The organism is Amaricoccus tamworthensis, from assembly GCF_049800875.1.
Classification (GTDB): domain Bacteria; phylum Pseudomonadota; class Alphaproteobacteria; order Rhodobacterales; family Rhodobacteraceae; genus Amaricoccus; species Amaricoccus tamworthensis.
Window position 1 is genome coordinate 1 of record NZ_JBNAFV010000021.1, and the last position, 55,674, is coordinate 55,674.

The following is a 55,674-nucleotide window of genomic DNA, read 5'->3' on the forward strand; positions in this document are numbered from 1 at the left end:
GTAAGCGGTGTTTTGATCCCACCTTCCTGAAGGCTTCCTGATCTGCGAGTCCGTTTCCGAGTATAGATTGGAATTGGAGGCTGGGTTGGTAGGAGATATATCGCTCCATATGGAGGATACTGGCCGTATGGATGTCATGGTCGGTCCTTCCGGGAAACGGCGCTGGTCTGATGCCTATAAGGGCCGTGTGGTCGCCGAAACACTGGTGCCGGGTGTTACCGTCAATGAAGTGGCGCGGCGGCACGAACTGCTGCCAAATCATTTGTCGGCGTGGCGTCGGCTGGCGAAGGAAGGCAGGCTGGCGGTTCCGGATCTGGCCGGAGCGGAGTTTGAGTTTGCGTCGTTGGTGGTTGAGCCTGTGACCGCGCCGGCTCCCGCCGCGTCCAGTGATGCGGTTGAGATCCTCTGTGGCGATGTCACGGTTCGTCTGGGGGCTGATACATCTCCCGAGCGGATAGCGGGGATTGTTCGTGCCCTGTCCGGGTCCGGATGATCTTCCCATCACAACGGGTTCGGATTGTTGTGGCGACGAAGCCGGTGGATTTCCGCAAGGGCCACAATGGACTGGCGGCTCTGGTAAAAAATGAACTGCATAAGGAGCCGTTCACCGGAACCGTTTTTGTGTTCCGCTCGAAACGTGCGGACCGTCTGAAGCTGCTCTACTGGGATGGGACGGGACTGGTTATGACGTACAAGCGGCTGGAGGAGACGACTTTCACGTGGCCTGCGGTTCGAAACGGTCTGATGTCACTTAGCCACGCGCAGTTTGAGGCCCTGTTCTGCGGTCTGGACTGGCGGAAAGTGAAGGCCCTGTCGGCCCGTCCACCGACTGCGGCAGAGTAAAAAACCATCCTTTACCCTGGTCCCCGGGCACTGGTTTTGGTAGTCCGGGATCATGATTTCGACGGCTGATCTTCCGGATGACGTGGATGCGCTCAAGGCCATGATCGTGGCGCAGAGTGAACGGAATGACCGTCTGGAAACTCTGGTTGCATCCCTCAGACAGGCCCTGTTCGGACGAAGATCCGAAAAATCCGATCCTGACCAGTTTGAACTGGCCCTCGAAGATCTTGAGACCGGTATTGCTGAGGTGGAAGCCGAACGTGAGGCTGATCCAGCGGGTGCGCAAACCCGGACCTCAAAGCCGCGCGCAACCAACCGGGGGGCGCTGCCCAAACACCTGCCGCGCATTGAGGAGGTGGTCGAGCCGGACAGCACGATCTGTCGTTGCGGTACCGAACGCCATGTTATTGGCGAAGACGTGAGTGAACGTCTGGACATTGTGCCGGCACGGTTCCGGCTGATTGTGACCCGACGCCCGAAATATGCCTGCCGTTCCTGTGAGGACGGTATCGTCCAGGCCGCCGCACCGGCACACCTGATCCCGGGCGGCATGCCAACCGAAGCCACCATTGCCCATGTGATCGTCAGCAAATACGCGGATCATCTGCCCCTGTACCGGCAGGCGCAGATCTACGGACGTCAGGGGATTGAACTTGACCGCTCCACACTGGCTGACTGGGTTGGTCGCGCGGCATTCGAGCTGCGACCCGTTTTTGATGCCCTGATCTCCGACCTGAAAAAATCGCCGAAGCTGTTCATGGATGAGACCAGAGCCCCTGTTCTTGATCCTGGCCGGGGAAAGACGAAAACCGGATACTTCTGGGCGCTGGCCCGCGACGACCGGGCGTGGGGTGGAGATGATCCGCCCGGTGTCACGTTCACTTACGCGCCCGGACGATCCGGCCAGTATGCGGATCAGATACTGCAGGACTTCCGCGGCATTCTGCAGGTTGACGGGTATGCCGGCTACAACCGGCTGATCAGGCGGCCGTCACAGGGTATTCAGCTGGCCTACTGCTGGGCGCATGCGAGGCGGAAGCTCCACGAGGTTGCCCGGACTGGAACCACACCGATCGCCGATGAGGGTTTGCGACAGATTACCGCCCTCTACAGGATCGAGAAAGAGGTCCGCGGCGAAAGCCCCGCCAGGCGGTTGGCTGCAAGACAGGAGCGCTCCAAACCCGCCCTTGAGGCATTCGGGACATGGCTCACGGCAAACCGTGCGCGGGTGTCAGCCAAATCGCCCCTTGGAGAAGCCCTGAAATACATCGCCAAATACTGGGACGGCCTCTGCCTGTTTCTGACCGACGGGCGCATCGAGATGGACTCGAACCCCGTGGAGCGAACAATCCGCCCCATCGCTCTAAACAGGAAAAACGCACTCTTCGCGGGTCATGATGCCGGAGCACAAAACTGGGCAATCATGGCGTCCCTTATCGAGACCTGCAAACTCAACGCCGTCGATCCCCACGCCTGGCTGACCGAAACCCTCACCGCAATTGTGAACGGCCACCGACAGGCCAACATCAAAGCACTGCTGCCGTGGAACCATCAACCGAAGGTGTGATCAGGACTTCGCTTACGCTTCATCACGGTGAAAGCTGCCAGTACAATCGCATCGAGCGACAGGGCACTCAAAAGCACGATACCGGAGGCGCCCACATCTGTTCGACGATAGCGGAACACGCCCCAGTGTATGATCATATCCATTACAAGGTAGAAGAAGGCACCGAGGGATGCGATCCGGCCCAGGTCGAAAAGCACGGCCAGCGCTGAAGCGATGACAACGGTATAGACCAGCGTGTGGCGCTGGATAGGGCCGGACATTCCGAAGTGGCTGTGCGGGATCATTTCCATGTCCGTCAACATCGCCAGCATGCGCGACACCGCGAAGACGCTGGCCAGAACGCCGGACGCGGTTGCGACAGCGGCCAGGATCACCGTCAGTATGAAGCCGGTTTGTCCAAGGGCGGGCTGCGCCGCTTGTGCCAGTGAATAGTCACGCGCCGAGATGATCTCCTCGATCGTCAGACTCGAACCAACCCCGAAGGCTACCAACAGGTAAACGACGACGCAGATCCCGATCGAGAACATGATTGCTCGGCCAACGTTGCGGTTGGGTTCGGTGATCTCGGCCCCGCTGTTGGTGATCGTCGTGAACCCTTTGAAGGCAAGGATAGCCAGCGCCGTGGATGCTATTAAACCGGTTATACTGTAGGATTGAGGCGTCTCGGAGGCCGCGGCGAACGCAAAACCACTGGACCACAGGGCCGCGATGCCGAACAGAGCTATGCCTCCGATCTTGATCGCTGCCATGATCAGCGAAAATAGCCCGACCGAGCGGTTTCCGGCGATGTTCACCAGAAAGGCGAAAACGATCACGGCCACGGCCAGAGCGGGGACCAGTGGGCCACCTTCGATGTCGAAAAGGCGCAAGACATAGGTGGCGAAGGTCCGGGCGACGAGGCTTTCCGCGATCACCATGCTGAGCGCCATCAGCAGTGCGGCCCCGCCTGCGATGGCTCCAGGACCATAGCACTTCTGCAGGATCATGGCGATGCCGCCCGAGGACGGCCATTTGTTCGACATCCTGATGTAGCTGTAGGCGCTGAAGCTTGTGACGACCGCGCCGGCGATGAATGCAAGCGGAAACAGCGGGCCGGCGAGCTGCGCGATTTGCCCCGTCAACGCAAAGATCCCGGCGCCGATCATCACGCCTGTTCCCATCGCGATGGCTCCGCCCAGACTGATGGACCCTTCGCGGTACGTGTCTTGTTCGCTCTGCATAAATGGTCCCTTCTCAATCTTGGTTCGTCCGAACGCTGTTGCGCGCTTCTAGATACGAACGCCGCGAAGACGCAGCGAATTGAGCACCACCGAGATTGACGACGCGCTCATGGCGAAGGCGGCAAACATCGGACTGATGAGGATGCCAAAGAAGGGAAACAGAATTCCTGCCGCGACCGGCACACCGGAGGCATTGTAGATCAGCGCGAAGAACAGATTCTGGCGGATGTTGCGCATCGTGGCCCGAGCCAACCGCCGCGCACGCACAATAGCGTCGAGGTTGCCCTTGACCAGCGTGATGCCGGCACTTTCGATGGCCACATCTGCACCAGTGCCCATGGCGATGCCGACATCGGCCTGTGCAAGAGCCGGCGCGTCGTTGACGCCGTCCCCGGCCATTGCCACCTTGTGACCTTCGGCCTGCAATTCCTTGATGATGCGCGCCTTGTCCTCGGGCAGTACGTCGGCCCGGATCTCGTCGATGCCGAGCCGGGCACCGATCGCCTTGGCTGTGCGCTCGTTGTCGCCGGTCGCCATGATGACCCGGAACCCAAGTTCATGCAGGTCCTGGATGGCGGCATGGGTGGTTTCCTTCACCGGATCGGCGACAGCGACAAGACCGGCAATGTCGCCGTCCAGCACTACGAACATCACGGTCTCACCCTCGTCGCGGCGGGCATTGGCCTTGGCGGTCAACTCGCCCGCCTCGAGCCCCAATTCGCGGATCATCGCCAAATTGCCGAGCGCGACCGCTTTGCCGTCAACGACCCCCTTGACGCCCTTGCCAGTGACCGCCTCGAAGTCCCGCGCCTCGTCCATTTTGACATTTCGCTCCTCCGCACCCCTGACGATCGCTTCAGCCAAGGGGTGCTCCGATCCGCGCTCAAGCGATGCGGCGAGACGCAAGACCTCGGCTTCGTCGTGGCCGGGTTGCGGGAGTACGTCGACAAGCTGTGGTTTGCCCATCGTCAACGTGCCGGTCTTGTCGACGATCAGGGTATCGACTTTCTCGAACCGCTCCAGCGCCTCGGCGTTCTTGATAAGCACCCCGGCCTGGGCTCCCCGCCCTGTCGCCGTCATGATCGACATCGGTGTCGCCAGGCCAAGCGCACAGGGACAGGCGATGATCAGAACCGCGACGGCGGAGACCAGTGCATAAGACAGCGCAGGCGCGGGCCCCCAGATTGCCCAGGCGATGAAGGACAGGACCGCGATACCGATGACGGCCGGAACGAAATATCCCGCCACCTTGTCGGCATATTTCTGGATCGGGGCGCGCGAGCGCTGCGCGTTCGACACCATCTCGACAATTTGAGCCAGCATCGTGTCGGACCCGACACGCGTCGCCTCCACCACAAGACTGCCCGTGCCGTTGATCGTCGCACCAGTTACTGGGTCGCCTTCGGTCTTCTCGACCGGCACAGGTTCACCGGAGATCATGCTTTCGTCGATCGAGGACCGGCCGTCCAGAACGACGCCATCGACAGGCACCTTGTCACCGGGCCGTACGCGCAGCCGGTCGCCGACCTGTACGTCCTCCAGCGGGATCTCCTCTTCGGAGCCATCGTCCCGCATGACCCGCGCGGTCTTGGCGGCCATATCGAGTAGCGCACGGATCGCCTTTCCGGTTCCTTCACGTGCGCGCAATTCCATCACCTGACCGAGCAGCACGAGCGTCACGATCACCGCCGCCGCCTCGAAGTAGACGCCGACATGGCCTTCGGAGTCTCGGAACCCATCAGGGAATATGTCCGGTGCGAGAACGGCAACGACGCTGAAGAGCCAGGCGGCCAGAACGCCCATGCCGATCAGGGAGAACATGTTGAGGTTCAATGTGCGGAACGAAATCCATCCGCGTTCCAGAAACGGCCAGCCGCACCACAAGACCACTGGCGTTGCCAGGATCAATTCGATCCATTGTGTAGTGCTTTCGCCAAAAAACGTCCGGACTGCGGGGAAACCGACGAATGGCCCCATCGTGAGGACAAGGAGCGGGATAGTCAGAACTGTGCCGACCCAGAACCGCCGTGTGAAATCCACCAGTTCGGGATTTGGACCTTCATCGGCCGGCACACCGGATTCCAGTTCCAATCCCATACCACAGATCGGACACGCGCCCGGATCAAGCTGCCGCACCTGAGGGTGCATCGGGCAGGTGTAAATGGGACCATCATGCCCTGTAGGAACCAGATCATATCGGCCATCGGCCGGCGTGGCACCCGCGTGATGGTCTTGATGATCATGTGCTGAATGGACCTCGAGCTCCGATTCCGGCACGAGATGCATCCCGCATTTCGGACAATTGCCGGGCTCAGCCTGCCGCACCTCAGGGTGCATGGGGCAAACGAATACCGAAGAAGCTGCTGTGGTTTCGGAACTGTCGGGGGTACTCATTTTGCGGTCCTTTCCGAGAATGCTTCTCTTGCCTAGGGCTTCCATCCGCAGGAGGGTCAAGAGAGATCAGTACGGCGATTACATTGCGGCTCTGCGGGGTGGCGCTGTCCGGCCCCGTTCCCGCAGGGCGAACACAATCAACGCCAGCCCGACCAGCACCATTGGCATGGAGAGCAACTGGCCCATGGTCAAACCCCACTCACCAAAGTGGAGCGCATGGCCAATTGGGTTATCTTCCGTCACAAACTGCTGGTCCGGTTGCCGGAACATCTCGACGAAATTTCGGGCAAGACCATAGCCGGTCAGAAACACGCCAGCCAAGGCACCGGGCATTTTCAGCCAGCCCCGGCCCCAAGCGAGATAAATGAGCAGCATTCCAAGAATGAGCCCCTCCAATAGCGCCTCGTACAGCTGGGACGGGTGTCGGGCGCAGAGGCCGCTAATCCCTGGGCAGGCCTGCGCGACTTCGCCGGGAAAGATCACCGCCCAGGGAACGTCCGTCGGCCGCCCCCACAACTCATTATTGGTGAAGTTCGCCAGCCGCCCAAGAAACAAGCCCGGCGGTGCTGCCAAAGCCAGCAAGTCGCCAGTGCTGAGCAATGACGCGTTCTGTCTAAGGCAGAACAGCAAGGCCGCGAAGACAACGCCCGCGAACCCCCCGTGGAAAGACATGCCGCCTTGCCAGACCATCAGAATTTCCAAGGGATTAGCGAGATAATATGCGGGCTGGTAAAACAGTACAAAGCCCAAGCGACCACCAACAATCACGCCGATGATAATCCACGTCAGAAGATCTTCTATCTGCGTTCGGTCAAGCGGCGGTCCAGCTGACGTCCAGAGCGCTGGACGGCTTATGGCACTCAAACAAATGCGCCAGCCAATCAGGATACCGAAGATATAGGCTAGCGCGTACCAGCGGAGTGCGAATGTGACCCCCCCGATGTCGAAGGAGAAGAGGTCGGTTCCAATATCCGGAAATGGCAATCCCGCTGACAGCACTGGGTGAGTTCCTCATCAGGAATTTACGTGGGGATTAGATGGCATTGATCGAGCACCGCTAAAGGCGCTCGATCTGCGACATGGCATCCAACGCCTATCCCGCAATCACGCGGCGTCGAGGGCGTCCCGCAGAAGATCGCGGACTTCGCCGGCGACCGCGTCCAGGTCTTGGTTCTGCACCGCCTGCATCGAAGCGACAGGATCGACCGCGCTGACCTCGGTGTCGCCCTCCACTTGCCGCAGGATAACATTGCAGGGAAGCATCGCGCCGATGCGAGGCTCGATCTCGATGGCTTTGTGCGCCATGCCCGGATTGCAGGCCCCCAGGATGCGGTAAGGCGGCATGTCCGCATCAAGTTTCTTTTTCATCGTCGCTTTAACGTCAATCTCAGTCAAAACGCCGAAGCCCTTGTCTGCCAAAGCATCCCGAACACGCATCTCTGCGTCATCGATTTTGGTGTCTTTCAGGACGCGATCATAGGTATAGGCCATGGGAATTTTCCTTTCCTTGTCTCTATTTGTTGGCATACCGAGGCTTAACGGTTCAGGTCGCGGTTCGGTTCAATGTCCCGACCGCGAATGGTTTTGGCGGTGTGAGGACGGGTGCCGGAAAAACCGGCACCCATTGGCTCAGTTGTCCTGCATCATGGAGCCGCTGCCCATGCCCTGACCGTTGCCGGGCCGCGCAGGCGCATCTGCCATATTCGACCGCATCATCTGCATCCGCTCCATCCTATCGGCCGGTGCGGCCATCTCTTCCGGGGTCACCGCACCGTCGCCATCGGCATCGAGGTGTTGAAAACGGTCCACCATCATTTCGCGGATCATCGCACTGTGGAGAGCTTCAAACTCGGTAATCGAGAGGTTTCCATCCCCATCGCTGTCAAACTCTGAAAGCTTGGCCTGAAGCTGCGTGCGCATTTCTGCCGGCGTGGTTGTGCCGTTTCCATCAGTGTCGAACATTTGCGTCATGCCGCCAGCCATGCCTGCGCCCATCATGCCACTGCCCATGCCGCGGCCCATCATGGTTCCGTGCATGCGCTGCATCATGTCCATCATTCCGCCCATGTTTCCCATCATGTCCGGACCACTATCCTGCATCATGCCTGCCCCACCTTGGGCACCTGGTTGCCCACCGTGCCGATGGTGGGCATCCGCCAAGGCGGCGCCACCATAGGCGGTTGCAGCCAAGGTCAGTGCAGCGAGTAAAGCGTTGCGTTTCATTTCGATCACCTCGTGTCAGTGTTGCGATACCTACCATATGGGCGACGCCTGCAGGTGCGGAATGCCACGCGAGCCGGTGTTTTGTATCGCGAGGTCACAAAAGCGGGGTCTGTTACAAATTGCGACAAATCAATTCGGGGCGACCGCTCCTCTTCATCTGAGACATGCGATATCCAGAAAAAAAAGGTATCGAGGATCCGTATACCAACCGAAACCGAACCCATGTTTCGGTAGAGGTGAAATCCGGAAGAGTTGGTGTCGAGAGTGCTGGAGGCCCTGAATATCCCGAAAATTCAGTCATTCAACTCATGGCAGGAGGCTGCTAGGTGCGCTTCTCCAATCGCATTTTCTCAGTTCTAACCTTGGTGATTTTGGCGGGGTGTGGTGCAGGAAACGACATGCGCCCTCATGCTTCAGCCGAAGTCATCAGCAGTGCATCCTACCGTCATGACGGACCGGCCGCGCTAACGCTGTACACCATGATCAACAACAGATCCGGGGCGGGTGCGCATAGCAGCGTCATGATCAATGGGTCGCAGCGCGTTATCTTCGATCCGGCAGGAACGGTCCGGCTGAGCGCGGTACCGGAGCGGGGAGATGTGCTTTATGGCATTACTCCACAAGTGGCCGAATTTTACGCGCGGGCTCATGCACGGGAGACCTACCACGTCGTCATACAAGAGATCGATGTGTCCCCCGAAGTCGCGGAGCAGGCCTTGCGGCTTGCAATTGCCAGCGGCCCAGCCGCTTCCGGTTTTTGTAGTGCCAGTACCTCCGCGGTACTCAGGCAATTACCAGGATTTGAGTCCATCGGACGCACATTTTTCCCAAAGCGCCTGATGGCGGATTTTGGCAAGCTGCCGGGCGTGCGAACCACAAAGCTGTTCGAGAACGATGAGGACGACAAATCCGTAGCGATCGCACAATTCGAAAGTTCACTTGCGACACAGCCGTGAGTGTTCGTCCAAAAATTCTTTGGAAGATGTCCCTGGACGACGCTATCCTCGGCGTGCGAGCCAAAGATGCTCTGTCCAACGAATAGGTCAGCTTCGAGCGGTAACGCTGTCTTCGGCCGAGTAGAGGAACGCCGTCGATCCGATAGCGACATTCGGATAGAGATCATTGATGTGGGCCATCACCATGCGCACGCATCCCGAACTGGCCCGGCCGCCAATGCTGCGAGGGCTCGGCGTTCCGTGAATTCGAAGGTACGTATCCCGATCTCCGACGAATAGATACAAAGCCCTGCTGCCCAAGGCATTGTTGGGGCCGGGCTCCATACCGTCGGCAAACCGCTCGTAAGCCTCCGGATCGCGTTCGATCATCGACTGTGTTGGCGTCCAGTGCGGCCATTCGACCTTTCGGCGGATCGTATAGGTGCCGGGTTCATAGAGATCGCCCTTGGCAATCGCGACCCCGTAGCGCATCGCGGTGCCACCTTCCTCAATATGGTACAGATAGCGCGCGATCGCATCGACGTGAATGTCACCCGGGCGCAAACCTTCATTCGCCAAAACGCGTTGCGGCAGCAGCCTGGGATGCAGCCCCCATGGGTTGGTTGTTGCCGGGTCATAGTTGGCGGGCGTGACCTGCGCATCCCAAGCTGTTTTTTCGGCTTTTGTCGGCCAGGTCTTAGCGAATGCTGGTGAACTCAGAGATGCTGACAACAGCGAGCCGGAAAGTGCAAGGAAGTGCCGTCTTGTAACCATGAAGCGAAGCCCTTTGTTTGTTTTCGATGAATCCGAGACGTTTCAAGAAACGTCCGCGATCCCATGTCACCGAACCTTTTGATGTCTTGCGATCGTGACCAACCAGAGGCAAGCAAGGACACCGCTTAGGATCGCGTTCCAACTCGCCATGGACAACGTCAGAAATTCCCAGACAACCTCATCGCACAGAACAAGAGTCGAAGCACTTGAACTTGCAGAGGACAACAATTCCGATACCGACATTTGGGAGACATCGAGGCCGGATCCCGTGCAAGAAGTCGGTCCCTCCCACCAGCCGCGCTCGACACCGGTGTGAAACACTCCCAACGCGGATGTGCTGAGTGCCGATAGGGTCCCGATTATCAGGATTGGCAGGATCGGCAGAGCAAAGAGCAACATAGCGCCCATTCCAATGGCGATTGCGTGTGGGTAGCGTTGCCAGATGCACATTGCGCACGGCGCGTAGCGAAGAGCCTGGAAAACGAAGGCCCCTATCAGCAAGGCGGCTGATCCTGCCGCCGCAATCATGCCGAGAGATTTTGGTGTCAGGGTCAATGAACGCTCCCGTTAGCAATCGATGGACCTGTTTCTCGCTTGTCAGGCTACGTAAACGGCAGAAGGCCTGTTATCATTCAGAGATTTGTAACGGTATGTATCCGTCGCGACCCTCAGCCGACCCTGATCCACGTTGCCATACCGTCGGCTTGGTGGCTCAACATGTGGCAATGCAGCATCCAGGATCCCGGATTGTCCAGGACGACGAGAACGTCCCGCGTCTCGCCGATATCCAGATAGGTCGAGTCCCGGTATGGACCGGCTTCACCCGCCGCATCGAGTTCCCAGAAATGGTGGCCATGCAGATGCATGACATGTGGAAACCCGGTTTCGTTGCGGATCGAAATGCGCGCGGTCGTTCCCTGCGCGGCGGATAGGAAAGGCCTTCGAGGCAGGCCGGACACGTCATTGAGCGCCCATGTTCCGGTGCCGCTGTGGGACGCGCTTCCCGCACCTCCCTGGAGCACCAGCTCCGCGGTTTGGCCGGGCTCTTGCGGGGCGGGCATTCGGTTGGCGGGCAACGCGGTGATGGGCACTTTCGCAGGCTCACGAGAACCGGAAACAGCGATTTCGCCAAGGCTCAACGTCCGCTCTCCAAAGCTGTCGTCAAATCTAATAGGCCCGGTCGCATCACCAATCACATCGCATCTTTGCCCCGGAGCTAGGAGGATGGGTTCGAGTGTCTGTGGCTGCGCCAGGGGCATACCATCCAGTGCAACGATCTTTCCTGCCAGACCGTCCAGCCCGACACGGTAAACCCTGTCGATAGAGGGATTTATCAGGCGCAAGCGCAGGCGGTCGCCTTGTCTCACATTCTTGCTGGTTCCATTGGAAACAAGCGCCGTGACCGTATTGCCGATACGGCCCTCGGTCGCGAAATGAGCCGGGTTGAACCCTTCGTCGTACTGTCCGGACTGATCCAACAAGACATCGAAGAACTGAACAACGATGTCATGGTCGACAGCCGGCGCATTTTGCTCCTCGACGATGAAGGCGCCGAAAAGACCGCGGCTGACCTGATCGTAAGACAGGTAATGCGAGTGATACCAATACGTGCCGGCATCCGGGACGCCGAATTGATAACGATACGAGTCGCCCGGAATGACCACATCCTGAGTGAGGACGTTGACACCATCCATCCGATTTGGAACCCGCAACCCATGCCAGTGAACGAGAGCGCCCTCCTCCAATCGGTTATCGAGGGTAATGCGGGCGGTTTGTCCTTGTCGCATTCTGACTTCTGGGCCCGGCAGACCACCGTTGAAGCCCAACATCGACACGTCGTACCCAGCAAGGTGCGCCTTGATCGATTGGGGCGCGAGGATCAACTCGTGTGTCGCTGCTGGCAAGCGGGTACCAGCCAGCGCAACGGTCATCCCGCCAAGGAAAGACCTCCGGCTCAAAGACAATTCCGTCACCTCATGAATGATAGACTGGCTTTCGCCAACTGCCGCACCTGTGCCATTTCCGGAAGAGGAACTTCAATGCGACAGAACACTCCTCACGCCGTTGTCACTTTGGGATACAGGAAGACGCGGGCGCCGATTTCAACGCGTTCGTACAGATCCTTCACATGTTCATTCGTCAACCGCGCGCATCCATTCGACACGGCAGACCCAATTGTCTCCGGGGCGTTCGTTCCATGAATGCGAAGATAGGTATCGCGTCCCTCGGCATCGTAGAGATAGAGCGCGCGGGCCCCGAGCGGGTTGTTTGGCCCGCCTTTCAGTCCATCCTTGTACTTTGCGTATTTGCGTGGCTCGCGCCGGATCATGGCGTTCGTTGGCCGCCACCATGGCCATTTGGCCTTGCGCGCTACCGTGAACTCTCCGGGTTCGTACAAACCTTTGCGCCCTACCCCGACCCCGTGGCGGATCGCCATCCCGTCCTCGAGCATGAAATAAAGGAAAAAATCATCGGGAATGACGTGGACATCGCCTTTAACCCAGTCACCACGACGGGTGTTTACCAATTGCGGTTCGAACCGTTCGGGCAATTTGACTTTGTGGGCCCAGGCAGTTGTGGGCAGAAAGCAACCCATCGCTCCGGCACAAATCAATTCTCGTCTCGTGAAATTCTGCATGGCGCGATCTCCTCGGACCCATGAAAATTCAGTGCGCGTCAGGGGCAAAGAAAAGAAGCCGTGAACCGGGGCAGACGACGCGCCTTTGTTGCCTTGAAACTACGAAAATTCGCGCTTTTGGAACTCTCCAGCGCTGGAATGTTGTTGTTTTACAGAGAACTGCAAGGAGGTGACTGGAAATGCACTACTCACGATTTTTTATGATGATCGGAACATCGACCGTGGTCATGTTCGTTCTGATGTACCTGAACACCTATCTTTGGGGCCATATCTTCTTTTCGGAGACACGCCTTTACATGGCCATCCTGATGGGGGCGACCATGGCCGTGATCATGTTGGCGTACATGTTGTCCATGTATCAGAACACCAAAGCCAACATCGCGATTTTCGTTGGCGCAATAGTCCTTTTCGCGGCGAGCCTCTGGCTGGTTCGAGGGCAATTCACGGTGCAGGACAGGTCCTACATGCGCGCCATGATCCCGCACCACTCGATCGCCATCATGACGTCGACTCGTGCCGAGATCACCGACCCGCGCGTCCGGGGGCTCGCAGACGACATAATCTATGCGCAGGACAAGGAAATCGCCGAAATGCGCTACCTTATTGCTGACATTGGAGCAAACGGCGAAGCATCGGCCACGCGAAGCGAAACGCCGGCGCAGGTTGTGGATGCGCAACAGGCGCTTCAAACGGAGGTCGTGTCGAAGGTCGATCCTGAGTTTCTGACGGAAGACGAAATCGCTGCGGTGTTCCCGAATGGCGGAAATTGCCGCTTTGCTTACACCTCGGACAGTCCGGCTGTACTGGTGACTGGTGAAACCGGCGAAGGGTCTGCCGCCGCAATGAAGATCAGCGGTGATCTGGTGCGCCTGAATGCGCAGGGCGAAAATGCATTTTCTGAAGGCCCGCTGTCGGCCGAGATCGCAGAGACGAACGGTGACCTGACCGATCTGATCGTCAGCGCGGGAACCGACTACGAAGCCGGGTTCCGTGGTCAACTTACGTGCAGCGGATAAGGAGGAAAGGACATGCCCCGCGACACAGACAGTAAATCCGCGCAGCTTTATCGCATGGTCATGCCGGGCCATGTCTGCCCCTACGGTCTGAAATCGAAAGACCTGCTGGAGCGGCAAGGCTTCGAGGTGGAAGACCATCCGCTTAACACCCGTGAAGACACCGATGCTTTCATGGAGAAGCACGGGGTCGAGACGACGCCGCAGACTTTCATCGGGGACGAACGGATCGGCGGTTACGATGATCTCAGGGTGTTTTTCGACATTGACCCACCCGAGGAAGAGCAAAGCGACACGACCTACCAGCCGGTCATCGCGATCTTTTCCGTTGCCGCGCTGTTGGCATTGGGCCTGTCTTGGCACCAGTACGGGTCGGTCCTTACCTTGCGGGGGTTCGAATGGTTCATTTCGCTGTCCATGACCATTCTCGCGATCCAGAAATTGCAGGATGTCGAAGGGTTTTCGACGATGTTCCTCAACTACGATCTGCTGGCGCGCAAATGGGTGCGATACGGCAAGGTCTACCCGTTCGGCGAAGCGTTGGCAGGTGTCCTGATGACTGCCGGCGCGCTGCTGTGGCTCTCGGCTCCGGTTGCCTTGTTTATCGGCACGGTCGGTGCTGTCAGCGTGTTCAAGGCTGTTTATATCGACAAGAGAGAGCTGAAATGCGCCTGCGTCGGCGGTGACAGTTCTGTCCCACTGGGGTTCATTTCGCTGACGGAAAACCTGATGATGATCTTCATGGGTATCTGGATGCCGGTCCGCGCGATCTGGTTCTGAGGTACAGCCCCTTCTTGCCTGTCACTTGGCCAACCGCTCCGGCGACAGATCCTCGATGATGGGGCAGTCGGGCCGGTGATCCCCGGCACATTTTTCCACCAGTTCGGCGAGCGTCGCGCGCATGGATTGCAGTTTCGCGATCTTTTCCTCGATCTGGCGCAGATGGTCTTCCGCAACCGCCTTCACTTGCATGCTTTCGCGGTTTTCATCCTCGTAAAGCGACAGGAGCGTCCTGCAATCTTCGATGGTGAACCCCAAGGCCCGTGCGCGACCCAGAAACGCCAGCTTGTGAACGTGGTTCTCGGTGAACGCGCGATAGCCGTTCTCGCTACGGTTCGGGCAGATCAGACCGATGGCCTCGTAGTAGCGGATCGTCTTGGCGGGCACACCCGATTGTCGGGCAACGTCTCCGATGTTCATGTCGGACCTCCGTTATTCTGCTGGAGCAGGAGTGGCGGCTGCCATCTCTGCCGGGATTGCGCGCTGCTCGTCCATCGCAGGCGCGATGCGCCGCAGCCGCAGGGCATTGGTCAGGACAAACACCGAGGACAACGCCATTGCGCCTGCCGCGAGAATTGGTGACAGGAGCAGCCCAAAGGCGGGATAAAGCACCCCGGCGGCGACCGGAATCAGCGCGACATTGTAGGCAAAGGCCCAGAACAGGTTCTGGCGGATGTTGCGCATGGTCCGGCGGGACACTTCGAAGGCATTCACCACGCCGCGCAAATCGCCGGACATCAGGACGACATCCGCGGACTCGATGGCCACATCGGTGCCGGTGCCAATGGCGATACCCACATCGGCATGCGCCAGCGCCGGGGCGTCATTGATCCCGTCGCCGACAAAGGCGATGCGCTTGCCGCCCTCACGCAACGTATCGAGCGCCGCGACCTTGCCGTCTGGCAGAACGCCCGCGACGACGTGATCAATGCCGGTTTCGCGGGCGATGGCTTCGGCGGTTTCGTGTTTGTCCCCGGTGATCATCGCAACCGCAAGACCCTTTTCGTGCAGCGCTGCGATGGCTGCGCGGCTTGCCGGTTTGACCGGGTCGGAAACGCCGATCACGGCGGCGACACGTCCGTCTATGGCAGCGTAAAGCGCCGTGCGACCCTTGCTTGCGATCTTCGTTTCCTCTGGAGCCAATGCCGAGACGTCAATGCCTTCGCGCGCCATGTAGCGGTCGGCCCCAACCAACACCTCCACGTCTTCGACCACGGCGCGCACGCCGTAACCGGTGACCGACTGGAATACTTCGGCCTCCACAAGCGGTGCGCCCTCGGCCCGGGCGGCGCGCACGATTGCGTCCGCGACAGGATGCTCGGAGAGCGACTCCACGGCGGCGATCTTCGAGAGCGTTGTTGGACGATCGAACCCTTCCACCAGCACAAGGTCAGTCAGTGCGGGTCGCCCCTCGGTCACCGTGCCTGTTTTGTCGAGAGCGACCACATCAACGGAATCAAGTTGCTGCAAGGCGTCGCCCTTGCGGAACAGGACGCCCATTTCCGCAGCACGTCCCGTCCCGACCATGATCGAAGTCGGCGTCGCAAGTCCCATCGCGCAGGGGCACGCGATGATGAGCACCGACACACCGGCGATCAGCGCCATTGTCAGGGCCGGATCAGGCCCGAAAACCAGCCAGACCAGCACGGTCGCCACCGCGATCGTCATGACGGCAGGCACGAACCACAAGGTGATCCGGTCGACCAATCCCTGGATCGGCAGCTTGGCGCCCTGGGCTTCTTCGACCATGCGAATAATCTGCGCCAGGGTCGTGTCGGCGCCGACCCGGGTGGCGCGGAATTGCAGACTTCCTGCGCCGTTGACCGTTCCGCCGGTCACAGGATCTCCGGCACCCTTTTCAGCGGGGATTGGCTCGCCAGTCAACATGCTTTCGTCGACGCGGCTGGTCCCTTCGATGACCTCGCCATCGACCGCGATGCGTTCGCCGGGGCGCACGACGACGATGTCACCCTGAACCAGCGCATCGATCTCGATCTCGACGCTTTCACCGTCCCGCATCACTCGTGCGGTCCGCGCCTGAAGCCCCAGCAGCTTCTGGATGGCCGCGCCCGTTCTCCCCTTAGCGCGCGCTTCAAGAAAACGCCCCAGCAAGATTAGGACGACGATGACCGCTGCCGCCTCGAAGTAGACAGAGCGCAGCGTGTCAGGCAAGGCCGATGGTACGAATGTCGCTACTACGGAATAGAAGTAAGCCGCCCCGGTGCCGACCGCGACGAGGCTGTTCATGTCGGGCGCGCCCCGGAATAGGGCCGGGAAACCCTTGGTGTAAAACGTCCGGCCCGGGCCGAAGAGAACGATTGTCGTGAGAACGAATTGAAGAAGCCAACTCGTCTGCTGGCCAATCGTGGTCTCGATCAGCATATGAACGGCCGGAATGACGTGGCCACCCATTTCGATCAGGAAGACCGGCAAGGCGAGGATGGCCGCAAAGGTGACCCGTTTGGCAAGCGCCTGAGCCTCTTCCTCCTTGCGCGCAACTCTGTCGTCACCGGCCTGGGCCGTTGCCACGGTTGCTGGATACCCTGCCGCGCCGCTTGATTCGATCAGATCGGATGTCGTGACAAGACCTTCGACGTAAACGACCGTCGCCGTCTCTGAGGCGAGGTTGACGTTCACCTCGACCACCCCGGGCACCGCGGCAAGCGCCTTATCGACCCGCCCGACGCAAGAGGCACAGGACATCGCTGCAATCGTGAGTTCGGCCCTGGCCTTCCGCGCGGGGTAGCCCAGCTCGCGAAGGGATTCGATGATGTCGGGAATGCGCTTGAGCGCGTCCACGCTCATGCGAGCAGTTTCCGAGGCAAGGTTCACCGACACATCCTCTACGCCGTCGATTGCATTCAATGCGCGATCGACCCTGCCAACGCAGGACGCGCATGACATGCCTTCGATCGGCAGGCTGATCTGTTTGGGTTCGGGCATATGTGTCACCTGTTTTTCCATTCGAAGTGGAATATGAGGCTTCCAGTTACTGGAGGGTCAATGGGAGGGCGCCAAATAAATTTCTTCACTTGACCTTCCAGCGGGGGGAAGCCCCATGTCACCGATAGAAATCAGATCAAGGAGTGGTTCCGATGAAGTTCAGCGTTCCGGACATGAGCTGTGGGCATTGCACCGCAGCAATCGAAAGCGCGGTGAAGAGCGCAGATCCGAATGCAGGCGTAGAATGTGACCTTTCTGCCCGACAGGTGCATGTCGACAGCGTGTTACCAGCCGATCAGGTCCAAGCGATCATTCGGGATGCGGGCTACAACGTGGAACCTGCGGCCGCTTGATGCAGTGCCTGGACCACCCAAGGGTGGTCCAGGCACAGAATTTCAGTCTTCGACTTTGCGGGCTTCCTCGACCAAGTCGGCAAGCTGCGCCTTTTCGACGAAGCCCGGGACCAGCGCATCCCCGATCACGAAAGACGGCGTGCCGTTAAAGCCCAGAGCTTGGGTCAGTTGCATGGAGGTCGCAATGTGCTCTTCGACCTCGGGGGCCTCCATGTCCTTGCGCAACTGCGCGATATCCAGGCCGATCTCCTCGGCCACGCGCAGCACGGAGGCCTCTTCCGCGCGGCCTTCCAGCCCCATCATTGCCCAGTGAAACTCTTCGTATTTGTCCTGCTTGCGCGCTGCCAAGGCCGCTTTCGCGGCAAACACCGATCCGTCTCCGAGAATGGGCCATTCACGATAGACGAGGCGAATGTTGGGATCGTCTTCGATCAAAGCCCGCACCTCGGGTTTGACCCGCCGACAATAGGGACAGTTGTAGTCGAAAAATTCCACAACAGTGACGTCCCCTTCCAGGTTGCCGAGAACCGGCGCATTCGGATCGTTCTCGATCAGATCGCGCTGGTCATTCAGAACTTGGGCCTGACTGAGCTCCTGCGCTTGCGCCTGCCTTTGTTCGAGGATCGCCACGGCCTCCATGACAATCTCCGGGTTCTCGCGGATTGCCTCGAGCACAAGTTCCTTGACCCGGGACTCTGACAGTTCGTCCGCGAGTGCCGGTATCGGAAGCAAGGCAGCTATCGCGACCGTCGTGAAGGCTTGTCTGAAACGCATTTTAGTTCTCTCCCCGTTGTTCGTCGGCTTCTGTCCGCGCGGCCTGGACTTCGCGGATGCGGTCTGGCCAGGTGGACCGGATGAAGGCCAGGATGTTGTGAATTTGCTGGTCGGTCAGCACGTCTGCGAAACCGGGCATGCCACTGTCGAATTCGACGCCCTGACGCGCCAGAAGCGCCGCACCCCCCAGTTTTGTGTAATCGAAGAGCAGGCTGTCAGGATGATGCCAGGTGTGACCCGTCTCATCATGTGGTGGTGCTGGCAGGCGCCCATCCGCGCCGGGCGTTCGCCATTCCGGCTGGCCTTCCAGACCCGCGCCATGACAAGACGCACAGTTTTCTGCGTAGAGCAACGCGCCTTCTTCGATGTCGTAGCTCTCCGCCCTGGACGCGCTGCCGACATCCGAGGATGCACTGGTCGAGAGCCAATACGTGAAGGCGGCTGCTGCGACAGTGATCGGAAGGGACCAAACGAGATATCTCATGTGACCCGTATCCAGGTTGTCATGCCAGATGCGGCGTGGCTGAGCATGTGGCAATGGAACAGCCACTTGCCGGGATTGTCTGCCGTAAAGGCGATCTCCCGGGACTCGTTGCCGGCCAACAGGATCGTGTCCCGCATCGGCCCGAACGCGCCGTCGGGGCGCAGCTCGCGGAAATGCATCCCGTGCAGGTGCATCGCATGTGGGAAAACGGTCTGGTTCTCGATCTTCAGGCGCACCGGCTCGTTCAGGGATAGATCGGCCAGTGGCGTGTAGGTCATTTCGGCGACATCATTCAGGGCCCAGAATTTGCCCGCTTGGGCAAGCTGACGGAATCCAAGACGTTCCCCGCCAAGCAATGCGGACTGCATTCGCCCCATTGCCCCGCCGGACATGACCAGTCGCAAATCACGCGCATCGGCAAGGTCCGGGGCGTGTGCCGCGGGGTTCGGCGGCAACGGCAGTGGCTTGCCTCTTGGTACTGAACTGGCTGTGCCGTTGACCAGAAAACTCACCAACGGGGTCAGTTGATCATCATCGCCGATGCGAAGCAATTGGGCGGTGCCGCCTTCGTCTTCGGTCACATCCACAATTAAGTCGACGCGCTGTGCCGGGCCGAGGATCAACTCGCCGTCAACCGACTGGGGTTGGCCGGTTGGCATTCCATCCACGGCCACCGTCCAGCCACTGAATCCAGAGAGCCTCAGCGGGAAAATTCGAGCGCTTGCTGCGTTGATGATCCGCAAGCGAATGCGTTCGTTGCGCTTCGCGGGCAAGGTCAGGTCATAGCGCCCATTGGTCGTGATAAAGTTGCCGATGCGTCCACCGTGGCTCATCATCATAGGCTGTTCGAAATTGTCGAACAGCTGCCCGCTCTCAGGGTCGAGCAACCAGTCCTCCAGAACGATGACTTCCTCGCGGTCTATGTCCGGTCCATCGACCTCTTCGACGATCAAGGCACCGCGCAAACCACGCGCGACTTGCTCGTATGAGCGATTATGCGCGTGATACCAATAGGTGCCCGCGTCCGGTACGACGAAGTCGTAGTCAAAGGTTTCACCTGGTGCCACGGCTTTCTGGGTCAGTCCTGAAACGCCATCCATCGCGTTATCGATCCGGATTCCGTGCCAGTGAACCGAACTGGGATCGGGTACCTCGTTGCGGAACCTGCGACGCACCCGATCGCCTTGTGCAACCCGGATTTCCGGGGCCGGAACAAGACCGTCATAGCCCCAGATCTCTGTTTCCGGGTAGGTGTCCGGAAGAAGTTGTCGACGCGCAACCTTGGTAACCACGTCCTCGAACGGGGTTGCGGCATAAGCCGACCGCGGGATGGCGGCCGCACAGGCCGCCAGAGTTGCATTGCGCAAGAAATCCCTACGTGTTTGTTTCATTTCGATCCTCGAGAAAGCGGGGGCGTGTCGCCCCCGCGTGATGTTAGTTCGAAGCGGAGTTCTCCGCCTCGACCGTGTCCTTGTTCAGCAGGAAAAGCGCCATCGCTTCGCGATCGGCAGGTGTCAGAAACCGAGTTCCGTCGCGAACGACTTCCGCCATGCTGCCGCCGAACGCATCGCCCGAAGGGGTGATGCCGGTCTGGAGCGCATAAGCGAGGTTTGAAACCGTCCAGTCATTTTTGACCAGCTCTTTTGGCCGTATCGCGGGGGCCTTGCTGCCACCGGGAAGCTGGGCGTTGCCTGCAAAGGAAGCACCGATATCGCGGCCTCCCGCAAGATTGCGCGGCGTATGGCAGGCTCCGCAATGTGCCGCACCGCGCACCAATTCCCGTCCTCGATTCCATGCGTCGCTTCGCCCTTCAACCGGTTCGGTATCCGGATCGTAGAAGAACGCCGCTCGCCAGAGCTTCAGCCCCCATCGTTGGTCGAATGGGAAGCTGACATCATTTTCTGGTGCAGGCTCGTCCACGGGCGACACGGTTTGAAACGCCGCCCAGAGGTCAGCGATATCCTGATCAGAAAAACCCGCATAGAAGGTGTACGGGAAAGACGGATAGTAGGGCGTTCCATCGGGGCCGATGCCTTGCCGCACGGCTTTTGCGAACTGTTCTGCCGTCCATTCGCCCATGCCATGTTCCGGGTCTGTCGTCAGGTTGGGCGGGTAGAACGTTCCGAACGGGGTTTCGAGCGGCGCCCCTCCGGCAAGTGGTGCGCCGCCCGCTTCAAAATTGGTATGACAGGCAATGCACCCACTGGCGCGCGCCAGATATGCGCCCCGGTCGACATTGCCCTCTATTGCAATCGGAGTCACTGCACTGCCGACAGGCCATGCAATCACGACGCCGAGGCTGGCCGCGCCCAGCACGGCGGCCCCGCTGACGAGTGTCAAGAACCGGCGCATGGTCAGTCTTCTTCCGCCCGGAAGCGTTCATGGCATGCGGAACAGACCTGGGTCGTCATCGCGAATGCTGCGTCGGCGGGCATTTCGGCAATGGCGGCCGCATCCATCATGTCGCCTCGGCCCATCATCGTGCTCCCGCCCATCATGGTTGTATCGCCTCCCATCATTGACCCGCCGCCCATCATCGAGGCGCCATCCATGGAGGTATTGCCGCTCATGCCGCCCAATCCATTGTCGGCTGCGCGTTCCAGGCCCTCAGAGTATTCTTCCAGCTGACTTGCCAATGCCGCGAAGCGCTCCCAGTCGGTCCACACCTCGTCCTTGGCTTCCGAGGGCATGCCCCCTGTGCCCTCTGGGAACAGCTTTGTCATGCTCTCACCGGCGTGCTGCTGGAACAGGCGCGCTGCATCGCGCACTGTTTCTGCGTCATAGGCCGTTTCGCCCCGCATCATCGGGGCCACGGTCTTGACCGCCTTCCCCATTGCAAGCATGGCATCCATGCGCTCTTTCACGATGCCGGTGGCACCGCTATGCGCGAATGCCGTGACCGCAGTACCTGCAATCAACACTGCCGCTACGATAGTCGTCTTTTTCATGTCTTCGATCCTTCTTTGGGTCTGCTTTTCGAGCGATGTGAAATCAGACCCACCGTCGGGGCGGTGGAGGATCGCTGATCGGGCGCAATTCGGTTCGTTGGATCGCGCCGTCTTGCATGACGGCTTTCAGAAAAGAAGGCTCGTACGCCATGTTCGGCTGAAGCAATAACGCTGCCGGGACAGAACAATCGAGGCCTGGATGGCAGTGGCCAGAGGCCTCGGTCGATGGCCCTGCGTCTTCGTGACCATGGTATTCCTGCCCCAACGACGTTTCACCATGATATACCGGCGCCTCTGGCACCCCGAGAACTACAAGGAAAAGGCCGAAAACGGCCGACAGAATCCATCGGTTCGTCTTCGACCAACGCATCAGTTGATCCCGTTGGCCCGCTGCAATTCGCGGACATAGGCGGCCACCATCTTGACGTCTCCTTGGGTCAATCCCTCGATCTTAGGCATATTACCGAAATTCCAGTGATGTGCACGGACGCCGTTTTGAGCTGCCAGAACAAAAGCCATGTCCGAATGGTGGCTCGGTTCGTAGATCTTGTGCACGAGAGGCGGCGCAACACCGTTGCGACCGGCGGCATTTTCGCCGTGACACTCGGAACATTTTGCCTCGAATATGTTCTTCCCAAGCGCCGCCTGCTGCGAGAGTGCGTCAGGCAGCTGGACCTGGACGATCGGATCGCCTTCGGCAATCTCGCTTGTGTCAGGTGGCGTCATGGAGTGGCCAACCGCTGTATCTTCCGCTCCAACGAACTGCCAAACGGCAAAACCCCCGCCGATAACAAAAACGGCACCAATCAGCGCAGTCAATTTGTCCATGCCTGTATCTTCCGCCTTGCCCGTTGGGTCAGATGAGTTTGACTTGAGTGCCGACAGGTGCCCGCTCGTAGACTTCCTCGATCTGTGCGTTGAACAGGCCGATGCAGCCGTTTGACGACCGGCGGCCGATCTTGCGCGTATCCTGTGTCCCGTGAATACGGTAGTACTGCCACGACAGGTACAGTGCACGAGTACCCAATGGGTTGTCCGGATCACCCCCCTCGACACGAGCCGGCCATTCCGGATTGCGTTCCCGCATGGAGGGCGTTGGCGCCCAGCTGGGGTTTTTGCGTTTTTCCACCACTTCGGTGTAACCGCGTTTGGTGAGTTCGTCGGTCAGCGGAACGGACGTTGGGTAGATCCGCATTTCGCCATCTGATGTCCAATGCTGGAGCGCCTTCGTCACGGTATCGGAGATGATGATCCCCTTTCCGAGTGCGTCGAAGTGATCTTGCCAGTCATGAACTCGGAAAGAAGAAATGTTGCGGCGAATGGTTTCGGCTCGAACCACGCTTGGTGCAACCAAAGCGACAGCCGCATACCCCAACAGGCTTCGTCGATTGATCTTGTTGTTTCGCGATGTCGTCATGACACACTCCTAGCCTACGGTTTGTACATGTCTTTTACGGGAGACCCGGCATCAGGCAACCTGACAAAGCCGCGAGAAGTGTATCCATTTGTATCCTTGACCTTACCCTGCTGGAGGGTCGCAAATAGCGCGAAGAACGAGACAAAGAGGGTGTCATGGACCACCAAAACCACAGAAAAAAGTCGATCACGGACAGGCTCATGCATTATGGTATGATGGCGTGTTGCGTCGTCATGCTGCTGCCCGTTGCGGGGTTTTTTCTTGCCGGCGGCACATTGGCGGGCATGTGGGGCAATGCAGCGGCTTTCGCCCCGCTCCTGCTGTGCGTTGGGGCGCATCTCGTGATGCACAAGTTCATGGGAAAATCGTGCCATTCCGACAAGGCAAAGAATACTATCGAGGAAACGACCGAGCCCATAACCTCCGCGATTCCAGTCGTGGTCCGCGACAGGCCGTGATGTGCGCGGGAAGGTACGCGTAGGCGCGTTGCTGTTGTCGGGTTTCATGCTTGGGGGATGTGCAGGAAGTCTTGAAGACTGCTCGGATCGCGGCGCTATCGTGTCCACGAAGCAAGCGTCAGACCTTCTGCCGGATGGGTGTCGAACCCTTTCATCTTCTGCGACTGGCGTTGCGCGAATTGTCTGTGCGGACGGTCGTCAGGGTTTTGCCACAGGTGGACTTTGACGCAATTTCCGCCGTCCTGGCGAAATCTGCGGAAAATATGGGAAGGAAGCAGGTATCTTGATCGATTGCCTTTTGATCCTGCGACGGGTTTTGCTTATTCCCCTCGTGCTCCTGGCCGTTGTCTCTGGAAGTGTCGCGGCAGCAACCTCTGCTGAATACCAGAGCGCGCCACTCACCGCGCATCTCATTAGTGTACAGGACGGCGTTCCCGAGAACACACAGACTCTGTCAGCCGGGCTTCACCTTCAACTGAACGAAAACTGGAAGACCTATTGGCGGTCGGCGGGCGAGGTGGGAATACCGCCTTCGGTCGAATGGAGCGGTTCCGAAAACGTCGCAGATGTCGAATTCATGTGGCCCGCCCCGACGCGCTTCACCGCCTTCGGCATCGAAAATTTTGGTTATGCGGGTGAAGTCGTCTTTCCGCTGCGCATAACGCTCAAAGATCCCGGCGCACCTGTGACTCTTTCCGCGCAGGTCAAACTGCTGGTGTGCTCCAATGTCTGTGTCCCGGAAGAGTTTGACCTGTCACTTCGCCTCGGACGGGGCAACGTCATCGACAGCACTTCGGCTGGGCTGATCGGTACGTTTTCCGAGCGCGTCCCCGAAGGGGCCAAGACGAGCGGCGTCAGCGAGGCAAATGCCTTCATCGACGAAGACCTCACGGAGTTGATCGTCAGCCTTCGCGTCGATGAACCACTCCAGTCGCCGGATGTGTTTCCCGAACTGGGTATGGGTGTTGCGCTTGGCAAACCCGATATCCGTTTGGGAGAAGAGGATCGTTTGCTTTGGGCGCGCTTGCCGATCCTCTCGTCGAATACGGATGTGACAGTGGCTCCGTCGATTACCGTCACCGACGGCGAGAACCGGGCCTTCACGATCATCGCGGATCGCGTGGCGCAAGGAATAGCACCACCCTTTGAACTGGCCGCCACGACACCGGACATGATGGAACTGATCTGGATTGCCGCGATCGCGCTGCTGGGCGGATTGATCCTGAATGTGATGCCCTGCGTGCTGCCGGTGCTGTCCATCAAGGTGTCGTCTGTGCTCAAACACACCGATCACGACACAACCCGTGTCCGGTTCGGTTTCGTCGCTGCCAGCGCCGGCATCATGACGTTCATGTGGGGTCTGGCGCTCGTCCTCTGGGCGCTCCAGACGGCAGGCCTCAGCGTCGGGTGGGGTTTGCAGTTTCAAAGCCCGCTGTTTCTTGCGGCGATGATCGCTGTCCTGCTCGTCTTTTCGGCAAATCTGTTCGGAGCGTTCGAGTTCGCCCTTCCACACGGCATGCAGACGCGGCTTGCAGGGGCCGGAGGACGCAACGGGTATTCCGCCGACTTTTTCACTGGCATGTTCGGTGCCGTCATGGCGACGCCTTGTTCGGCACCGTTCCTCGGCACCGCGGTGGCCTTTGCTTTGGCCGGGCGTGGCGTGGACATCCTCATCGTCTTTACGAGCCTCGGGCTCGGCCTCGCCCTGCCCTATCTCGTCATCGCCGCGTTCCCGCGTCTGGTCGCATTCATGCCCAAGCCTGGTCGATGGATGCTGATCATCAAAAGCGTCATGGGGGTTTTGTTGCTTGCAACCGCCGTGTGGCTGTTCTGGGTGCTCGACGGTGTCGCCGGGCTTGCGTCTGTCATCGCGGTCGCGGCGTTGTCCGGTCTCGCCGTTCTGATACTATCTCTCCCGAATGTGCAGTCCCAATTCAGGTGGTCTATTGCCATAGCCAGCCTTGTCCTGGCCATTGCCGCAGGTCCTCTCTTGCAGCAATCAGCACCTGCGCGTTCGACGCCGCAGTTGGCAATGGCTTGGATCGCATTTGATCGTTCGGAAATAGCGAAACGCGTGTCCGCAGGAGAGGTCGTTTTTGTCGATGTGACCGCTGACTGGTGTCTGACTTGCAAAGCGAACAAGACACTTATCATCGATCGGGAGCCAGTCCGGAGCGCGCTTGAAGCGCCTGGAGTCACGGCGATGCAGGCAGATTGGACACGCCCGGACACGCGCATTTCCCGCTACCTTGAGAGTTTCGGCAGATACGGCATCCCCTTCAATGCCGTCTACGGACCATCGGCACCGAACGGCATTGTGCTGTCCGAATTGCTAAAAACCGAGGACGTGATGAACGCCTTGGCGCAAGCCAGTGGTCGGGATGTTTCCGCAAAGGTTGCCGGACAGGAGTGACCTGCTCGACCGGGACACCGAGCAGTAGTCAGCCGCCGAGCCGCTCAAGCGCGGCACGGACCGCCGCACGCCGAGGATCACTGGCGGGCTGCTGCTCCAACAGCGCGTCAGCCTTGCGGTAGGCCTCAACGGCGCGATCGGGCTCCTGAAGGACGGTATAGGCATTTGCCAGCCGCATCCAACCATCCAGATCGTCCGGTTCATCCTCAAGACGCTCGGCCAGCCGCGAGACCATCGATCGGATGAACTCCGCGCGATCCGCGTCATTCATCTCCGACGCCGCCGCGACATCTGCGGCACTCGGGCCTGGTTGCGACGTCGGCCCGCTGGGTAGATTGACGACCGGAAGGTCAGCTGCCGCTGCAATCCGGTTGATCTGCGCTGCATAGGTCTCCATCCAGGGAACGTAAGCCTCTTCCTGATTCAGTCGTGAAACAAGCAGATCGTAGGCCTTACGCGTCTCTTCTTGCTGAAGGTAATACAGAGACTCGAAGTAGGTTGCCGCAGGATTGGATGGGTCAAGGTCCAAAGCGCGATCAATGGCCAATTTCGCCCGTGGAATAACAACGCCGTCATTGGCAACCGCGACAGCCTCTGCCAGCATGGAGAATGTCGCGGAGGTGGCATCCTCCCGTTCGGCAACGACTTCGAAGGCTTCGACGGCATCGGCTGCTCTGCCCATGCGCTGATAGGTCTGGCCCAACAGCATCCACCCTTCGCTAGGGCCGCCGGTCGGATCGGATACAAGCCTTTCGCGAAGTTGTATTGCCAGCGCCGTCACTTCATCAGTCTGTGCCCGCTCCTCTGCACGGGCAGCGAAGGCCATTGAAGGAACCTCCGGCGATCCCATCGTCAGATAGTAGCCCGCGGCAATAACCGGCGCGAGGACCGCCGCGACAACGAGAGTGACTCTGCCACCATTACGGGATGATCCGACTTTTTCTTCCGAATTGCGGGTCGTCGCGAGGATCCGTTTCTTGATCTCGAGTCTGGCTGCTTGAGCTTCCTGTTCAGAAATCAAACCGCGGTCCAAGTCTCGTTGGATTTCCCGCATCTGATCGGCGAGGATCGCCGGTACCGCATCCCCTCTGGTGAGAGTGTTCGATTTGGACAGCAGCAGCGGGTAGAGGACAATTCCGATTGCGACCAGCGTCAAAAGAACGAAAATACCCCAGATCATGACGCATCCCCCGCTTCGTTTTTCCTGAGAATTTCGGACACGGTGTTCTCATCCTCCGAGCCCAAGTCTTCAAATGCCTCTTGCTTTCGCCGACTCATCAGTAGCCCGCCACCAACGAAAACCCCGATCAGAACGAAAGCGATCGGAGCGAACCAAAGCGCGTAGGTCGCAGGCTCCAGAGGCGGTTTCAGCAGCACGTAATCCCCGTACCGCGCCCGTATGTATTCGATCACCTCCGCGTCGCTGTCTCCAACGACCAGGCGCTCGCGTACGAGCAGACGCAAGTCCCGCGCCACACCCGCGTTCGAACTGTCGATGTCCTGGTTCTGACAGACGACGCATCGTAGATCCTTGGAAATCTCCCGCGCACGCTGTTCCAATACCGGGTCGGTCAGCATTTCGTCCGGTTCCACCGCATTGGCGGCAAAGGGAAGGAGCCCGATGCAAAACGCGAAAATCAACTGTCTCATGAACCTGCTCCATTTGGCAGTGCGCCTGCCTGCTTCAGGGCTTGCGTGAACCGTTCGACGGCGTCCGGACCCACGACCGGCCCGACATAGCGAAACAAAACGGTGCCATCGCTATCGACGATGAAGGTTTCCGGCACGCCCGACAGGCCCCATTCGATCCCGGTCCGGCCCGACAGGTCGGACCCGATCCGCTCGTAGGGATTGCCGAGGTCATTGAGCCACTTCACGGCATCCTCAGGTTTGTCTTTGTAGTTTATTCCGAACAACCGCATGCCGTCTCGTTCGACAAATCTTGTCAACACGGCATGTTCCGCGCGGCAGGGCACGCACCAGGACGCAAAGACATTGACCACGACCGGTCGTTCGTTGCCGACAAGATCGCTTCGGGCCAGGCCGGGTGTCTCCAACCCCGGCACGGGATCGAGGTCGAACGCCGGGGCCGGTTGCGAGATCAGGACGGAAGGGATCTCGTTGGGATCCCGGTCGGGATTGAGCCCCCAGAGAAAAAACCCACCGAATATGACCGCCGCAATAAACGGCAGCCCGGCAATGAGACGTTTCATCTTCTCTCCTACTCGGCAGGAACGGCATCGGTGGCTGGCTGTTTGGCACGGCGCGGCGCCCCGACCCTCAAACGGCGATCCGACAAGGACAAACAGCCACCGATCACCAGCAGGATCGAGCCGATCCAGATCAGGTTGACGAGCGGTTCATAGAGGATCCGAAGGGTCCATGCTCCGGCGTTGTTCACTTGATCGGAGGCTGGCGTTGCAATCGACGTATAGAGATCACCCGCCAATGTGGAGCGGATGGCCGACTCCGTCGTCTGGCTTTCCGCGACCGGGTAATACCGCCGTTCCGGGAAAAGTGTCGTGACCAATTCGCCATCCCGACGCACCACAAGGGTGCCGCGATCCGCGATGTAGTTCGGCCCTTGAACCTTTGCGGCCCCTTCGAAGGTGATGTCGAACCCGGCGATCGTGACTTCGGTCCCGGGGGCGGCAAAGACGATCTCCTCACTCTTCCATCCGGTCGAGCCGATCATCCCCATCATCAACACAGCGACGCCGGCATGGGCAAGCGTCATACCGTGAGAGGCGCGTGGCAGGTTGCGCACGCGTCTCGCGCTCTCTGCAAGGGAAACCTCGAACAGACGGATGCGTAGCGCCCATTCCCGCAGGGTCGCAAAAAGCAGCCACGCTGCGCCGAGGATGGCAAGATAGGCCATGATCGGCCCACCGTTCAGAAGATACCATGCGGCCAAGGCTGCAATGACCGCCAGCACGGCCACGAATTGGATGCGATCGAGCAAACCGGCGATATCAGCCCGCTTCCACGACAGGAATGGACCAAGACCCATGAACACGACCAGTGCCAGCATCATCGGAATGAAGGCCGCGTTGAAGAAAGGTGGACCGACCGAGATCTTGTCCCCGGTGACAGCCTCCAGGATCAGTGGATAAAGCGTCCCGAGCAGAACGGTTCCCGTAGCGGCGGCCAGAATGAGGTTGTTCACGAGCAGCCCGGCTTCGCGGCTGATCGGGCGAAACAAACCACCCGGCTCCATTTCGGGCGCCCGCCAGGCGTAGAGCGCCAGCGACCCACCGATGGACACCGCGAGTAAACCCAGAATGTAAACTCCGCGCTCTGGATCGACGGCGAACGCGTGTACGGATGTAAGCAGGCCTGACCGGACGATGAACGTCCCGAGAAGTGAAAGCGAGAAAGTCAGGATGGCAAGCAGGATGGTCCAGCTTTTGAACGCATCGCGCTTTTCCGTGACGATGGCCGAATGCAACAGCGCTGTGCCCAGAAGCCAAGGCATGAAGCTTACATTCTCGACCGGATCCCAGAACCACCAGCCGCCCCAGCCCAGTTCATAATAGGCCCACCAAGACCCGAGGGCGATACCCGCCGTCAGGCTGATCCAGGCGGCCAATGTCCATGGCCGGACCCATCTGGCCCAGGCCGGATCGACGCGACCCTCTATAAGAGCCGCAACGGCGAAGGAAAACACGATGGAGAAGCCGACATACCCGAAATACAAGAGCGGCGGGTGCATGGCGAGACCCATGTCCTGAAGCAACGGGTTCAGGTCATTGCCGTCGAGCGGCGGCGGAAACACCCGCTCGAAGGGGTTCGACGTCAGCAGCAGGAAGGACAGGAAGCCGACACTGATCCACGCCTGCACCGACAAGGTGCGCGCCTTGGTCTCGGCGGGGATGTTCGATCCGAACCAGGCGACGCCCGCGCCGAACACCGCGAGGATCAGAATCCAGAGCAGCAGCGAACCCTCATGGCTGCCCCAGGTCCCGGCCACCTTGTAGAGCATCGGCTTGAGCGAATGGGAATTCTCGACGACGTTCCTGACGGTGAAGTCGCTGACGATGAAGGCCTGCATCAGCGCTGCGAAGGCTATGGCCACAAACAGCACTTGTCCTATTGCCGTCGCTTGGGCGGATTTCATCCAGACGGCGTTTCCACGCGACGCACCTGCAATCGGCAGAACGCTTTGAACAAGCGCAAGCGCAAGCGCTAGGGCCAGTGCGAAGTGACCAATTTCCGGGACCATGGCGTTCTTTCCTATCCAGTGTCGGTGGGCGTCGCGTCGGACGGCTTTGGCGTCCGCGGCGGGGTCTATTCGTCGAGCGTTGCTTTGCGGCGACGGAACTCTTCTTCGTCGATTTCCCCATTCGCAAAGCGGCGCCGGAGCGCTTCCTGCGCGTCCGAGTCCGGGGGACGGGTGCCATTGTCCCGCAGCCTGAGCACCAGAAACACGATCAATGCGATCACGACGCCCCAGAAGGCGAGCATCATGAAGCCGCCCATAAAGCCATAGCCTCCGCCCCACATGTGACCTGTCCAGGAGCCTGGACCATCAGCTCGCGCCATGCTGGCGGGCAAGCTGGCCAGCAACGTTGGAATGAGCGTTTTCAGTTTCATCTGTTTCTCCTTCGATCAGTTCGCTTTCATCCAGTGGGATGGTGACAACAGCGCGCAAACCCGCGCTGTTATGGTTGACCAGCTGGATATCGCCGCCATGGGATTGGACGATTGTCCTCGCGATCGAGAGCCCAAGCCCATAACCGCCCGTTTCCAGAGATCTCGATTGCTCGAGGCGATAGAAGGGATCGAAGACCTTTTCCAACTGGTCGGCGGGAATGCCGGGCCCATTGTCATCGATGTTGAGTACGAGGTTCGAACCGTGGGTCGCCCAGCTGACTTTTGCGGCACCACCGTAGCGAACGGCGTTCTCAAGCAGGTTCCTCAGCGCCCTTCGGAACGCGTTGGGTCGAAGCCGCACGGCAACATCATCACTCGGGGCAAAGGTGCAGTGTGCCGCCATATCGCTGCACAAGCTGTCCAGAAAATTGCGCAGATCGACCACTTCGGCACCTTCGGATCCGGTAAGGCCCCGTGCAAAGGTGAGCGTCGCTTCGACCATGCTCTGCATCTCTTCGACCGATGCGATGAGGCTGTCCCGCGTCTCTTCTTCGTCAACCAGCTCCGCGCGGACACGCATAGCAGTCAACGGCGAGCGCAAATCGTGACCAAGCGCTGCGAGCATCCGTGTCCGATCGCTGACAAACCGGGTCAGCCGTCGTTGCATGCGGTTGAAGGCGACGGTCAGATCCTTGACCTCGGTCGGCCCCGCGACGGTCAATTCACCCACATCCTCGCCCCGGCCAAGATGGTCCGCGGCCCTGGAGAGGTGCCGCAAAGGACGCGTCAGGCGCGTCATGACAAACCAGAAGATCGCCACCAGGAGCAGTCCGGCGGAAATTCCAAAGGTCAGCATCGAATAGAAAGGCCATTGGATTGGCGGACGCTCGAACCGCGTTCCGACATTCAGCCAACGCGCTCCCTTGATGGCGATCGACAGGTTCATCTCAACCGCCGTCAACTCTCCGCTCATCATCGCGAGATGCATTTCCGTCATCTCGTCCGAGAGATTGGGAAGGGGCCGCAACGCGCCCTCGACCTCGTGCAGTTCAACGCGAATATCCCGGCTGTAGCTATCGCCCAGAAGCGCGCGTATGCGTCCTTCCACGATGCCGCCATCCGAATGACCGGTGTGTTCCACGCTCGGAACGTCCGACAGATCAAACCGGATCAATGGCGAATTCGCCGCGCGCAGGATCGAGTCCTGCAACTCCGGCGGGGCCTCCTCGATCAACCGCGCGACATTTGCTGCGCGACCGGCGGCCTCGAACCCCAATGCGGCACGAATCGCAAGGGTGCGCTCGTCAGCGAACAGGAACAGGCTGATCGCCTGGGCCACGACAAGTGCCGCGACCACAAGCAGGATCAACTGGCCGCTCAGAGACCTCATCGCACGGCGCATCACGGCGCATCCTCGACATCGGCAGCCAGACAGTATCCGCCGTTCCGCACCGTTTTGATGACACTGGGCCTAAGTACATCCGGCTCGATTTTGCGGCGGAGACGGCTGATCTGATTGTCGATGGTTCGATCCATCGGGCCTGCCGTCCGCCCAGCGGTCAGGTCAAGCAACTGGTCACGGCTGAGCACCATCCTCGCGCGTTCCAGCAGGACCGCCAGCAATTTGAACTCGGAGGTCGTCAATGGGGTCTCGGTGGTGGACTCGTCAATCAGCACCTGCCGGTCGGTATCCAGTATCCAGTGCGCAAAAGAGACTTTCCTCCCAGCGAGGCTTCCGGCCACAGGTTCGTCGCGGTTGCTTCTCCGAAGAACCGACTTGATGCGGGCGAGCAGTTCTCGTGGATTGAACGGCTTGGCGAGATAATCGTCCGCACCGATTTCCAGACCCACGATCCGATCCGTTTCCTCACCAAGCGCCGTCAGCATGATGATCGGAAGATCACCCTCTGGCGCAAGTCTGCGGCAAACCGACAAACCGTCCTCGCCCGGCATCATGACATCGAGCACGAGGAGGTCGAAGTGACCGGTGGCCAGCTTGGCATCCATCTCCACGGCATCCCTGGCGACGGTCGTGCGCATTCCGTTCTTCTCCAGGAAGCGCGCGACGCTTTCGCGTATCTGAGCGTGGTCGTCCACGATAAGGATATGAGGTGGCGGTCCCATGGCGTCCTTCCTAGATCATCGTTGCATTCTGTTTCATGGGCAGAATTGTAGCCGTTTGTATCAGGTCAGTCCCTTGCTACAGATGGATACAAATCTGTGTCTGTACCGTGTCGTGCTCCCGGGTAGCGTCGCGCGTATGTTATGTGACCTTTGGGGTCGCAACCGATCAAAGGATGAGGTTTTCGAATATGGCTCTTGATTTGAACCGGCGCCGTTTCGTTCTGGGTGCTCATATGACGGTGCTGACCGTCGCGGCGTCACCGCTGTTGGCGCAGAGCCGATCTGTCTGGTCGGCAGAGAATGCCTTTGACGCGCTTCTATCGGATACGGCGCGGATCATCGATGTCAGAACGCACAAAGAGTGGCAAGAAACCGGCGTAGGTGCTGGTGTATGGCCGATAAGCATGCACGCGTCCGGTTTTCCGGACCGATTGTTCAGGGCCAAGGAACTGAGCGGTGATCGCACTGTTGGACTGATCTGCGCCACTGGCGGACGCTCCGCATCGCTGCTTCGAGCGTTGAGACAAGCTGGTTATTCGGGCTACGCCGATATCTCGGAAGGGATGTTGGGATCAGGCGAAGGGCCTGGCTGGATCGCATCGAACTTGCCGACCGTTCCGGTGGATGTCGCCCTGAACGGGTTGCCCCCCGCGTTGGCCTGACCAGTGAAGAATCAATTGGTCCCGTTGTGCTAAAAGCCTGATGTATGGTCAAATTGACCTGTTTGAACAGGAAGACGGGTTTGGGTGTATGACCGAGTTGATGGCTATGTTTGTCGGAATATGCGCGGCGATCGTGATGGGAATTGTCCATCATTATGCGTTGTCGGGCATTCTGAAGTTTTCCCCGCAGCGGTCGGATGGCTCCGGCTTTCGGATCATCCTGACGTTTTCCGCGTTGCTGTTGCTGCACGTATTGGAACTTGTGACGCTCGCCGTGTTCAACACGATGGTGGTGGCAAGCGTTCTGCCGCAATCGTTCAGCAACAGCCCGCCGATGTTTCAGGATGTTCTCTATGTTACGGGCATCTCGTTCTCGACCCTTGGCTATTCGTCCATAGAGGTGGTCGGGCCCTTTCGACTATTGTTGATGCTGCAATCGCTTTTGGGCTTCATGTTGCTGACCTGGTCAGCGACGTTTCTTTACTCAGCCTGCCAGCAAGTCTGGCAGAAGGCGAAAGATGACTGAAAATCGCCACGCGCGTCGGACATGAGCCGGGCGTCAGCGTCAAATACGTCCTGATATCGGTCCTTTGACCTCACCGTGGAACGGTTGAGTGAGCGCTGCGTTACGCGCGTGGATGAATAGCCCTTGACCTTCCAGTTGCTGGAATCGCTAGGTACCAAGCCATGGCACAGATTTTCGAAAAGACAGGCGATTATGCATTGCACCATCGACACGGGAATATCTTGAAATCTCCCGTATGGGCTGGCGTGTCGCTTGTCGTTCTCACATTGCCGGCTCACCTTTTTTTGGATGAGCAAAGCTCGATAGCTCTTGCTTCGATCACGCTTGCTTTGATTGGCGGTGCCTATATCGGCTTTGGCGCTGCGGACGGCAGAGCGCGCGTGTTCTGGGCAGAGCTCGCGGTCGCCCTTTTGTTCGGCTCAGCAGCGTTCCTGGGGCTGATATGGCATTGGGCCTTCCTCCCCTTGGGCTTGGCCCTTCACGCCCTTTGGGACATGTCACACCACAATTCTTATCGTCTCGCCCGGATTCCGAACTGGTATATTCCATTCTGCGTGGCCTTTGACCTTTTGGCAGCGACGTTCTTCGTTCTGCTCTATGCCGTGTTTTGATCCATGATGATGCGCATCCTTCTTATGGCGGTGTTCCTGATGGGAGTCGTCGCATTGGCCTTCCCGGACGTCCTTGGCGTTGACATTCGCCTGCCGGATCGCGCGGAAATTGACCGCTGGATCGAGGCGGCAGGTCTTGCCGGACCAATTGTCATCGTGGCGCTCATGACAATCGCTATTGTCGCAAGCCCCCTGCCCTCGGCGCCAATCGCACTCGCCGCCGGAGCGGCTTATGGACACACGTTCGGGACGCTCTTCGTCGTTCTTGGTGCGGAACTCGGTGCGCTTGCCGCCTTTGGTCTGGCCCGCGGTCTCGGTCGTCCCTTCGTTGAGCGTCATCTCGGTCAGAATATTAACGCGGGCCTGTTCGGATCGCAGAACACTCTGACCTTCTTGGTCTTCGGCAGTCGCCTGCTGCCGTTCCTGTCCTTCGATATGATCAGTTACGCCGCAGGTCTGAGCAAGCTGCATCTTTGGAGGTTCGCGCTGGCCACGATGGCCGGGATTATCCCAGCGAGTTTTTTGCTCGCTCACGTGGGCAGCCAGGCGATGAACGGAGATGCCCGCACCGCCACATGGACCGCGCTTGCGCTCGGTGGCTTTACCGGCCTGTCGGTTCTCTTCGCCGCGACGCGAAAGACCGGTACACAACGGGAGGAGAGCTGATATGGCCAGTCATTCTCACGCCGGGCACATGCCGAGTTCCGGCAAGGCCCTTGTGATTTCTGCCTGGCTCACCGGGGTCTATTTCGTGATTGAACTGGCCGTGGGGCTCTGGACCGGCTCGATTGCCGTCCTGTCGGATGCGTTTCACACCCTGTCAGCAGTTGGCGGCGTTCTTGTTGCCATCATCGCGCAGCGCATCGCCCGCCGTCCCGCTGATCCGGCGCGAAGTTTCGGCTGGTACCGCGCCGAGATCATCGGGGCGCTGGTGAATGGCGGCTTTCTTCTCGGAATGGCGCTTCTGGTGATCTGGATGGGCGCGATGCGGCTCGAGAATCCGATCCACCTCGCCACAGGTCCGATGCTCTGGGTCGCCTTCGGAGGCCTGGTCACCGAGGTGATCTCGCTAGGGCTGATGTGGCAATCGAGCAAAGACGATCTGAATGCCCGTGGCGCGCTCTGGCACATCATCCAGACCTTTGTCGGCAGCCTGCTGATCATCGTCACCGCCCTTGTGATCGAGTTCACCGGCTTTCTGGCAATTGACCCGATCCTCGGCATGGCGTTCGGGGTGGTTCTCCTCTGGGCCTCTGTGGGCGTAATTAGGGAAGCGGTCCACATTCTCATGGAAGGCACGCCCGAGGGAACGGATCTCGATGCTGTGACGGCGGACCTGAACGGCCAGGACGGGGTTCTGGACGTTCACCACGTGCATGCCTGGACGCTGACCAGCGGCAAACATGCCTTTTCCGCCCATATCCGCCATCAGTCACCCGCCGAGGCCGCGGACTTGCTGAACAGGGCCTATCGGCGGCTGACGGAACAGCATGGGTTTCACATGGTCACGCTGCAGCTCGAAACCGAGTGTCTCGACGAGCGCCACGCGCGGGATCTTGATATAGTCCAGATAGCGGGTGCCGCGACCGCGCAAGAAAAGACTGATGTGCGAGATGCGCATCCGCCCCTAAGCTCTCACAGAGGGGAGCCGTAGACTGTGATGGACATAATACTAGCCGCAGAGCCGGAGATTCGTCTGACGGCGTTTTTGAGTGTGCTGGCCGCCATGACGCTTTGGGAAGTCGCCGCCCCGCGTCGGCGGCGTGACATTCCGCGTGTCATCCGTTGGTCGAACAACTTGGCTCTTGTCGTGATCGATACGGCGATCCTCCGGTTGTCTTTCCCAATCCTGGCCGTTGGTCTGGCGGTCATGGCCGAGGAGCGGGGCTGGGGCCTGTTCAACACTATCGAGGTTCCTTTTTGGCTGGTTGTGATCCTCTCCATGCTGCTTCTCGATTTCGCCATTTACCTGCAGCATGTCATGTTCCATGCCGTTCCAGTTTTATGGCGGCTGCACCGTATGCATCATTCGGACCTCGAATTCGACGCAACGACTGGATTACGCTTTCATCCGATTGAGATCCTCATCTCGATGGCGATCAAGCTAACCTTGGTCGCAGCGCTTGGTCCGCCCGCCGTCGCGGTTCTGTTGTTCGAGATCATCCTTAACGCTACGGCACTCTTCAATCATGCCAACATCAACCTGCCGAGACCGGTCGACCAATGGCTCAGATGGATCGTCGTCACACCCGACATGCACCGCGTGCATCATTCGGTCGATCCGCGAGAAACCAACTCAAACTACGGCTTCAACCTGCCGTGGTGGGACCGCCTCATGGGTACTTACGTTGCCCAGCCCGCGAAGGGCCACGAGGGAATGACGATCGGCATCGAGCAGTTTCGCACGACGCGCGACCTCTGGGTCGACAAGATGTTGATCCAGCCCGTTCGCGGGCCAGCAAGCGGGCACGCCCTGGATACGTCCGCCCTCACGCCGACAGAGCAGGAACAGCCTCTGGACTCTCGAACACACAGTTCTACGATTTCAAATAATTCGAAAAGGAACACTTGATGAAAAGACGCACATTTTTGCTGGCCGGAGCGGTCGCCACACTTCCCCTGCCAGCACTGGCCAACATGGAACCGGTCATCAAAGTCCTGAAATCCCCCACCTGTGGGTGCTGCACCGCCTGGGTCGAACATGTTCGCCAGGCTGGGTTCGCGGTCGAGGCGCAGGACGTCGATCAGGAGGCGCTTTATGCGTTCAAAGACCGGCTGCAAATCGCACCGGAACTTGCTGGCTGTCACACGGCGATCATAGGCGACTATTTCATCGAGGGCCACGTGCCTGCCGCCGACATCACGCGGCTGTTGGCAGAGCAACCGGTGGCGCGCGGGTTGACGGTCCCCGGCATGCCGATGAGTTCGCCCGGCATGGGCGGTCCCGGGGCCGGTGACACTTTTGATACCTTGCTTGTCGGCTCCGACGGGGTGACCTCGGTCTTCGCGAGTCACAGCTGATCGGCTTATGGGCGCAGGTGATAGATCCCGCGGGCTGGGTTTGTGACCCGCCCGTCCTGCACGAGCTTTCGCAGCGCCCTGTAGGTCGCCTCATGGCTCAGCTGTAACCGGGCGGCGAACTCGACGACGGACCCGTCGAGCAGGCCCGCGACCAACCCCGCCATGACCCGGTCCTCTGCGCGCTGAATGCCGACAATCTCCAGCATCTGTCGCTGCGCCTGTATCTGTTGAGCGGCCTGACGGCCATAGGCGCGGGCAAATGCCGGGTCGGCAAAGGCGGCCAAGACGGCAGCCTTGTCGATCCGGATCAGCGCTCCGGCCTCAACACAGACCGCATCGCAATGATAGACCTCTGAAAACACCGAAGCTTCGGCAAAACTTGTTCCGGCTTGGGCACGGTGAATGATGAACCGCTCGCCATTTGGGCCGACCCGCTCGAGATGCACGCGCCCGGTTTGCACGACATAGAGACCGTGGGTGGGGTCACCTTGATGAAACACCACATCGCCAATCGCGCCGGAAAAAGGGCGCAGGGCTGAGCTCGGGATAAGATCATAGGGGTTTGGCAACATATGATTGAAATCATATTGCGATGCATCCGCCCCTGCTAGCGTAAACATGACACCACCTCATTGAAGGACCCGTCCATGCGTCTTATTCCCGTCCTCCTTGCTATAGTGATGGCCGCACCCGTGGCCGCGCAGCATGCCCATTCCGCGAACGGCCACACGATGGGGGGTCCCCAGGAAACCGGGCAGTCAACCTTTGCCGCCCTGGCGGAAATCGTTGCGATCCTGCAAGCCGATCCCGAGACGGACTGGGAGCGGGTCGATATCGACGGATTGCGCCGCCATCTGGTCGATATGGACCTTCTGACCCAGGAGGCCGTGGTCACCCGCACCCTGCGGCCGGAAGGGGCCCGGTTCGAGATTCGGGGCACCACCCGTGTTCTCGAGGCCATCCGCGCCATGGTGCCCGCCCATGCGCCCTTTCTCGCGGCTGAATCCGGCTGGGACGTTGTGACAGAGGATCTCGAAGATGGGGTGGCGCTCAGTGTCGATGGCGATGCCGCGCAGATTCAGGGACTTGGCTTTTTTGGCCTGATGACCATCGGGGCGCATCACCAGGAGCATCACCTCATGATGGCAAAAGGCGCAGCCCCACACCATTGATGCGCCGAAGCGACGTGTTTTTTTTGCCGTAGTGAGGCGCGCTGACAAAACGTTACATCTCGTGTGTTGACCTTCCCGCGCGGGAGACATGGACACATGCCCCATGATGGAAGTGTCTGAAGATATCGAACGCAGGGATTTCCTGTATTATGCAACGGCCGGAGCGGGGCTCGTGGCCACAGGGGCTGCGCTCTGGCCACTGGTGAACCAGATGAACCCCTCGGCAGATGTCCGCGCCTTGGCGCAAATCATCGTCGACATCGCCGATCTTGCGCCCGGAACGCAATTGACCGTCAAATGGCGCGGAAAACCTGTCTTTATCCGCCATCGCACAGAGGCGGAGATCGCTCAAGCTCGGGCAGAGGCGGTCTCTGACCTGCCAGACAGCCAGGCGCGCAACCCCAATCTGCCCGCCGATGCGCTGGCAAGCGATGAGAATCGTGCCGTTGCTGGTCACGAGGCTTATCTGGTGATGATCGGTGTCTGTACCCATCTGGGCTGTGTCCCTCTGGGGGATGGGGCGGGGGATTTCGGGGGTTGGTTCTGCCCCTGTCATGGCTCGCATTACGATGCGGCCGGGCGCATTCGCAAAGGTCCGGCACCTGAAAACCTGCATATTCCGGACCTGTCGCTCTCGAACGAGATGGTGCTGACACTGGGGTGACGCAGAGCGTCTCCTGGTCGATCCTATTGGGCCCGCCGCCGGGATCGGCGGCCACGCTCTAGGCCGGAAACGCCCCGGAGCCAATCCTGTCTCCGCCCGGACGGGTGACGATCCTTCGGGCAACAGAACACGGAGATCGCGGGCAGACCCGCGATCACGGGATCAACGGCCAGGCGCGCCGCCGCGTTGCTCTGGCCCGCCTGGCGGGTTTTCCATGTTTTAGACCGTCTGACATCCGGATGTCGGCGGGAACAGGGGCTCTGGTGCCGCTGGCGCGTCAGCCTCCACCGGAGAAATCCGGTGCCTCCCAGAGGCTTTGCCCCCGGGTCCCTCCCGATTTCTCCGTTCCGGCCCCCTGTGTCCCGCCGCCAACCGGCCGCAGGTCGGGCGCTGCCCTTCCCTGCTCTGCCCTTCGGAAGACGCGGGGGTCTTCCGAACGTCAGAGACAGCGATGGCCCCCGCCCAAGGCGGCAAAAGGGCCAGAGATGAAAAAACCCATGCCGCGTTCACCACGAAGGAAAGCAGCGAGACCATGGGCCTCGACCAATATGCCTATCGCAAAACGCCCGAGACCGGAGAGGAAGGCGACAGCCCCGCCTTCGTCTGGCGCAAGCATGCCAAGCTGCAGACATTCATGGAACATCTCTACACCGCCCGCACCGGGTTGGACGCCTCCAACCTCAATTGCGGCGAGTTGCGCCTTGAAACGGCGGATATCGACCGGCTGGAAACCGCGACCAAGGCAGGCACCTTGCCCGTCTGCGCAGGCGGGTTCTTCTATGGCCATCAGTTTCAAGACGAACAGGCCGAGGCTTACCGCACGCATGATCTCGCCTTCTGCGCTTGGGCGCGGGCCGAAATGCAGGCCGGATCGACAGTGATCTATTCCTGCTGGTGGTAGCGCCCGACCTCCCTGCCCTTCCGTCAACCCCTCGCCACCGTCCAGCGGTGCGCTACGCGCCGCTGGCCCCCTTCCCAATCCCATCACAGGAGACCCTGCCCATGACCAAGCAAGACCCTCTCCCCACTGAGACCAGCGTGATCGAACAGGTGCCGCTCGACAGCCTTACGCTTTCGGACCTCAATCCGCGCAAAACCGTTTCCGAGGCGCATATCGACACGCTTGCGGCCAGTATCGCCCGCTTCGGCCTGATCCAGAATCTCGCAGGTCTGCGCCAACCCGATGGGCGCGTCGAGATCGTCGCGGGCGGATGCCGCCTGCGGGCACTGCAACAGATCGCGGCCAAGGCCGAAACACCGAGCCCCGCCACGGTCCCCGTGCGCCTCACCGAGGACCCGGAGGAAGCCGCCGTCTGGGCTTCTGCCGAAAACGCGGCGCGCGAAGCCCTGACCCCGGCGGACGAAATCCGCGCCTTCGGCGCGATGGCGGCCAAAGGGGCCAGCGTGGCGGATATCACGCTGGCCTTCGCCGTGAGCGAGGCCCGCGTCTACCAGCGATTGGCGCTGGCCGCCCTGCCCCAACCGGTGCTCGACGCCTTGGCGGCAGGCGAGATCACCCTAGGTGCGGCCAAGGCCTTCACCCTATCGCAGGACGCGGCCCTGACACAAAAGCTTCTGGACCAGATCAAGGACCAGCCGATCTCGGAGGCGCAGTTGAAATCTGCCCTCAACCCCGACGCCGTCAGCAGCAGCGACCGGCGCGCGCGCTTCGTCGGTCAGGAGGCCTATGAAGCGGCAGGGGGCAGCCTCACCCGCGATCTCTTCTCGGATGCGGTCTATTTCGCCGATCCGGGTCTGCTCGACGATCTCTTTGCCGACGCGCTCGAGGCCGAACGCACCGCATTGGTCGAGGAAGCAGGCTGGCTCTGGGCCGAGACCAAACCCGAGCCGTGGCTCAATTATTACGAGATCGACCAGGCCAAGCTGGCCCGGGTCTATCCTGTCGCGGGCGATCTGACCGAAGACGAGGCCGAAGACTACGATACACTGGCCGAGATGTGTGAGGCCGGGGTGCTCGACGCCACAGGGGAGGCCCGTCTCGCCGCGCTGCAAGCCATGCTCGACGGGGATTACACCGACGATCAGAAGGCCGTGGCCGGATGCTTTGTCGTTGTAAATCAATCGGGTAGACCCGAGGTCACCGCAGGTCTGGTGCGCGCCGAGGACAAAACCGCTGCGATCGAAGCCGGGGTTCTGACAGCCCCGGCGCGCCCGGCCCCCGCGCCGAAATCGCCCTATTCGCAGAAACTGACCGCCGATATGCAGGCGATCCGGTTGGCGGCGGTACAGGCCGCGCTCTTGGCCAAACCCGAATTGGTCCTCGACCTTCTGGGGTTCGGTGTGTCCGAGGCGTCGGGCAGCTTCGAGACCGTCTTCGGTCTGCGGCTGGAGCGTCCAAGCAATGTGCCGAGTGTGGAGGACGGGTTTGCCCGTGAGCCGCGTCTCGATCACGGGATCGATGCGACGGCCTATTGGTCGGAGGGCACGCGGGTCGAGGACCTCACGGAGACCTTCAACGCGTTTCGCGCGGAGGGAAAGAAGGCGCGGAACGCGCATATTACCGAGGCCATCGCCCGCAGCCTGCCTTATAAGGCGGGAGGGGACGCGTTCTTCGACCAGATCGCGGCGGAGGCCAGGGCGGATATCCGCAAGCACTGGACCCCCACGGCGGAGAATTTCTTCGCGCGGGTGTCGGCAGACCATCTGACGGAATTGCTCTGCGCCTTCCTCGACTGCGATGCCCGCGACGAACGGATCATGGCCTTCGGCAAACTCAAGAAGGCGGAGAAAGCCGAAAAGATGGAGAAGCAGATCACCGATCCGGTCACGCAAAAACTCATGGGGCTAACCTCCGAGCAGAAAGAAAACCTGGCGGTCTGGGTCCCGGACTGCCTCTGAGCCTTCCTTCGTGGGAAGACCAACTGGCCTCGCCGCGTGCGGGGTCTTTTTTGTCAGGGTGCGGGCGCGGGACTGGCAGGGGCTCAAAATTGTCCGGCGGCGGGACAGAGGACAAGCCCCCTGCCCCGCCGCCGGACCTGCGCTGCCCGCGCGGGGGTCGCCGCATCGGCGACGCTGCTGGATCAAACCTCAGCCCAACGCCCCGCGCGCTCAGACTTCGACGCCGAGCCACGGCCGCGCAGATTGTGCGACATCGGGTGACACGCCGCATTGTCGGGTGCCTTGGCAGTCTTATGACTGTGGGTTCTCACGGGTCTCAAGAGGACCGGGTCGCGCCTGGCCAGATTTGCAGGCAGCCCGGATTCTCGGCTGACCTGTGCCCTGAGGCTTGCGCAGCCGGGTTGGTTCGTGTTCGGGGTCGAACTGCCGCGCTGCCGCATGATGACGTCTGACGTGCGTTGCACAGCCCCCGGGTCGAGACGGCGCAATGGGACGTCCAACATGTCACAGGGGGCGGCGCGCTCTCGATCAGGTCAGCGTGCGACATTTCAGACGCGGTCTGTTTGGCGCGCCGATTTCCGCGCCGGAGCGATCTGAGCGGGTCGGTCCGGTCTCCGGCAGGTGTTGCTGCCCAGGGCCGGTGGCAGGTCGTTCCGGGACCGCAAAGGTGGGAACCCGTCTTTTTCCCCTGCCCGTGCCGGGCATTCCCCGCGGTGCAAAAAGAGCGGCCCCCTGCCCTTCTCCGCTGCGCTGCGCCTGCGGTGCGGTCCCGCGCCGGCCTGCGGGGTCACCGGCATTGCAACACCAGACAAGGAGACACGCAATGACCACCAACTGCATCAAGTTCGACGCCGCCGATATCGGCACGGCCAAGGGGACCGGATCGATCTCCACACTGACCTTCGATCTCGACATCTCGGTCGAGCCTGTGACAAGCGACAACCCGATGGCGCCCACACATCGCGTTCTGGGGCGCTCGCCGCGGGGTCGTCTCGTCGAATGCGGCGGCATCTGGCGCAAACAGAACCGCGAGACCGGCGCGGATTACTTCACTCTGACCATCCGCGACCACGGGTTCAACGCCAATCTCGGCCAGGCCGCGCATCAGGACGATCCGACCCTGCAGGCCGTGATCCCCTGGGGACCGAAAGAGGCCGCCTGAGGCGGCGGTTGGCCGGAGACCCGGCCAACCTTTTCGCGCCACGCCGGAGAATCGATTACCCGATTCTCCGGCTTTGGGCGTGTTTCGGGGCCGAGGACACTCCGAAAGCCGGGAAAGACATAGGTGTTGGCGGGGCTGAGCGCTGGCGTCGCTCTTGACCGTGGCGATGCGCCCTGGGGCCGACTTGCCCGCAGCGGCCAGATTGGGACCGTGCCAAGGCCGTGACACGATTTGACAGCCGTGCAGAACGCATAAAAAGAAATGAAAATAGAGTGATAGCGGGGTATGCGTGTGATTTCCATTATGTTCAAGTTTCGTGCATCGCGTGCTTTCACACCAGATATTGGGGTGCCTTTTATGGAAGCCGCGCGGTCTTGTGGTCGTGCAGATTTCTGCCATGATCCGGCAACGCCTTGCTGCGTGCTGAAAAAATCGTTGTGGATAACCCGCTTCCGCTGTAGTCACAGTTTAACGAAAGAAATCGCGATAAAAGCGATATTAGGGTGTTGTCACGTTAACCCTCGTTCGGTTGCTCATATCTGGATTTGAGCGTAGGTCGCATCGATGAATTCATCCTCCATCAGCTACAAGCGTCACCGATTTCCTGCTCAGATCATTGCCCACGCGGTGTGGCTGTGTGTCCGATTCAATTTGAGCCTTCGCGAAGTTGAAGAGATGCTGCTTGCGCGCGGGATCGACGTTTCTTACGAGACTATCCGGCGTTGGGTCATCAAGTTCGGGCCGGTCATCGCTCGAAACTTGCGACTAAGTCAGGACCGTCCAGGTGACGTCTGGCATCTCGATGAAGTTGTTGTGAAAATCTCTGGTCGCAAATATTGGCTTTGGCCCGCGGTCGATCAGAATGGCGTCGTGCTGGACGAAATACTCCAACCGAAACGGGACAAACGGGCCGCAAAACGGCTGTTGCGCAGCCTGATAAAGCGTCTTGGTTTAATTCCCAAGCGGATCATCACGGACAAGCTGCGGTCGTATGGTGCTGCCAAGCGAGAGGTTGCGCCGGGCTTGGATCATTGGTCGCATAAAGGGCTGAACAACCGTGCCGAAAACAGTCATCTCCCATTCCGAAAGCGGGAACGGACGATGCAAGGACATCGATCTCCAGGAGGCTTGCAGCGGTTCGTGGCTACTCATTCCGCCATTCGGAATTGCTTTTGTGTTCCTGTACGCCGTCGCTCAGCCCTAACAATCCGATATCACCGCCTCGAAGCATTTGACGCTTGGAATGCCGCCACCCGAGCAGCTTGACACCCGAACATCAGGATACCTTCGTGGGTGAAAAGTTAACGTGACAACACCGTCATCATACTTTGCCAAGCCGGCGAATTTTGCGTCCAGACCCTCCAGCTCGGTCCTGAACTGCTCCCGGGCACGCAAAAGCAACAACGCCGAGGCGGACAGGATTTCATTCTGGTCAAATCAGCTCCCTCACCCGGCCCTCATACCTGATCCGGGCAACCTGTCCGAGCTTCAGGCCAAAATTCCTGAGAACACCCCTCATGGAGAGTTCAATGTCGATGATGGCTTGTTGAACAGACTTTCGCGCCCCGAAGGCCCGACCATTGCATTCGCACTGGATTTACTCGGCACCGATTTCATCGAGACCGGCGCGTGCACAGGTCGCATCAATGTCGCCCGATGGCGCGCCGCCGACGCCAATTCCGCCTACGAGGGAGCCACCGATGCGTATCGGCAGACCGCCGCCCTAAATGACCAGACGGGCATCCATGTCGCGCAGCCTCTCATTCGCGGGGTTTTCGCCGATGAATCCGGCCAGCCCCGCTGTATCGCGGCCGAGGCTGGCCGACGCGAAGGCCTTGCCGGTGCTGCTTCCCACGGTGTGCGGTCCGGCATTGTCAGCGCGTAGGATCACGTTGGTCACGCCGCTGCGCGCAACGATAGCGACGCTGACATTGTGACCATCTGCGGAACAGGCATCGAGTGCTGCTTGCGCGGCGGTCTGCGCCATGTCGAGCGGCAGGTAAGGCGCGGTCGGCAGGTCCTGAGCGGCTACCGAAACGGAAACGAACAGGGCGGCTGCGAGGGTGAGGTTGCGGATCATTTCGATTTTCCTTCATTTTTGATAAGCCGAACCTAAAGGCAGTGCGCCTTTCCGGAAATTCGTAGAGTTCGCAACGGTATCCGTAGTTCTTCCGAGGCTCCCGACTTTCTAGCCAGAGCCGGCCGGTAGTGTCGTAAAGTTTCGGAATTGAGTTGCGTTGCCTGGCGCGTCGAGCGAGACCTCCCATTTTCCCGAGCCTCAGTCAGGATTGAAGAGTTGATCAGTTTCAAAGGCGCGCAGTACGGGAGTGTCATGATCTCTGTGTATCCGGCCTGGCCCATGCGGGTTTCAGATACGGTCACGCGTTGAAGCGATCATCGAACATTATGGCGAACTGGTTCCTTGCCGCAATCCATTCGCGGACCTTCCGGCCATCTTTCTCGAATTTCCGGATGGCCAGATAAATCAGTTTCGTGGCTGCCTCCTCTGTTGGGAACGAGCCCCGGGTTTTAATGGATTTTCGGATCACACGGTTCAGGCTTGCTATGGCGTTGGTAGTGTAGATGATCTTGCGGATAGCCGGATCGAACGCGAAAAACGGGATGACCTCGTCCCAGGACCGGCGCCATGCAGGGGCTATTGACGGGTATTTCCCGACCCATTTCTCCTCGAACCGGTCCAGTATTTCCGCCGCCTGTTCGGCCGTGGCCGCGCTGTAAATCTCCCGCAGATCCACCGCCACATTTCTGCGATCCTTCCAGTTGCAAAAGCGCAGGGAATGCCTCACGAGATGGACGATGCAGGTCTGAACCATGGTTTCGGAGAACGCCGCCGTAATGGCCTGGGGAAAGCCCTTGAGCCCGTCCACGACAGCGATCAGGATGTCCTGGACGCCCCGGTTCTTCAACTCAGTCATTACGGAGAGCCAGAACTTTGCTCCTTCATTCTCAGCGACCCACAGCCCCAGAACCTCGCGAACTCCATCCCTGGTGACCCCCAGAGCCACGTAGACAGCCTTGTTCTTCACCAGGCGGCTATCCGCGTCCCGGATCTTCACACGCAGGGCATCGAACATCACGATCGGGTACATCCGGTCGAGGGCACGGGTCTGCCATTCACGGGCTTCATCGAGGACAGCATCGGTGACCCGGCTGATGAGATCCGGCGAAACCTGCAGCCCATAGACATCCTCCAGATGGGCACGGATGTCGCGCACGCTCAGACCCGCCGCGTACAGCCCTATGATCTTTTCATCGATGCCATCGATCCGGGTCTGGCCCTTTTTCACCAGCTCGGGCTCAAAGCTCCCCTCCCGGTCCCGTGGAACCGATATGGGTAGTGTGCCATCCCTGCTTTTCAGCACCTTGCTGCTTGACCCGTTACGCCGATTGCTTTGAGTAACCGGCACCTCGCGGCCTTCCTCATAGCCGAGATGTGCCGTCAGCTCAGCGCCAAGCATCCGCTCCATCAGACGGATCTTCAGCTCTTTCATGAGCCCGGTATCCCCCAGCAGATCCTCAGGCCGCTCACAGCCCCTCAGAAGTTCGTCTACAAGTTCCCTGGAAATCGTCATGCCTGCTTCCTTTTGCAGAAGCATGGATCAGATCACCGATACACAAAAGATCTGACACTCTCGGCAGTTGCATCTTCTACATGGGCGTCCTGAAACTGCGCAACGAATGTATCGATTTCGTTTCTGGTCTCGAACAGACATGCTGCGGTCGAAAGCGCATCCGCAACAGCAGCTGATGCCGCAGATATGGATACCTCTCTCCAATTGTTTTGCGTTGGCTGACCTGTCCGAGGGTCAAGAATATGCCCGACCCGCGCGTATTCATCAAAGGTTGTGCCAAGAGGCGCGGAAGTGGCAAGTGCCCGCGCATCAAGGGGTACTTCGCCGCCTGCGGCTAAAGTGACGGGCCAGGCACGCCCGTCTGGATGAGTTCCAAGTGCACGAAATTCACCTGTGTCAATCAGAACATTGGTGAGGCCTTCATCCATCAGCATCTCGGCCACACGATCCACGATATAGCCCTGCGCAATTCCATTGAGGGTGAGTTCCATATATGAACCAAGCACAATAGCGGATGAATCAATGTGGATGCGTTCCCAACCAATCGCCAGCCGGGCAAGGCTTAGCGCATCTTTGTCGGGCAGCACTTCTTGTGCCAACGCTTCGGCGTAGCAGGCCCAAAGCGGCTGGATCGTTGGATCAAATCTCCCTTCACTGGCACGATGTACCGTCCCTGCTATTGAAAGACATTCAAGCAGTTCAAAAGGCGGAAAATCCAATCGACCCGCGCGGTTCAACTGCGTAAGGCTGCTGGTGGGACGATACAGGCTAAAAATGTCCTCAAGCCGCGCAATTTCGGCCGCAACTCTTGCGCAGATGGCTTTGGCGTCAGGGTGACCCAATCGTAACGTTGCGCGCGCACCCAAAGCGATGCCCTGCCATGTATAAACAGGAGCAGCCAAACTCTGATAGGGAAACGCAACGGCAGCAGCGCTGATGGTGAGAAAACGACGACGGGTAGGCATGGGATCAGTCTCCTGATGAGCGCGCCAGTGTACGCAAACGTTGTTCGAAATCTGCGTCATCACTGTCGCCGTCGATGACAACGGGGGCCAGCACTTCAGCGTCAGGTATCTGCGTTAATCTCATCACCTGCCCGCCATTCTTCGCCGCGAATAAATTGGCTTTTATGACATCAGCAAACGGCACAATTTCAGGCGTGCCCATACCGCCCATGACGCGGCTGCCCACAACAAAATGCGCCGCGTCCGCGGCGATCCAGTTTGTGATACCGGGATCAGACCATGTGGCACCCTGCGCGCCCATGTCATTGACCCAGATCGCCAGAACCTCATGGGTCTGTTCGGGCAGCCGGATGTAGGCCACGGCGTCACGCACCTGACTGAAAAAAATCGGCATTTGAGGAAGCCCGCCCAAGTGCGCTTGCGCCTTGGGGCCGTCATGCTCAAACACATTCATCTGACAGAAATGCCCTACGGCTTCAACGGTGAGCGGCAGAGGGGATGTGTCCTGCGCCAGTTCTTCTTTGCAGGCGCTCAACGTCAAAAGGGCGAGGATACTCAATAAGCGGATCATGGTTCGACCTTTCTAAAGGCCAGCGTGGCAAGTCCAAGGGCCAGGATTGGCCAGAGCAGCACCGACAAAAGCGATTGCCAAAGTGCGATAGAGGCCGCAGCCCCCCCAACGCCTGATGCCGTCGACGTGGCCTGTGAGGCGGTTAGGTTGAACAGGCGGAAGGCATCAGCTGGATTGGCAAGCAAAGCGGTTGGGAAAACCCGCATCGTAAAAATGCCGCCGTCGTCCGCGACCACAGCGGCCAAAAGCGCCAGATCATAGAGCACAACCAGTCCCAGCCAGAGCCCGATTGCGAGCCCGGCAGCACCAGACGCACGCCGCGACAACGATGACAGCGCATAGCCGATCCCCAAAAATGTGGCTCCCAGTAACGTCGAAGTCCACGCCAAACGCCAGAGCGAACCAATCCCTGCAACGGCGGTAGAATCGTTTGCGACCGCCATCAAAGCCGCCACGCCGTAGCCAGCCACCAGGGCGATCACCAAAATGCCTGTATGGGCAATCAGCTTACCTGCGATGACTTCCCACCGCGCGACGGGATAAGTGAGCAGCAAAGGCAATGTGCCGCGTTCCACTTCACCTGCAACTGCGTCAAAAGACATGAGCAGCGCCACTAGTGGCACCAAATAGACCGAAAGCGACGTAAGCGACACGACCGTAATGGAAAGGCGATCAGCGCCAAGTTGCCCACTTGGGGCAGACCCAACAGCCGACAAGACCAGTGAGAAGATCACCATCAGCAGCACCGCGATCAGCACCCAGCGGTTGCGTCTTGCGATATGGGCCTCGTAGATGACCGTGGCGATAATTCTGGCGATCATTGGCCGTCCCTCCGGCTGAAATGGCTATAGATGTCTTCAAGACTGGGTGGGACAACGTCGATGTCAGCGACCTTGCCTTTCAGCGCAGCAACATGGGCGAGCGTTTGGAGCTTTTGATCCTGAGCGCAGGTGACATGAAGGCTATCACCAACGCGAATGGAATTGGGCAAGGCCGCAAGAATGTCGGAATCGTAGCCATTGATCGCGGCAATGTGCATCGAAACAGGCAAAGCGGCCTCACGGCGCAGATCTTGCAGCGACCCTTCGGCAACCATTCTGCCCCCTGACAATATCAACAGCCGATCGGTGCGCGCCTCGACCTCTGTTAAGGCGTGGCTGGACAGCAGGATCGCGGCACCATCAGCGGCCAACCCGTCCAAAAGCTCGTAAAAGTCGCGCCGCGAAACGGGGTCCAGACCGCTGGTTGGCTCATCCAGCACCAGGATGCTGGGATGCCCGATTAGCGCTTGCGCTAACCCGACCCGCTGACGCATGCCCTTGGAATAGGTGCCGATCCGCCGATTGGCCGCATGTCCCAGACCGACTTTATCGAGCAGCGCCATCGCGGCTGAAACAGGCTCGCGACGCAAGCGCAAGTAAAAAGTGATGTGTTCCAATCCGGTCAGAGCGGAATGAAAGGTGACGTTTTCCGGCAGATACGCGACCTCGGCGCGTGCCACGGCACTCCCAGGCAATGAGCCGCACACTGAAATCTCGCCGCTGTCGACCGCAGTCAGGCCCAGAATAATTTTCATCAAAGTCGACTTGCCCGCGCCATTGTGGCCAAGCAGCGCCACCCTCTCACCGGGGGCCACATTCAAAGATACATCAGACAGGGCCTTAACCCCGCCAAACGCCTTAGTGAGATGAGAGATCGTTAATGTCGAATTCATCTGGTTCTCTTTCCTTCCAACGATTGGCCACTTTGGCCTCCATCGCGAGGTACTGTTGGGGGACTTCCACGGTTGGCGCTGTCACGAGCGGCGCACTATCCACAACCCCTCCGGGCAGTGTGGCCGGAAAACTGGATTGACCCCATCGGATCAATTGGACCACCGGAGACCCGGTCAAAAGGGCGGCCGCCGGCTGGGACCAAAGGATGTGATCCATCAGGTCGTTGGGCCGGAACGGGCTGTCGGCAATACCGTCACCGCCAAGATCAAAACTCGCATGATCTGACCAATAATTGCCCCGACCCTCAAAGCTCCATTCGATGTCGTGCGTGCCGACGTATTTTACTTGCGTCCGATTACCCAGGAACGCATTTCCTGTGAACACATTGCGCTCAGAGCCAGCGGTGAAATGGATGCCGATATTGCAGCCTTCAAAGCGGTTTCCATAAATCAGGTTTTTATGCGCGTTGTAGATAAACGTACATCTATCTGCTCCGCCGCGTACCAAATTGCCTGAAACATCGGCGTTATTGGCGAAGTTCAACATGACACCGTGACTGCGGTCCGACAGGCTCAGATTGTCTTTAACAACCACTTTGTTTGAGAACATGATGGCATAGCCAAGATGATTTCCGATCGACACATTGCCCGAAACCTCGGAATTGTTGGTGTACATGTAGTGGACGGCAAAGCGCAGATCGCGGAACAGGTTGTTTCGGTAGACGCCCTTTCGCGATGTATTTGAAAATATCCCGTCACGGCCCCACCGGATCGAGTTCCCCTCGACCAGGGTGCCCGGCGAATTCCAGACATAAATCCCGTTGCCGCGGTCATTCATCCGGGGCTGCTGCGTGCCTTCGATTGTATTATTGCGCACTTGTGCATCGTGGCCTCCGTGAACGTCGATGCCATGCAAATTGCCCAACACGCGGTTGTTTTCAACAACAGCACGGTCAGCCTTTCTGAGGATCTTTATTCCGGCGTCCGTGTCTTGGCTGTTCAGGCCCGATCCCGTCACGGTGAGGTTTGAAATGGTAACATCGGAGGCATCGATACTGACCACCGTGCCATGCCCCTGCCCATCAATGATTGCGTTGTGGCCGCCAGTCAATGTGAGTGGGCGGTCTATGACAACAGGGCCTGCGTGCAAACCCGGCTGCAGAATAAGCACATCGCCAGGGTTTGCTCCGGCGATGGCGATGGCAAGCGTGCCCTGACCCGCAGCCACGTGCCGCTCGTCCGCCAAAAGGGGCAGCGCGATCAGCATGAACAGCAAAACGGTCAGGGCACGTATCATGGCTTAACTCGCCTTCGGCTCGACAAACATCCGGCCGCGCATTTCCATGTGAAGCGCGTGGCAGAACCACTGACAGTAGTACCAATAGACGCCAGGTTGCGTCGCTTTAAACGTGACGGACGACGTCGCCTGCGGTCCGATTTCCATCGCGACCCCGTGGTTGCCCATGGTAAACCCATGGGTCAGGTCATCGATATCATCGAGGTTTGTTACGATCACCGTGACTTCATCATCCTGTTGAACAGTGAAGCTTTCCAACGAGAATGACGGTGCGTTGCTTGACATATACACGCGCACCTTGTTGCCATCCCGGATGACTTCTTCCTGCCAGTCATCAAGGTCAACGCCATCCGCTTCGGCTTGCTTTCGCGTGTCCGCCCACATCGGGTCATTGCGATCCCAGACCGACAATGGGTTCAGCTTGGAAGGTGCCACGATAATGGAGTCGTGCGGCTCGGCGAATGTCGGCCCATCGTGGATCAACGTCATCTCATCGCCATCGATGGCAAAAAGCTGTTCGTTTTCCGGCTTCAGCGGTCCGACATTCAGAAACCTGTCCTTCGAAAACTTGTTCATCGTCAGATAGTATTTGTCGGACGCGTCCAGAGTTTCGCCCATCACCGTTGAGTTGTGACCGGGCTGATAATGCACATCCTTCTTGGTAATGATCGGATCAACATCTTCCCCGTTGTAAAGCTTGATGGCGTCCTCAATGTTCCATTTCACCACTTGGCTATCGAGGAACAACGTTGTGTATGCAGCACCCTTACCGTCAAAGCACGTGTGAAGCGGCCCAAGGCCCAGTTCTGGCTCTGCAACAACGACACTGCGCGGCTCGGCCCCGTCATTAAAAACCGCCTCCAGCTTGCGAACATCAATCACCGAAACCGTCGGGGACAGCTTGCCCGCGATGCAGAGGTGAATCTTGTCCGGTGCCATGTTGCAACCATGTGGGTTGTTCGGGATTGGAATGTAGCGTGTGTACTTGTTCTTTGTCCCTTTGCGTCCATCCAATACCTTGACGCCGTTCAGCTCGATGAAATCACCTGCGGCGATGCCGTTTTCGATCTCAGGAATATTGAACACGACAACGTGGTCCATATCCGCCTCGGTCATGTCGGCGAGGTTCATCCCCATCTCCGAGTTATACGAGGTCGAAAACGCGTATTTGCCTTCGTAGTCACAGTCGGTGTTGTCGAGGTTGCCGGTCACCATCACCTGCCACGCGACTGTCATCTCGTCAGCGTCAATCGCAGTGTAGAAGTTCACATACTTCTCCGGCTCATCAAGGATCTGTCCGTCGTTGACCATCGGCACTTCGTCTTCGCCATTGCAGAAGACATAGTTTGTGCGGGGCCATTTTTGTGGACGCAGGCCGTGGATCGCCTTGGCATTGGGGATCTCGATAATCTTGTCGCATTTCATCACATCGCCGCGTACCCGCGCGACGCGCGTGTTTGCCTTGTCGTTCATAAACAGATAACGACCGTCATACTTGCCTTCGGTGAACGACATATGCGGGTGGTGCAAATCGCCGTTTGGCGGGAATTCATGCCCGTTGGCGGCCAGGTATTCCTTTGTCTTGGGCAACAACCCATCGGTTAGAATTTTCTTGGACTCATTCGAAATTCCCCAACCCGTGGCCGAGCAGGTGTTAAAAACGGGCACGCGCATCAGTTCACGCATCGACGGGATGCCAAGAATGCGCATCTCGCCGCACTGGCCCGAAGACCAAAAACCGTAGAACTCATCAAGCTGACCGGGCCCCACTTCCGCACCCGCAGCTGCACGTGCGCTGGTGGCTGTGGCCAGTGTTGCTCCTGCCACCGCGCCACCGGTCAACATGGCACGACCACCCCAGGTTCCGGCAAGGGCAGCGCCGCCTGCCGTCGCGCCCAAAAGGGCCCTGCGCGAGATTGGGAGCTTTTTTTCCTCTGACATGTCTTATCCTTTCATGTAGTTGGAATTTTGTTTTTTTGGTTCGGATGGCCAACAAACCGTTCAAGATCTGGCCCGGCGCTGTCTTTGGCCCGTCGTTTCATCTTCTTGATGACGACAGGACAGGTTGTTTCTGATTGATAGAGCACCTGGCAATGCAGGCAGTTGATGCACTCGTTCGGGTTAATCTCGCCCGTTGGATGGATCGCCTGAACGGGACATTGATGTGCGCAGGTCTGGCATGGGTTGCCGCATTCCTTGTAGCGCTTGAGCCAATCGAACATCCGCAACCTTGCAGGAATGGCAAGTGCCGCGCCCAGGGGGCATAGGTAACGGCAAAAGAACCGCTCGACGAATAGCCCTGCGATTAGCAGAGCCGCAACATAAGCCACGAATGGCCATGCGCGCACAAAATTCAGGATGATCGCCGTCTTAAACGGTTCAACCTCGGCCAACCGTTCAGCCTGTTCGATGCTGGTCAACGACACACCGAACAGACCAAGAAAAATCATGTATTTCAGAGGCCATAGACGCTCATGCAAACCCCATGGCAGGGTCCACTGGGGAATGCGCAATTGGCGTGCCACCTGATTGAGCAATTCCTGAAGCGCACCAAAAGGGCACAGCCAGCCACAATAGGCACCCCGCCCCCAGAACAGGAGTGCAGCTGCCACCGAGAACCACAGGATAAAAGTCAACGGTTCCAAAAGAAACGCCTGCCAACTGAAGCCGGAAACAAGCGAGCCGAAAAGAGCCATCAGGTTCACCACCGACAGCTGCGCATTGGAAATCCATCCTAGATAAACCAGCGCTACCGTCAAAAACCCGATGCGAAACCAGTAGAAAACACGTTCGTTACGGACCGCAAAAGTCTGAAAAAAGAACACCCCAGTGAGGATGGCCAACATGACGCCGAGGACAAAAATCTCGACTTGTTTGACCACCCAAATCCGCTTCCAGAGGGCCTGCTGCGCATCCAGTTCAGTCTGTGATGTTACAGCCGCGACGCTGTCTGGAATTTCCCTTGCCGGTGCTGCCGAGACCGCACGAATGTAGTGTGATGGCAATTGGTAGCCCAGATCAAAGGTGGTAAAGACCTTTTCTATTGCGCCGACTTCGCGCTGTACCAAAAGCTGGATACGGAAAGGCTTGGTGGGATCAAAACCACTGTCAGCTGGAATCTTGAACAGGTCAGCTTCGGAAAAAACCGGCGCGCCCTCGGCGGCGATGGTGTTTATACGTTTGTGCATCCGATCTCGAAAACGGACTGATACATCATCCTGAATTAGCACAATCCGGTCAAAGATGCCGCCACGCACGTAGCCCGACCCTTTAAAGGAATAGAGACCTCGGCCAACGATCGCGATTGCATGGTCACCTTCTTCCAGCCAGTTTTGCACATTGGCGGCAACGTCATCACCCAAGATTGAACGCCCAATCGCAGGGTGTGAAACAAGCGCTGCCTGCATCTCGATGAATGTTGTCTCGGGAGCTTCGGCCAGGGCGCGTTTGCCTGCACGTTCGTCATCCATTGTCGCAAAGGCGGAATTGATCTGGCCCACGTCGAGCGAGAGGCGGCGTAATGTACCGTCACCTTCCAGCGTCATCCAATCCGGTGCCGCTTCAGCGTCAGTGTCGATCTCGAATTGCGGCCCCGCGCTTGCTTCGTCCCTCACGAGGCCACCAAGGCCAAGTTGGCGCGCAACTTTCAGACCAGCGCGAACGATTGAATCGTCGATCACCATGATCGTCACAGTCGCGCCTGAAATGATATCGAGCTGGTGTGCGGTGCCGCCAGATTCTGCTTCCGCTACCAGGTCAAGACCTCGGTAATTGGCCACCAATGCCTTTACCTTGGCGTCTGGAATGCCGATCAGCACAATCGGTTCGGAGTGCTTGACGAGTTCCACGCCAATGACCTGGGCGGCATCATTTATTGCAACCATTGTATGAATGGGCTTGCCGGAATAGCCGGTGGTGGAGACAAAATCCGACGTAATGTAGGCCCAACCGATCCGCTCGCCA

General features: G+C 59.2%; 56 protein-coding genes and 1 pseudogene (1 of these 57 only partly in view). 22 read left to right on the plus strand and 35 right to left on the minus strand.

Features of this window, described 5'->3' with window-relative positions:
* Positions 1-109 precede the first annotated feature (109 nt).
* Genes tnpA through tnpC form a run of 3 tightly spaced genes read left to right on the plus strand, consistent with a single transcriptional unit; the run spans position 110 to position 2,410 of the window.
* Entirely contained in the window at positions 110-493 is a 384-nt protein-coding gene (gene tnpA / locus ACP15P_RS20915; protein ID WP_424928839.1) for an IS66-like element accessory protein TnpA, read from the plus strand.
* A complete protein-coding gene (gene tnpB / locus ACP15P_RS20920) occupies positions 490-843 on the plus strand; it encodes an IS66 family insertion sequence element accessory protein TnpB (RefSeq protein WP_424928840.1) in 354 nt (117 codons plus the stop codon). The genes tnpA and tnpB overlap by 4 nt, the downstream gene beginning before the upstream one ends.
* Positions 844-895: 52 nt before the next feature.
* On the plus strand, positions 896-2,410 hold the full coding sequence (tnpC, locus tag ACP15P_RS20925) for an IS66 family transposase (RefSeq protein WP_424928841.1): 1,515 nt from the start codon (positions 896-898) through the stop codon (positions 2,408-2,410).
* Here tnpC and ACP15P_RS20930 read toward each other — a convergent pair.
* The 5 genes from ACP15P_RS20930 to ACP15P_RS20950 form a co-directional block, all read right to left on the minus strand.
* Entirely contained in the window at positions 2,395-3,630 is a 1,236-nt protein-coding gene (locus tag ACP15P_RS20930) for an APC family permease (protein ID WP_424930428.1), read from the minus strand. The genes tnpC and ACP15P_RS20930 overlap by 16 nt on opposite strands.
* A 48-nt stretch (positions 3,631-3,678) precedes the next feature.
* The gene (locus ACP15P_RS20935; protein WP_424930475.1) at positions 3,679-5,967 is read right to left on the minus strand and encodes a copper-transporting P-type ATPase; all 2,289 of its coding nucleotides are present in this window, start codon (positions 5,965-5,967) and stop codon (positions 3,679-3,681) included.
* Between the two features lie 135 nt (positions 5,968-6,102).
* Positions 6,103-7,023 (minus strand): prolipoprotein diacylglyceryl transferase, encoded by a 921-nt coding sequence (lgt, locus tag ACP15P_RS20940; protein WP_424930429.1) that lies wholly within the window; start codon positions 7,021-7,023, stop codon positions 6,103-6,105.
* Positions 7,024-7,128: 105 nt separating this feature from the next.
* Positions 7,129-7,515, minus strand: a complete 387-nt coding sequence (locus ACP15P_RS20945) for a DUF302 domain-containing protein (protein ID WP_424930430.1) — start codon at positions 7,513-7,515, stop codon at positions 7,129-7,131.
* Between the two features lie 138 nt (positions 7,516-7,653).
* Positions 7,654-8,247 carry an EF-hand domain-containing protein gene (locus ACP15P_RS20950; protein ID WP_424930431.1) on the minus strand — a complete coding sequence of 198 codons (594 nt, stop codon included), beginning with the start codon at positions 8,245-8,247 and terminating at the stop codon, positions 7,654-7,656.
* 344 nt (positions 8,248-8,591) lie between these two features.
* Between ACP15P_RS20950 and ACP15P_RS20955 the strand changes: the two genes are divergently transcribed.
* Complete coding sequence (locus ACP15P_RS20955; RefSeq protein ID WP_424930476.1) at positions 8,592-9,203, plus strand: hypothetical protein; 612 nt, start codon at positions 8,592-8,594, stop codon at positions 9,201-9,203.
* 87 nt (positions 9,204-9,290) lie between these two features.
* On the opposite strand, the gene ACP15P_RS20960 is transcribed toward ACP15P_RS20955, so the two are convergent.
* From ACP15P_RS20960 to ACP15P_RS20975, 4 genes are all read right to left on the minus strand, one after another.
* Entirely contained in the window at positions 9,291-9,956 is a 666-nt protein-coding gene (locus ACP15P_RS20960) for a L,D-transpeptidase (protein WP_424930432.1), read from the minus strand.
* 66 nt (positions 9,957-10,022) lie between these two features.
* Positions 10,023-10,511, minus strand: a complete 489-nt coding sequence (locus ACP15P_RS20965) for a disulfide bond formation protein B (RefSeq protein ID WP_481736476.1) — start codon at positions 10,509-10,511, stop codon at positions 10,023-10,025.
* 113 nt (positions 10,512-10,624) lie between these two features.
* Positions 10,625-11,887 (minus strand): multicopper oxidase family protein, encoded by a 1,263-nt coding sequence (locus ACP15P_RS20970; protein WP_424930433.1) that lies wholly within the window; start codon positions 11,885-11,887, stop codon positions 10,625-10,627.
* 125 nt (positions 11,888-12,012) lie between these two features.
* Entirely contained in the window at positions 12,013-12,594 is a 582-nt protein-coding gene (locus ACP15P_RS20975; RefSeq protein WP_424930434.1) for a L,D-transpeptidase, read from the minus strand.
* Between the two features lie 179 nt (positions 12,595-12,773).
* On the opposite strand from ACP15P_RS20975, the gene ACP15P_RS20980 reads away from it, so the two are divergent.
* Both ACP15P_RS20980 and ACP15P_RS20985 read left to right on the plus strand, forming a co-directional pair.
* On the plus strand, positions 12,774-13,610 hold the full coding sequence (locus ACP15P_RS20980; protein ID WP_012187184.1) for a DUF305 domain-containing protein: 837 nt from the start codon (positions 12,774-12,776) through the stop codon (positions 13,608-13,610).
* 12 nt (positions 13,611-13,622) lie between these two features.
* Positions 13,623-14,387, plus strand: coding sequence for a MauE/DoxX family redox-associated membrane protein (locus tag ACP15P_RS20985; protein ID WP_424930435.1), 765 nt, complete (start codon positions 13,623-13,625; stop codon positions 14,385-14,387).
* A gap of 21 nt (positions 14,388-14,408) precedes the next feature.
* Here ACP15P_RS20985 and cueR read toward each other — a convergent pair whose 3' ends face one another.
* Together cueR and ACP15P_RS20995 are read right to left on the minus strand one after the other, a co-directional pair.
* Positions 14,409-14,807, minus strand: a complete 399-nt coding sequence (cueR, locus tag ACP15P_RS20990; protein ID WP_424930436.1) for a Cu(I)-responsive transcriptional regulator — start codon at positions 14,805-14,807, stop codon at positions 14,409-14,411.
* Positions 14,808-14,819: 12 nt separating this feature from the next.
* On the minus strand, positions 14,820-17,330 hold the full coding sequence (locus tag ACP15P_RS20995) for a heavy metal translocating P-type ATPase (protein WP_424930437.1): 2,511 nt from the start codon (positions 17,328-17,330) through the stop codon (positions 14,820-14,822).
* Between the two features lie 152 nt (positions 17,331-17,482).
* On the opposite strand from ACP15P_RS20995, the gene ACP15P_RS21000 reads away from it, so the two are divergent.
* On the plus strand, positions 17,483-17,683 hold the full coding sequence (locus ACP15P_RS21000) for a heavy-metal-associated domain-containing protein (protein ID WP_007803412.1): 201 nt from the start codon (positions 17,483-17,485) through the stop codon (positions 17,681-17,683).
* Positions 17,684-17,725: 42 nt separating this feature from the next.
* Here the strand turns inward: ACP15P_RS21000 and ACP15P_RS21005 are convergent, their stop codons facing one another.
* The 7 genes from ACP15P_RS21005 to ACP15P_RS21035 form a co-directional block, all read right to left on the minus strand.
* Positions 17,726-18,457 (minus strand): DsbA family protein, encoded by a 732-nt coding sequence (locus ACP15P_RS21005; RefSeq protein WP_009807488.1) that lies wholly within the window; start codon positions 18,455-18,457, stop codon positions 17,726-17,728.
* Position 18,458: 1 nt separating this feature from the next.
* On the minus strand, positions 18,459-18,941 hold the full coding sequence (locus tag ACP15P_RS21010; RefSeq protein ID WP_007803408.1) for a c-type cytochrome: 483 nt from the start codon (positions 18,939-18,941) through the stop codon (positions 18,459-18,461).
* Positions 18,938-20,332 (minus strand): multicopper oxidase family protein, encoded by a 1,395-nt coding sequence (locus tag ACP15P_RS21015; protein ID WP_424930438.1) that lies wholly within the window; start codon positions 20,330-20,332, stop codon positions 18,938-18,940. The genes ACP15P_RS21010 and ACP15P_RS21015 overlap by 4 nt, the downstream gene beginning before the upstream one ends.
* A 43-nt stretch (positions 20,333-20,375) precedes the next feature.
* Positions 20,376-21,293 carry a c-type cytochrome gene (locus ACP15P_RS21020; protein WP_424930439.1) on the minus strand — a complete coding sequence of 306 codons (918 nt, stop codon included), beginning with the start codon at positions 21,291-21,293 and terminating at the stop codon, positions 20,376-20,378.
* Positions 21,294-21,295: 2 nt separating this feature from the next.
* Complete coding sequence (locus ACP15P_RS21025; RefSeq protein WP_007803403.1) at positions 21,296-21,889, minus strand: c-type cytochrome; 594 nt, start codon at positions 21,887-21,889, stop codon at positions 21,296-21,298.
* A 369-nt stretch (positions 21,890-22,258) separates the two neighbouring features.
* The gene (locus ACP15P_RS21030) at positions 22,259-22,717 is read right to left on the minus strand and encodes a c-type cytochrome (protein ID WP_424930440.1); all 459 of its coding nucleotides are present in this window, start codon (positions 22,715-22,717) and stop codon (positions 22,259-22,261) included.
* A gap of 28 nt (positions 22,718-22,745) precedes the next feature.
* Positions 22,746-23,306: a L,D-transpeptidase gene (locus ACP15P_RS21035; RefSeq protein WP_078523123.1), complete on the minus strand. Its 561-nt coding sequence runs from the start codon at positions 23,304-23,306 to the stop codon at positions 22,746-22,748.
* A gap of 200 nt (positions 23,307-23,506) precedes the next feature.
* On the opposite strand from ACP15P_RS21035, the gene ACP15P_RS21040 reads away from it, so the two are divergent.
* On the plus strand, positions 23,507-23,764 hold the full coding sequence (locus tag ACP15P_RS21040) for a DUF2933 domain-containing protein (RefSeq protein ID WP_424930441.1): 258 nt from the start codon (positions 23,507-23,509) through the stop codon (positions 23,762-23,764).
* A gap of 283 nt (positions 23,765-24,047) precedes the next feature.
* Complete coding sequence (locus ACP15P_RS21045; protein ID WP_424930442.1) at positions 24,048-26,177, plus strand: protein-disulfide reductase DsbD family protein; 2,130 nt, start codon at positions 24,048-24,050, stop codon at positions 26,175-26,177.
* Positions 26,178-26,205: 28 nt separating this feature from the next.
* Here ACP15P_RS21045 and ccmI read toward each other — a convergent pair whose 3' ends face one another.
* From ccmI to ACP15P_RS21080, 7 genes are all read right to left on the minus strand, one after another.
* The gene (gene ccmI, locus ACP15P_RS21050; RefSeq protein WP_424930443.1) at positions 26,206-27,357 is read right to left on the minus strand and encodes a c-type cytochrome biogenesis protein CcmI; all 1,152 of its coding nucleotides are present in this window, start codon (positions 27,355-27,357) and stop codon (positions 26,206-26,208) included.
* Positions 27,354-27,827, minus strand: coding sequence for a cytochrome c-type biogenesis protein (locus tag ACP15P_RS21055; protein ID WP_424930444.1), 474 nt, complete (start codon positions 27,825-27,827; stop codon positions 27,354-27,356). The genes ccmI and ACP15P_RS21055 overlap by 4 nt, the downstream gene beginning before the upstream one ends.
* Positions 27,824-28,390: a DsbE family thiol:disulfide interchange protein gene (locus ACP15P_RS21060; RefSeq protein WP_009807483.1), complete on the minus strand. Its 567-nt coding sequence runs from the start codon at positions 28,388-28,390 to the stop codon at positions 27,824-27,826. Before ACP15P_RS21060 ends, ACP15P_RS21055 begins: the two co-directional genes overlap by 4 nt.
* Before the next feature lie 8 nt (positions 28,391-28,398).
* On the minus strand, positions 28,399-30,399 hold the full coding sequence (locus tag ACP15P_RS21065; protein WP_424930445.1) for a heme lyase CcmF/NrfE family subunit: 2,001 nt from the start codon (positions 30,397-30,399) through the stop codon (positions 28,399-28,401).
* 65 nt (positions 30,400-30,464) lie between these two features.
* A complete protein-coding gene (locus ACP15P_RS21070) occupies positions 30,465-30,770 on the minus strand; it encodes an SHOCT domain-containing protein (protein ID WP_424930446.1) in 306 nt (101 codons plus the stop codon).
* The gene (locus ACP15P_RS21075) at positions 30,706-32,172 is read right to left on the minus strand and encodes an ATP-binding protein (RefSeq protein WP_424930447.1); all 1,467 of its coding nucleotides are present in this window, start codon (positions 32,170-32,172) and stop codon (positions 30,706-30,708) included. The genes ACP15P_RS21070 and ACP15P_RS21075 overlap by 65 nt, the downstream gene beginning before the upstream one ends.
* The gene (locus ACP15P_RS21080) at positions 32,172-32,894 is read right to left on the minus strand and encodes a response regulator (RefSeq protein ID WP_007803380.1); all 723 of its coding nucleotides are present in this window, start codon (positions 32,892-32,894) and stop codon (positions 32,172-32,174) included. Before ACP15P_RS21080 ends, ACP15P_RS21075 begins: the two co-directional genes overlap by 1 nt.
* A 188-nt stretch (positions 32,895-33,082) precedes the next feature.
* On the opposite strand from ACP15P_RS21080, the gene ACP15P_RS21085 reads away from it, so the two are divergent.
* From ACP15P_RS21085 to ACP15P_RS21115, 7 genes are all read left to right on the plus strand, one after another.
* Entirely contained in the window at positions 33,083-33,556 is a 474-nt protein-coding gene (locus ACP15P_RS21085; protein ID WP_008327269.1) for a rhodanese-like domain-containing protein, read from the plus strand.
* 88 nt (positions 33,557-33,644) lie between these two features.
* Positions 33,645-34,082 carry an ion channel gene (locus tag ACP15P_RS21090; protein WP_012187040.1) on the plus strand — a complete coding sequence of 146 codons (438 nt, stop codon included), beginning with the start codon at positions 33,645-33,647 and terminating at the stop codon, positions 34,080-34,082.
* Between the two features lie 161 nt (positions 34,083-34,243).
* Positions 34,244-34,693 carry a DUF6010 family protein gene (locus ACP15P_RS21095; protein WP_424930448.1) on the plus strand — a complete coding sequence of 150 codons (450 nt, stop codon included), beginning with the start codon at positions 34,244-34,246 and terminating at the stop codon, positions 34,691-34,693.
* Between the two features lie 3 nt (positions 34,694-34,696).
* On the plus strand, positions 34,697-35,359 hold the full coding sequence (locus tag ACP15P_RS21100) for a TVP38/TMEM64 family protein (protein WP_424930449.1): 663 nt from the start codon (positions 34,697-34,699) through the stop codon (positions 35,357-35,359).
* A gap of 1 nt (position 35,360) precedes the next feature.
* Entirely contained in the window at positions 35,361-36,347 is a 987-nt protein-coding gene (locus ACP15P_RS21105; RefSeq protein ID WP_424930450.1) for a cation diffusion facilitator family transporter, read from the plus strand.
* Between the two features lie 6 nt (positions 36,348-36,353).
* Positions 36,354-37,265 carry a sterol desaturase family protein gene (locus tag ACP15P_RS21110; RefSeq protein ID WP_424930478.1) on the plus strand — a complete coding sequence of 304 codons (912 nt, stop codon included), beginning with the start codon at positions 36,354-36,356 and terminating at the stop codon, positions 37,263-37,265.
* Entirely contained in the window at positions 37,265-37,714 is a 450-nt protein-coding gene (locus ACP15P_RS21115) for a DUF411 domain-containing protein (RefSeq protein ID WP_424930451.1), read from the plus strand. Before ACP15P_RS21110 ends, ACP15P_RS21115 begins: the two co-directional genes overlap by 1 nt.
* A 5-nt stretch (positions 37,715-37,719) precedes the next feature.
* Here ACP15P_RS21115 and ACP15P_RS21120 read toward each other — a convergent pair whose 3' ends face one another.
* On the minus strand, positions 37,720-38,334 hold the full coding sequence (locus ACP15P_RS21120; RefSeq protein WP_424930452.1) for a Crp/Fnr family transcriptional regulator: 615 nt from the start codon (positions 38,332-38,334) through the stop codon (positions 37,720-37,722).
* Positions 38,335-38,361: 27 nt separating this feature from the next.
* On the opposite strand from ACP15P_RS21120, the gene ACP15P_RS21125 reads away from it, so the two are divergent.
* From ACP15P_RS21125 to ACP15P_RS21150, 6 genes are all read left to right on the plus strand, one after another.
* On the plus strand, positions 38,362-38,886 hold the full coding sequence (locus tag ACP15P_RS21125) for a hypothetical protein (protein WP_424930453.1): 525 nt from the start codon (positions 38,362-38,364) through the stop codon (positions 38,884-38,886).
* Positions 38,887-38,992: 106 nt separating this feature from the next.
* Complete coding sequence (gene petA, locus ACP15P_RS21130) at positions 38,993-39,550, plus strand: ubiquinol-cytochrome c reductase iron-sulfur subunit (RefSeq protein ID WP_424930479.1); 558 nt, start codon at positions 38,993-38,995, stop codon at positions 39,548-39,550.
* Positions 39,551-40,001: 451 nt separating this feature from the next.
* On the plus strand, positions 40,002-40,451 hold the full coding sequence (locus ACP15P_RS21135; protein WP_424930454.1) for a hypothetical protein: 450 nt from the start codon (positions 40,002-40,004) through the stop codon (positions 40,449-40,451).
* Positions 40,452-40,552: 101 nt separating this feature from the next.
* Positions 40,553-42,409: a ParB/RepB/Spo0J family partition protein gene (locus ACP15P_RS21140; protein ID WP_424930455.1), complete on the plus strand. Its 1,857-nt coding sequence runs from the start codon at positions 40,553-40,555 to the stop codon at positions 42,407-42,409.
* A gap of 823 nt (positions 42,410-43,232) precedes the next feature.
* A complete protein-coding gene (locus tag ACP15P_RS21145; RefSeq protein WP_424930456.1) occupies positions 43,233-43,571 on the plus strand; it encodes a DUF736 domain-containing protein in 339 nt (112 codons plus the stop codon).
* A gap of 564 nt (positions 43,572-44,135) precedes the next feature.
* A complete protein-coding gene (locus ACP15P_RS21150; protein ID WP_424930457.1) occupies positions 44,136-44,837 on the plus strand; it encodes an IS6 family transposase in 702 nt (233 codons plus the stop codon).
* A 331-nt stretch (positions 44,838-45,168) separates the two neighbouring features.
* Here ACP15P_RS21150 and ACP15P_RS21155 read toward each other — a convergent pair.
* The 9 genes and pseudogenes from ACP15P_RS21155 to ACP15P_RS21195 all read right to left on the minus strand — a co-directional run.
* Positions 45,169-45,651: pseudogene (locus tag ACP15P_RS21155) on the minus strand (GlcG/HbpS family heme-binding protein).
* A gap of 298 nt (positions 45,652-45,949) precedes the next feature.
* Positions 45,950-47,164, minus strand: a complete 1,215-nt coding sequence (locus ACP15P_RS21160) for an IS256 family transposase (RefSeq protein WP_424930458.1) — start codon at positions 47,162-47,164, stop codon at positions 45,950-45,952.
* Positions 47,165-47,196: 32 nt separating this feature from the next.
* Entirely contained in the window at positions 47,197-48,129 is a 933-nt protein-coding gene (locus ACP15P_RS21165) for an FAD:protein FMN transferase (protein ID WP_424930459.1), read from the minus strand.
* Between the two features lie 4 nt (positions 48,130-48,133).
* Positions 48,134-48,700 carry a nitrous oxide reductase accessory protein NosL gene (locus ACP15P_RS21170; RefSeq protein ID WP_424930460.1) on the minus strand — a complete coding sequence of 189 codons (567 nt, stop codon included), beginning with the start codon at positions 48,698-48,700 and terminating at the stop codon, positions 48,134-48,136.
* Positions 48,697-49,521: an ABC transporter permease gene (locus tag ACP15P_RS21175; protein WP_424930461.1), complete on the minus strand. Its 825-nt coding sequence runs from the start codon at positions 49,519-49,521 to the stop codon at positions 48,697-48,699. Before ACP15P_RS21175 ends, ACP15P_RS21170 begins: the two co-directional genes overlap by 4 nt.
* Positions 49,518-50,414 carry an ABC transporter ATP-binding protein gene (locus ACP15P_RS21180; RefSeq protein ID WP_424930462.1) on the minus strand — a complete coding sequence of 299 codons (897 nt, stop codon included), beginning with the start codon at positions 50,412-50,414 and terminating at the stop codon, positions 49,518-49,520. The genes ACP15P_RS21175 and ACP15P_RS21180 overlap by 4 nt, the downstream gene beginning before the upstream one ends.
* On the minus strand, positions 50,380-51,711 hold the full coding sequence (locus tag ACP15P_RS21185) for a nitrous oxide reductase family maturation protein NosD (protein WP_424930463.1): 1,332 nt from the start codon (positions 51,709-51,711) through the stop codon (positions 50,380-50,382). The genes ACP15P_RS21180 and ACP15P_RS21185 overlap by 35 nt, the downstream gene beginning before the upstream one ends.
* A gap of 3 nt (positions 51,712-51,714) precedes the next feature.
* Entirely contained in the window at positions 51,715-53,652 is a 1,938-nt protein-coding gene (nosZ, locus tag ACP15P_RS21190; protein ID WP_424930464.1) for a TAT-dependent nitrous-oxide reductase, read from the minus strand.
* A gap of 11 nt (positions 53,653-53,663) precedes the next feature.
* A protein-coding gene (locus ACP15P_RS21195) for a 4Fe-4S binding protein (protein ID WP_424930465.1) crosses the window boundary here: on the minus strand, positions 53,664-55,674 show its 3' portion. 191 nt of this gene lie beyond the right edge of the window; only the last 2,011 of its 2,202 coding nucleotides appear in the window; its start codon lies off the right edge, out of view — the gene reads right to left on this strand; it ends in the stop codon at positions 53,664-53,666.

Bases quoted from the DNA above. Each gene is read 5' to 3' on its own strand.
- tnpA (WP_424928839.1), top strand. From the start codon at position 110: ATGGAGGATACTGGCCGTATGGATGTCATGGTCGGTCCTTCCGGGAAA.
- ACP15P_RS20980 (WP_012187184.1), top strand. From the start codon at position 12,774: ATGCACTACTCACGATTTTTTATGATGATCGGAACATCGACCGTGGTC.
- ACP15P_RS21060 (WP_009807483.1), bottom strand. From the start codon at position 28,390: ATGAAACGTCTCATTGCCGGGCTGCCGTTTATTGCGGCGGTCATATTC.
- tnpC (WP_424928841.1), top strand. From the start codon at position 896: ATGATTTCGACGGCTGATCTTCCGGATGACGTGGATGCGCTCAAGGCC.
- ACP15P_RS21175 (WP_424930461.1), bottom strand. From the start codon at position 49,521: ATGATCGCCAGAATTATCGCCACGGTCATCTACGAGGCCCATATCGCA.
- ACP15P_RS21075 (WP_424930447.1), bottom strand. From the start codon at position 32,172: ATGCGCCGTGCGATGAGGTCTCTGAGCGGCCAGTTGATCCTGCTTGTG.
- ACP15P_RS20935 (WP_424930475.1), bottom strand. From the start codon at position 5,967: ATGCACCCTGAGGTGCGGCAGGCTGAGCCCGGCAATTGTCCGAAATGC.
- ACP15P_RS21025 (WP_007803403.1), bottom strand. From the start codon at position 21,889: ATGAAAAAGACGACTATCGTAGCGGCAGTGTTGATTGCAGGTACTGCG.
- ACP15P_RS21080 (WP_007803380.1), bottom strand. From the start codon at position 32,894: ATGGGACCGCCACCTCATATCCTTATCGTGGACGACCACGCTCAGATA.
- ACP15P_RS20930 (WP_424930428.1), bottom strand. From the start codon at position 3,630: ATGCAGAGCGAACAAGACACGTACCGCGAAGGGTCCATCAGTCTGGGC.
- tnpB (WP_424928840.1), top strand. From the start codon at position 490: ATGATCTTCCCATCACAACGGGTTCGGATTGTTGTGGCGACGAAGCCG.
- ACP15P_RS20970 (WP_424930433.1), bottom strand. From the start codon at position 11,887: ATGACCGTTGCGCTGGCTGGTACCCGCTTGCCAGCAGCGACACACGAG.
- ACP15P_RS21185 (WP_424930463.1), bottom strand. From the start codon at position 51,711: ATGATACGTGCCCTGACCGTTTTGCTGTTCATGCTGATCGCGCTGCCC.
- ACP15P_RS21055 (WP_424930444.1), bottom strand. From the start codon at position 27,827: ATGAGACAGTTGATTTTCGCGTTTTGCATCGGGCTCCTTCCCTTTGCC.
- ACP15P_RS21070 (WP_424930446.1), bottom strand. From the start codon at position 30,770: ATGAAACTGAAAACGCTCATTCCAACGTTGCTGGCCAGCTTGCCCGCC.
- cueR (WP_424930436.1), bottom strand. From the start codon at position 14,807: ATGAACATCGGAGACGTTGCCCGACAATCGGGTGTGCCCGCCAAGACG.
- ACP15P_RS21010 (WP_007803408.1), bottom strand. From the start codon at position 18,941: ATGAGATATCTCGTTTGGTCCCTTCCGATCACTGTCGCAGCAGCCGCC.
- ACP15P_RS21125 (WP_424930453.1), top strand. From the start codon at position 38,362: ATGCGTCTTATTCCCGTCCTCCTTGCTATAGTGATGGCCGCACCCGTG.
- ACP15P_RS21180 (WP_424930462.1), bottom strand. From the start codon at position 50,414: ATGAATTCGACATTAACGATCTCTCATCTCACTAAGGCGTTTGGCGGG.
- ACP15P_RS21090 (WP_012187040.1), top strand. From the start codon at position 33,645: ATGACCGAGTTGATGGCTATGTTTGTCGGAATATGCGCGGCGATCGTG.
- ACP15P_RS21160 (WP_424930458.1), bottom strand. From the start codon at position 47,164: ATGACGATTTCCAGGGAACTTGTAGACGAACTTCTGAGGGGCTGTGAG.
- ACP15P_RS21015 (WP_424930438.1), bottom strand. From the start codon at position 20,332: ATGAAACAAACACGTAGGGATTTCTTGCGCAATGCAACTCTGGCGGCC.
- ACP15P_RS21040 (WP_424930441.1), top strand. From the start codon at position 23,507: ATGCATTATGGTATGATGGCGTGTTGCGTCGTCATGCTGCTGCCCGTT.
- ACP15P_RS20960 (WP_424930432.1), bottom strand. From the start codon at position 9,956: ATGGTTACAAGACGGCACTTCCTTGCACTTTCCGGCTCGCTGTTGTCA.
- ACP15P_RS21095 (WP_424930448.1), top strand. From the start codon at position 34,244: ATGGCACAGATTTTCGAAAAGACAGGCGATTATGCATTGCACCATCGA.
- ACP15P_RS21065 (WP_424930445.1), bottom strand. From the start codon at position 30,399: ATGGTCCCGGAAATTGGTCACTTCGCACTGGCCCTAGCGCTTGCGCTT.
- ACP15P_RS21150 (WP_424930457.1), top strand. From the start codon at position 44,136: ATGAATTCATCCTCCATCAGCTACAAGCGTCACCGATTTCCTGCTCAG.
- ACP15P_RS21030 (WP_424930440.1), bottom strand. From the start codon at position 22,717: ATGGACAAATTGACTGCGCTGATTGGTGCCGTTTTTGTTATCGGCGGG.
- ACP15P_RS21135 (WP_424930454.1), top strand. From the start codon at position 40,002: ATGGCCCCCGCCCAAGGCGGCAAAAGGGCCAGAGATGAAAAAACCCAT.
- ACP15P_RS21165 (WP_424930459.1), bottom strand. From the start codon at position 48,129: ATGCCTACCCGTCGTCGTTTTCTCACCATCAGCGCTGCTGCCGTTGCG.
- nosZ (WP_424930464.1), bottom strand. From the start codon at position 53,652: ATGTCAGAGGAAAAAAAGCTCCCAATCTCGCGCAGGGCCCTTTTGGGC.
- ACP15P_RS21000 (WP_007803412.1), top strand. From the start codon at position 17,483: ATGAAGTTCAGCGTTCCGGACATGAGCTGTGGGCATTGCACCGCAGCA.
- ACP15P_RS21105 (WP_424930450.1), top strand. From the start codon at position 35,361: ATGGCCAGTCATTCTCACGCCGGGCACATGCCGAGTTCCGGCAAGGCC.
- ACP15P_RS21170 (WP_424930460.1), bottom strand. From the start codon at position 48,700: ATGATCCGCTTATTGAGTATCCTCGCCCTTTTGACGTTGAGCGCCTGC.
- ACP15P_RS21100 (WP_424930449.1), top strand. From the start codon at position 34,697: ATGATGATGCGCATCCTTCTTATGGCGGTGTTCCTGATGGGAGTCGTC.
- ACP15P_RS21020 (WP_424930439.1), bottom strand. From the start codon at position 21,293: ATGCGCCGGTTCTTGACACTCGTCAGCGGGGCCGCCGTGCTGGGCGCG.
- ACP15P_RS21085 (WP_008327269.1), top strand. From the start codon at position 33,083: ATGGCTCTTGATTTGAACCGGCGCCGTTTCGTTCTGGGTGCTCATATG.
- ACP15P_RS21140 (WP_424930455.1), top strand. From the start codon at position 40,553: ATGACCAAGCAAGACCCTCTCCCCACTGAGACCAGCGTGATCGAACAG.
- ACP15P_RS21115 (WP_424930451.1), top strand. From the start codon at position 37,265: ATGAAAAGACGCACATTTTTGCTGGCCGGAGCGGTCGCCACACTTCCC.
- ccmI (WP_424930443.1), bottom strand. From the start codon at position 27,357: ATGATCTGGGGTATTTTCGTTCTTTTGACGCTGGTCGCAATCGGAATT.
- ACP15P_RS21110 (WP_424930478.1), top strand. From the start codon at position 36,354: ATGGACATAATACTAGCCGCAGAGCCGGAGATTCGTCTGACGGCGTTT.
- ACP15P_RS21145 (WP_424930456.1), top strand. From the start codon at position 43,233: ATGACCACCAACTGCATCAAGTTCGACGCCGCCGATATCGGCACGGCC.
- ACP15P_RS20945 (WP_424930430.1), bottom strand. From the start codon at position 7,515: ATGGCCTATACCTATGATCGCGTCCTGAAAGACACCAAAATCGATGAC.
- ACP15P_RS20985 (WP_424930435.1), top strand. From the start codon at position 13,623: ATGCCCCGCGACACAGACAGTAAATCCGCGCAGCTTTATCGCATGGTC.
- ACP15P_RS21005 (WP_009807488.1), bottom strand. From the start codon at position 18,457: ATGCGTTTCAGACAAGCCTTCACGACGGTCGCGATAGCTGCCTTGCTT.
- ACP15P_RS21120 (WP_424930452.1), bottom strand. From the start codon at position 38,334: ATGTTTACGCTAGCAGGGGCGGATGCATCGCAATATGATTTCAATCAT.
- ACP15P_RS20950 (WP_424930431.1), bottom strand. From the start codon at position 8,247: ATGAAACGCAACGCTTTACTCGCTGCACTGACCTTGGCTGCAACCGCC.
- ACP15P_RS21035 (WP_078523123.1), bottom strand. From the start codon at position 23,306: ATGACGACATCGCGAAACAACAAGATCAATCGACGAAGCCTGTTGGGG.
- petA (WP_424930479.1), top strand. From the start codon at position 38,993: ATGGAAGTGTCTGAAGATATCGAACGCAGGGATTTCCTGTATTATGCA.
- ACP15P_RS20975 (WP_424930434.1), bottom strand. From the start codon at position 12,594: ATGCAGAATTTCACGAGACGAGAATTGATTTGTGCCGGAGCGATGGGT.
- ACP15P_RS20995 (WP_424930437.1), bottom strand. From the start codon at position 17,330: ATGCCCGAACCCAAACAGATCAGCCTGCCGATCGAAGGCATGTCATGC.